Raw genomic sequence first — 42,555 nt, 5'->3', positions numbered from 1 at the left:
TTCTCAGTAGTGTGGCGACGATGGCGAGAAGGATACACCTGTTCCCATGTCGAACACAGAAGTTAAGCTTCTTAGCGCCGAGAGTAGTTGGGGGATCGCTCCCTGCGAGGGTAGGACGTTGCCATGCAAAGTTAGGATCAGCTGTGGCTGGTTCTTTTTTTTACATCAAAATGATTATAACAAAACCATAGCGCCGGTAGGGTTCCTGATGAGGAATCCCTACCGGCGCTTTTTTTGTATGCTCTGCTAGTGAGCATTTAAACCCCAGCGGCGTTACAAAGCAATGCTTATCGTTAGAAATTCAGCATTCTTCAGCGCTTCGCCGGCAGAATCAGTGGGCCGTGGGGTCGGCTACAGCCAAAGAGCGGTCTTCCGCCTCGCTTGAAAGCCTCAAGGGACGAGTCTTTCAAGTCGCCCCGCACTGTAACCTGGCAAACAACGCCAGCTAACAGTGCCGACACGGCCCGCTGGTTCTGCCGGCTACGCTAAGATTGTTTTAAAATAAACCGGTTAAATTTGTTAGCAACCTCAACATAGCTGGAGGATGTCTATGATAAATATGGCGTTAATCGTTACTCTACCGACATCTTGAGAGACGCTTTTTTTCAGCGCTCAAGTGAGCTTCTCTAGCAGAGTGCACTAGTGCCTTCTTTTTATATAATTAAAATTATTATTAGACAGGTATTAAATAATTTATACGTGGCAATGTTTGTTCATTCGGCGGCTTGAAATTACAATGATAATGAATTTGGAAAAGTGGATTTATAAATTGCACTAATTATCGTGCATTGATTTGGTATTGTTATGCCGTATAAAATCAGTATCATGAATCATGTAAGGGGTTGCAATAACCAAAGGGATGGGGTGAAATCGTGCAACTGTCCAACCGCCAGATGACCATTGTCACTAAGCTAATCACAGTGGAACAGGCCGTGACGACTCAAATGTTGGCCGACGAAGTCAACGTCAGTGTACGCACTGTTAAAAATGACTTACGTGGGATTCAGGACTGGTTTGCACACTACGGTGACTACTACCGGTCCAAGCCACGCATTGGCATTTGGCTTGAAGCGAGTCCGGCAGCGCGCGCCATGCTTAAGCAACGCTTAATGACTAACCAAGTTGAGAATTTGCCTTGTACACCGCAGGAACGCGTGGCCCAAATTGTCCTATTGCTAGCAATCAATCCAGGATTTATGACGACGCAACAGATTGAAAACAAAATTGACATCAGCAAAAACACGGTCGTTGCGGACCTCGACCGGGTGGATCAATTTCTACAACAATTTCAGTTGATTCTCGAACGTAAAAATTATTATGGCTACCGCATCGCCGGAACGGAACTCAATATTCGTTCAGCGTTGGAAGCCATCTTAAACCGGATTTTGCATACGTTTGAGGCACCGATGCTCACTTCTATGGACCCCTTAAAAGATGTTCAGAAAATTCAATTTCCAGCGGTACCAGAACTTCAAACCGTATTTAACGTCGTCGTAAATGAGCTGGAGGTTCAACACGCCCCGACGCACGCAGACTTCGACCTCGAGGACATCCTGACCATGCTTGTCCGGATGGTCATCTGCACGATTCGTCTGAGCATGAACCATCCTATCAACAGCTACACTCCCTTAGCCGTTGCGCAAACGGAGCAGCAGAAACTCCCGTACGTCCTATTTACTAAAGTGGTGCACCATTACGAGTTTCCTGTCTTGCAAGACGAGTATGACTACTTATTGCGGGGCGTGAATCCCCGGTTCGACGACCAGAACATCGCCGCCTTAACAAATCAAATCATCAAGCAAGTTAGTCAGCACCTCCAGTACCCCTTTGATACGGATGGACAGCTCAAAGTGAACCTATTTTCACACCTGCTAACCAAGTTAAGTAACAAGTACAAGTTTACCAATGAATATAACCCCTTTGTGACGGACCTCAAGAAGCGTAACTTACCCCTGTTTGAAGCCGTTCAAGTGGCCTTGCGGGATAACATTTCATCCAACCCCGCCGTTGTGAGTGACTCGTTCATCACCTTTGTCACCTTGCACTTCATGGTTTCCCTAGAAAGTCATCAAACGACTAGGTATGCGCGGGTCCTGTACGTTTGTTCCACGGGGCTTGGCGTGACTGGCTTGATCAAACGAGAAATTGAGCGGCACGTTTCCAACATTGAGATTGCCGGGTTTGCCTCCATCACGACCGTCGACCAGCAAGTTGCGGCACTTCACCCAGATCTGCTGATTAGTATTTTTCCCATTACCGCGGGCGAGCTTCCAGTCGTCCAGGTTAACCCACTTCCTAGTCACGACGATATCGAACGAATTCGGTCGGCCGTGGCGAAGGTCTTAAAAGTGACGACGAGTAGCCTAACGCCGTTTCGCCCCAAGGTGGGCAAGGAAAGTGGCATTGAAGAAGAAACCCGAACCCTCATGCTTAATGGGTCAGTGATTTATCAAGCGCTTAGTCGTTACTTTGGGCAGCGCATTCCAGTGGGGTACCAAGAAGCCTTTATGATTCACGTCATGATGGCCGTTCACCGGATTTATTATCATCACAGTTACGATTCAACCTTGAAAGTCACCACGTCATCAGAGACTAAGGATGTCCAAACGATCAAGCGGATCTTTTTAGAAAATCAGCTCAGTATTAATGCACCGGAAATTGGCGCGTTGTTGCAATATACCCGCGTACATGAACTGTCCCAAAAAGGAGGATGAGTGGCATGGATGAACCATGGCTCACGGAAGATGTTCGAAAAGTATTACGAGAGGCGCACCATCAACCTGAAACGGCGGATGCGTTGGCCTATGTCTTTAGGCTCATGCGTCAAGCTGAGATTGAACCTACCGAGTTACAGTTAGTTATTTTAATTAACCACGTTAGTGAAATGGTGGATCGCTCAATTACGGGAGAACAGCTTCCCGCCGTTGAACCCGAAATGTTTGCGGGCGTTTCCCCAGTTGCGTTGCAAATTGCGGGGCAACTCGTCAATCACCTTGGTAATTTGTCGGATTCAGAAAAATACGTCGTTTCAATTCACTTTGAAACGGCGCTACAAAACTCATAGGAGGTCGTTAATATGATTAAAGTTGTGATTGCAGATCGGATGGGTAAGGGCCAAAAAGTTGCGGCTGGTGTCGAAGAGGCTGGCGGTACGGCGGTGGTTGTTCCCGGTATGGGCGCTGACATGCGTTTAGGTGACGTTATGAACCAGGAACAAGCCGACATGGGAATCTCCTTCTGTGGTAGCGGGGGTGCGGGTGCCATTACGGCCAGCACTAAGTATGGCTACCCAGAACGTCACGGTATGCGCTCGATTCAAGAAGGCATTACGGCCATTGAAGAAGGCAAAACGGTCCTCGGGTTCGGTTTTATGGATAAGCCAGAACTAGGCAAGGCACTCACGGAAGCGTTCGAGAAAAAATATAACCAGTAATCGCTGATCATAGGAGGGAGGGCCTTAACATGGCAACCGCAATCAACACGACGCACGAACGGACAGTGCGCGTTACCGGTAAGGGTGATACGAAACAAAAGGCGTTTGCGCAGGCGTTGAGTCAAATTCAAAAGCAAGTCGTCGAGAACGAAGATGCCGTCACACTGCAAATTACACCGCTGCAAGTGACCCCGGTTAGTCTACAATCGGAGACTTATCATGAACGTTTCTTACTGTTCTTCTTTCCACGGACGCGCACGACTTATCACGCCACGATTGACGTGTTGGTCACGATCAATGCCATTGATCTAACGCAGGTGCCCTTCGAAGAAAAAGCGAAGAACGCAGCTTGGAAACCCGTGGATGTTTTGAAAGGGGGCAAATAATGTGCACTTTGTTGTTATTTTAATCGAGTCAATTATTATTGGTGGTCTGGTCGGCTTTTCAGCCGGGATTGGTGCTGCCAGAATGTTTAACGCACCAACGGTCCAGGCGCTGGGCGCATTTCGGACCTTAGGTGAAATGAATGCGGCTCAGGGCGACCCCGCGTCACACTTTTCATTTGGACTGGGGTTCTTCTTCAATGCTTGGGCCTCAACGGTTGGCGCCGGCGCGTTTACGCAGGATGTTACGCACCGGGTCATTCCCAACTGGTCGGCAGCGATTTTACTAATTAAGAATAAGAATTTAGCCGAAACGATGCATAACCCTAAGAAAATGGGGATTATGAGTGCCTTAATTGGGGTCGTTGTGGTGACCTTCTTAAACGTCACCTCGTCCTCGATTCCAGCATCGCTACAAGTGACAGCGGTCAAAGTGTTAGTTCCAGCAGCCACCGTCTTAATCAACATGGTGATGCCGATTATCTTCTGGCTCGCGGCGATTGATGCGGGCCGACGTTCTGGATTGTTCGGTACGGTCTTTGGTGGGATGGCGGCCCTCATTATGGGTAACGCCGTTCCCGGGGTCGTCCTTGGGATTTTAATCGGTAAGGGTGTTGAAGAGATTGGGTGGACCCGGATCACGCGCATCATGCTCGCGGCGGTAATCTTACTGTTCGTCTTGAGCGCCTTCTTCCGGAGTTTCGATATTCAACTATTAAAAGAATTCGGCATGCGCGCGCCGCAATGGCTTCAAGGCTGGCATAACGCGATTGGCGGTTAAGAGAGGAGCGGACCTAGATGGATCAAGATATTAAAGATTTAGAACACGCACATAGCTTTTGGTACGCAGACTGGTCGTTTCCGCTAATCGTGGGGATCATGTCCGCCGGGGTCTTTGCCGGGACTTCAATGTATTACAACTACGGCGTCGGGGCCTTCAACGAAGTGGCCATCGTCGCCATGCTAAAAGCCGGGATGACCGGTGGTTCTTACGGTGCGGCCGCAGCGTTTGGGGCGAGTTTCTTATTTGCCCGGATTTTGGAAGGGTCCTTAGTCGGAATCTTAGACTTGGGTGGCTCAATTCTGACCGGGGTCGGGATTGGGATTCCCGCAATTTTGCTCAGTATGGGCATTGAAGCGCCGGTTAAAAACTTTCCGTTAGCTTTGCTGACCGGCTTGGTGATTGGACTCATTATTGGGGCCATTATCTACGGTGTGCGGCACTTCACGTTAGGCCAATCCAAAGCAACTTTTGGGGCCGACGTCATGATGGGTGCTGGGAATGATACGGGGCGCTTCTTAGGACCGCTGATCATCTTGAGTGCGGTAACGGCGTCCATTCCAATTGGAATCGGTGCGACGGCTGGTGCGGCAATCTTCTATGCTTGGAAAAAACCGATCGCCGGTGGTGCGATTATCGGTGCCATGATTTTAGGATTTTTCTTCCCGGTTAAACTGTAAAGGAGCAAGATTTATGGTTGATTTATACGTTAAAAATGGGCGGAGTGTTAATGACGACCCCTTAGAATTGACGATTACCGCGGGTAAAATTACCGCCATTGGTGAAAGACTAACCGATGTCGAGGCAACGCGGGTGATGGACGTGAAGGGCGCCTACGTTTCGGCGGGGTGGATCGATGATCACGTGCACTGCTACGATCAATTGACGCTGTACTATGACGATGCGGACGCGGACGGCGTTAAAAGTGGGGTCACGACCGTTATTGACGCGGGTTCTACGGGTGCCGATAACATTGGCGATTTTTATGAACGGACGCGTGCCAAGCGGACGAACGTGTACGCCATGATCAATATTTCTAAGACCGGAATCCTGGCTCAAGATGAATTAGGCGATATGAGTCGGGTTCAGTGGGAACCTTTCAAACGGGCCGTAGACGAGTACCCAGACTTTATCGTGGGAATCAAAGCCCGCGAAAGTCATTCGGTGGTCGTGGATAACGGGGTTCAGCCGTTAATTAAAGCTAAGGACTACCAACGCCAAGTTGAACGCACTTTACCAGTGATGGTTCACGTCGGCGCCAATCCGCCTGAATTGGAAGCTATCTTAGCATTAATGACGAAAGACGACGTATTGACCCACGCGTATAACGGCAAACCGAATGGCATCTTGGACGCGGACGGCACGGTTAAACCGTTTGTGCGTGAAGCCTATGATCGCGGTGTAATCTTTGACGTTGGTCACGGAACCGACAGTTTCAATTTTGAAACGGCCGCAACGGCGTTTGCTAACGGACTCGTCCCCCAATCAATTAGTACGGATATTTATCACCGTAACCGGGAAAACGGGCCCGTCTATGACATGGCGACTACCCTTGATAAGCTGATGCTGCTAGGCTTCGATTTGCCAACGGTGATTCGGATGGTGACGGTGGCCCCGGCTGATAATTTCAACTTAGCACATAAGGGTGAATTGGCAGTGGGTGCGGATGGCGATTTGACAATCTTCAGTGTTGTTCAGACGGACAAAACGTTGACCGATTCGAATGGCAATCAGCGCACGACCACGACCACAATCAAACCGTGTTGTGCAGTCGTGGCGGGTCAAGTCTATGAAGTGGAGGCTAAGGAATGACGGTATACGATAAGTACCATTTAAAGCAAGTGATCAATGCGAGCGGTAAGATGACCATTTTAGGCGTTTCTAAGTTAGCGCAACCCGTAATCGACGCGCAAAAATTTGGGGATGAACATTTCTTTGAAATGGCGGACCTGGTTAAGAAGACGGGTGACCATTTAGCGCAACTATTAGGGGCGGAAGACGCCATCGTGATCAACTCCGCTTCGGCGGGGATTGCGGAAGCCGTGGCGGCGTTGATTGGTGCGGGGAGTAAGTACCACGCCTATCACCCTTATGATGCGCGCTATACCAAACGGGAAATCGTGATTCCTAAGGGCCAAAATGTGGATTACGGGACCCCAGAAGAAGTCATGATCAACGTCGGTGGGGGCCAAGTCGTGGAAGCCGGTTATGCCAACATGTGTAGCCCAGAACACCTCGATATGGTGATTACCGATAAGACGGTCGGAATTTTATACGTTAAGAGTCACCACGCCGTGCAAAAGAGTATGTTAACCGTCGAAGAAGCGTTGAAAGTTGCGCATCACCACGCGTTACCACTGATTTTAGACGCCGCTGCGGAAGAAGATATGCAGAAATACATCGAAATGGGTGTTGATATTATCATCTTCTCCGGCGCCAAAGCGTTAGCGGGGCCAGCGTCAGCGTTGATTTTTGGGAAACGGCACTACATTGAATGGATCCGGCTACAGTCCGTTGGTTTAGGCCGGGCCATGAAGATCGGTAAGGAAAACATTCTCGGACTCACTAAGGCGATCGAAGATTACTTAGCAGAAGGTCCTGAAAGCGGGAATCAGATGAAAGCCCGCTTAGCGCCATTTCTAACGGGGTTGAACGAGGTGCCTTACGTTGACGCGGAACAGGTGCAAGACGGTGCTGGCCGGGATATTTACCGGGCGAGCGTGGTCATTAAACCGGACTCCCCTAAGAATGCCAAACAGGTCACGGCGGAATTAAAGGCGGGTAATCCCGCAATTTATACCCGTGAATACCGGGCAAACGTGGGTATTATTGAATTTGATATTCGGGCCGTTGATGCGGCTGAAATGACAGCCATTACGCAGCGATTACACGAAATTTTAGATTAACTAAAAGGAGAGCTATACCATGCAAAAAACACCAAACTATTACAAAGACCGGGTTGCTTTAAACGTTTTAGCGGGTTCCGTTCAAAATGCAGTTGATTGTTATGAGGCAGCGAGCGAACACATTATTCTGGGCGTTTTGACGAAAAACTATGCGAATGATCAACTGGCTATCGAAGATATGCTGAAGTATCAGTCCCAGATCGATAATGCCGTTTCGGTAGGTCTTGGCGCGGGTGACCCTAAGCAAAGCCAGATGGTGAGTCGGGTTTCAAAAGTGATTCAACCACAACACGTTAACCAAGTCTTTACGGGCGTTGGGACGAGTCGGGCGTTGTTAGGGCAAGATGATACGGTCGTTAACGGCTTGGTATCACCTACCGGAACCGTTGGAAAGGTCAACATTGCGACGGGGGCCCTCAGCTCCCAGACCCCAGCTGGTGAAGTTTCCATTGAAACAGCAATCGCGTTGTTGAAAGATATGGGTGGAACTTCAATTAAGTTCTTCCCAATGAAGGGTTTGGCCCACGAAGACGAATTCAGAGCGGTTGCTAAGGCCTGCGCCGAAAACGACTTTAGTTTGGAACCAACTGGTGGGATCGACTTAGATAACTTTGAAGAAATCCTTCAAATTGCACTGGATGCTGGCGTTAAACACGTTATTCCACATATCTACTCGTCAATTATCGATAAGGACACCGGGATGACCCGTCCTGAAGATGTGCGCCAACTCTTTGAGAGCGTGAAGAAATTAGTTGGGTAAAAGAATTCAAGTGAATTGATTATGAAAAAGCCCTTAAGATTGACTATTAAATTCAATCTTAAGGGCTTTTTCGTGAGACGATTGAGTGATTGGGATGGTATTAATGACATCATTAGTGTCTGATGAAGCTAACTCAATCTTGCAGAAACTAGCCAAAAAAATCATGATTATGTAACGTTGGTATGTCTGGGGTGCTAAACGCCAAAGATGTTAGTATTTAAATCTGAATCGTATTCTTAAATTAAGCCACGGTCGGAATAAGTGATGCGGCTATCGGTTAGCAACTAGTTGTCGTTAAAACGTTGTATGATAAGTATAGTGAACATTGAAAATCAGAGTAAAACGAGGGATTACTATGAAAGTGAAGTTGGATAATGTCATAGAAGCAGTCGAAATGGCAAGTGACGAAGTACATTATTATTACAATAAGATGACTGGTGAAGTAACGATGGTAATGGCGTATGAAGACGATGAGGATAGTGACAGCGATGAGAGTGAGACGAACCTTGATCAGTATCTCAACCTACCATCTAAATATGATGTCAATGATTATCACATTATGAAGGCCTTTATCTGGCAATTGCCAGATGGTGAGCAGAAAGTGCAACTTGAACGCAGTATTAGTGGGCGCGGGGCTTTTCGTTATTTTCGTGATCAACTTGCTGACTTTGGCATGACGGATCAATGGTATCAGTTTCGTGATACAACCTATCGTGATATTGCTATTGAATGGTGTCAAAATAATCAGATCATGTTTGTTGAGAATTAACGGTAGCTGGAAAATGACTCCTAATAAAATTTTTAAAGTGAAGCAGAATCAGTTCCTTACAGTAGATAGTATCAGTTATGCTATTGTATTGAGCCATACGCTAAAGTTATGTTAATCAGTCAAGAACCCAGTCGCTGAACTCGGAAAATAAGTTATAGGATAATATAGTTGAACGAGGAAAGTATCAATATTGGTATATGCCAATGTATGGTTATCAATGCAATAATTGTGAAAGAAATAATAAAATTGGTATCGTGAAAATTGGCTGTTATTAGCGCTGTATCAATGTTCTTGATATAAAATAATTAATGAAAACCCCTTGAAACTGAAGCAAACAAGTCCATACTGAGGTTGTAGAATTGAAACCGCTTTTTCGTGGCGGTTATAACGTTGGAGGGATATATATAATGGCAACTGTCGAATTAAAAAACAAAAAAATTAGTGCTGTTATCAGTTTATTAGGGGCCGAAATTCAAAGTGTGACCCGGATTGATGATGGATTTGACTATATTTGGAACGATACTACTGGGAAGTACTGGGGCCGCCACGCGCCCGTTTTGTTCCCCATCATTGGCCAAATTAATCAAAACACTTATTATTTTGATGGTCACAAGTATGGGTTAACCCAACACGGCTTCTTACGCGATCAAACTTTTGAGATTGTTAGCCAGAGTCTGGATGCGGTTGTCCTGAAGAGTGCGGCCAATGCTGATACCAAGGCAAAGTTCCCATTTGATTATCAAGTCACGATTAGTTACCGGTTAGACGATAGTGCACTTAAGGTTGAATATAACGTTGAAAACCTGGACCAGAAGACAATGTACTATTCATTAGGCCTGCACCCTGGTTTTAATACCACCGGTGACTTTGCTAACTACCGGTTGAAGTTTGATCCAGCCGTGACTGAATTGGAAAATCAGGAAGTTGATCCTGCGCCACTATTAAGTGGTAAAACGCACATGGTCAAGTTGACTGATGGCGAATACGGGTTAAGTCATGATAAATTGGATGCCGGTTTGATCGTCTTTTCCGCCAAGGGTCTGAAACATGTCCAATTGGTCAGTGATGAAGCTAAGCATGCGGTTGAGTTGAACCTCAACGATTTCCCATATTTTGCCATCTGGTCACCCGAAAAGAAGAATGCCGATTTCGTTTGTGTTGAACCATTCAATGGTCTTCCAGACGTTTATGGCGACCCCGAACAGCTCAAAGATAAGAAGGCGGTTAACACCTTAGCTGCTGGTAAGACGGATGTGTTTGGGACTGAAATCAAATTTTCATAGCTAAGTCGCTTGCTTAATATTGTAAAGTTCCTGGATAATAATTATCTAGGAACTTTTTTTGTTGCGAAAAATTAAATTGATTTTCTGGAATCAAAATAATTCTTATTAATCGTGTGAACGTACCGTTATATAGCAGGAACAGGGGCCTTGGCCGTATTAATAAAGCGTATCGATTAATCATTAGTATACCAATTTAAAAAGTTGTTGAAAAATATGTGAATTAACCATGAACACGCTTTCATGTATATTTGTTTATGAAGAAAAGGAAATGAACAAATAAGGAGCGATTTTCAATGAGTGAGTCATGGATTAATATTTCAAAACGAGTATACGTTGTAACTGGTGGATCTTCAGGTATTGGGAATGCCATTGTCACTGAATTATTAAACAATGGTGCGGTTGTTTACAATGCTGATTTAAAGGAAGGCGAATTAAAGAACGCTAATTTGCACTTTGTTGAAACCAATGTTACCGATCAAAAAGCCGTTGATGCTTTGGTTGATCAAGTTGTTGAAGAACAAGGCCACATTGATGGTTTAGTCAACAACGCCGGTATCAACTTACCACGGTTATTAGCCGATGCTGATGATCCTCATGGGCAGTATGAATTTACTGAAGGTAACTTTGAAAAGATGTTTGCTGTCAACGTTAAGAGTGTCTTCCTAATGTCTCAAGCAGTCACTCATCAATTTGAAAAGCAAAAGCGTGGGGTCATTGTTAACATGTCTTCCGAAGCTGGTTTGGAAGGGTCACAAGGCCAAAGCGTTTACTCAGCAACTAAGGGTGCCATCAACGGATTCACTCGTTCATGGGCTAAAGAACTCGGGGAACATAACATCCGTGTTGTTGGGGTTGCACCTGGCATCATGGAAGCAACTGGTTTACGGACTTTGTCATATGAACAATCATTGGCTTACACACGTCATAAGACAGTTGAAGATATTCGGGCTGGCTACAAGAGCACGACGACAACACCATTGGGTCGCAGCGGTAAGCTTTCTGAAGTAGCTGATGCAGTTAACTACTTACTATCAGACCGCGCAAGTTACATTACTGGTGTCACGATCAACATTGCAGGTGGTAAGAGTCGCGGCTAGCCCCGTAGTTTTTAAAAGGGGATAGGTGGAATAATGGACAGACAGAATTTTGAAATGTTGAACTTTTTTATTAATAATGATGCGCTAACTTTACGAGAACTTCAGACCCATTTTTCAATTTCAAGAGTGACAATCACCAAAAACATTCGGGAAATTAATGATTATTTAGATGGCGTTGCCAAAATTAATATTAATCAATCAAAATTCTATTTAGTAATTAAAGATTATTCCGCCATTGCTAAATTACAAACGAATTTTTTAAAGCAGGATCTAGACTTTAACGATCCCGCAAAACGTCAGGCAACCATCTTAAAGGAACTGTTGAAAAACATTAATGGGTACGTGATCGTGGACGACTTGGCTGATGCCTTAGTCGTCAGTCGCGGAACCATTAACAAAGATTTACGGGCTTTGAAAACGGCCCTGGCATTCTACGATGTCAAGATTGAAACTAAAACCAACCGCGGGATGCATTTGAAAGCCGATTCAGACTACAAATACGCCGTTATTACGCGGAATTTGGTTGGTAAGTATTATGAATTGGAAGCAACTTGGGACAGTCCAACGGATGTGAAATTAACAAATTTGATCCAACAATTGGACTTCAATGCTGATACGGTCATGACGATTAAGCGCAACATCGCAGTCATTAAGTGGTTACGCAAATATGACATTCAAATTGATAAGCGGGTGCCACATTATCATCAGTTACTTTCAGATGATGCGACTAAGCCCTTACGCGAATTGATTACGGAAATGATCAGTAGCTCGCTCAGTCCGGGCGAATGGGATTTCATTTCATACCCGTTTAACATCAAAAAGCTCAACGCTGATAACGATGAATTGGTTAAGTTAGCTTTAACGGATGTTGACCATTTGATGCAAGTTGTCTTTCCAATTATTAAGCAAAAGTTTGATGTTAACTTAGACTTCAAACGGTTGCTGATGGAATTACGTTATCACCTGTTATTCTTGATTAATCGTGCCATCTTCGGTGTTAAAACTGAAGGTTTCATTTCAGTGGACATGCTTAACAAGTACCCCGTTTCAACTGAGCTGGCGCAGTTATGCCTGACGTCGATTGCGCAAAAGCTGAACGTAAAAATTGGAACGCAAGAAGTGGGCTACCTAACCGTCTATTTCCAAATGGAATTAGAAGAATACATGTCAGCACCAGTGATCCATCGGGTGGCATTAGTTAAACCAATTAGTAATAGTATGAAGAAGTTTATCACCGAACAACTGAAAGAGCTGCTAAACGATGATTTACAGATTGACATTTTTAATTCTGAAAGTGATCTAGAAAAAAGTCCTGAAAAGTATTTACTAATTTTTTCCAATAGTTTTTTAACCGGCAATGCCCTAATTCAACATGCGCCAATCATTCGCTTGAATTCCGTGTTCAATCAAGGTACTTTGCGCGAGCGATTGCAGATCTCGTTAGTTGATGAGGCGGTCAAGCGGGGACTATGTAAGTTCGATGTAACGCATTTTACCGGTAAGCCGACGTATACCGCGGGGGTAAAACAACTGATCAATCAAGAAATTGACTGTGGTCAGTTAACTCACGAGTTCCTTACCGATTGGGTGAAACGAGAAGAGCTTTCCAGCAGTATCTTCGGTGATGGGGTCGCACTCCCCCATGTGATTGATAAATCCGGTTTGAACCGAATCTTGGTCACCGTGGGGCTATTCGAAAATCCCGTTGTCTTTGATAATCAAAAGGTCAATGTGGTCTTTCTAGTGGCGATTCCCAATAAGTTAGATGCTGAACTCAGTCGAATCTTATCGCAAGTGTATGACTTAATTAGAAGCATTGCTGCTAATAGCAATATATTCAATAATTTAAAGAATTATGATGACAATCGTGGCTTGATTCAGTTAATGGAGGCGATTTAATGTTAATTTACTTCGGAATTATTTTAGTAGGCGCCTTCCTATTTCAAGGGGTCTTGGGTTTAAAACAAATCAAGAATTTCTCAAAAACGTTTCATCAGTTGCGGCTCTTAGCACCCGTTGCTATTGGGAAAAATCCTAAAAAGTTACGTGCAGGGACGTTGATCCTAATTGCCGTCAAAGATGACGGAACAATTGCGGAAGCACAGATGATGAAGGGCGTGACAATCTTTGCAAAGTTCAAAGAAGTGAAAGCGCTTCGTAATCAAAACCTTGCCGAAATTGCGGCGTCGTACGATCAATTAAAGCAGTTTGATAAGTTGACGCGGGTTTGCTTATTGGATGCTTACAGGAACTACATCAACTATAAAGTTAATAAGTTGAAGCCGGAAGATTTCGATGGATCAGTTAAGATTTGGAGTTTACCGATGGTTGACAAGATTAAGTCGATCTACTACAAAGCCATTGGTAACCGGCGGAAAAAACAAATGAATTAAAAGGAGCATCGATATTATGAAAGTAGTTACAGATTTAGCTTCAGGGTTTATGGGCCTCTTCCAAAGTGGGGGTAAAACACTGGTTGGGTGGATGACTTCCATTATTCCAGTTGTCCTCTTACTGTTAGTCTTAATGAACGCAATTATTGCCTTTGTTGGGGAAAAGAAGATGGCGTCACTCGCCAAAGCTTCAGCAAAGAATCCAGTAACACGTTATTTGATTTTGCCATTTGTCTCAGCGTTTATGCTAGGGAACCCAATGGCCCACTCCATGGGTCGGTTCTTACCCGAATACTACAAGCCAAGTTGGTACGCAGCGATTGCGCAATTCTGTCACACTAGTAACGGGGTCTTTCCACATATTAACCCGTCAGAATACTTTATCTGGTTAGGAATTGCACAAGGGGTCCAAAAATTAGGATTAAATACAATGGATTTAGCCATTCGTTACATGCTAGTCGGGCTCGTAATGAACTTTATCGGTGGCTGGGTCACCGACTTTACGACGGCATATGTCTGCAAGCAACAAGGAATTTCACTTTCTAAGAAAGTTGAATTCGCCGGCTAGTTAAAAGAGAGCGAGGGTCATGACAATGACAAAAGAATATCGGAGTATTAAAGTTGTTAAAGGTTCTGGTGGTTGGGGCGGCCCACTGACCATTACCCCAACGGCTGAAAAACATAAGTTTATATACATTACAGGTGGGAACAAACCTGCAATCGTTGATAAAATTGCGAAGTTAACTGGAATGCAAGCAGTTGATGGTTTTAAGACCTCCATTCCAGATGAAGAAACGGCATTAGCTATTGTTGACTGTGGTGGGACGCTACGTTGTGGGATTTACCCGAAAAAGGGCATCAAGACAATTAACGTTTTACCTACTGGGAAGAGTGGCCCGTTAGCCCAATTCATGAACGAAGGGAACTATGTTTCTAACGTTGATTTGGACCAAATTACGCTAGCAGAAGATAGCGACGTTGAAGCTGAAAAGGCAAACGAAAATGAAAGCGCTACCGAATCTGACGCTGAATCCGTTGAAGAAACGACGGATGACGGTTCTAAGTTTGATAACTCTAAGACCTTAACGGCACAAACTAAAAATCCTGGTATTTTAACTAAGATCGGGATTGGCGCTGGGCGAGTCGTTGCAACCTTTAACCAAGCCGCAAAAGATGCGGTCCAGACCGTTATCAACACGATTATTCCTTTCATGGCCTTCGTTGCACTGATTATTGGTATTATTAATGGTTCTGGGATTGGTAAGGCTTTTGCAAGTGTCATGGAACCATTGGCTGGGAACGTTTGGGGCCTGATGATCTTAGGTTTCATCTGTTCACTACCATTCTTATCACCATTATTAGGACCCGGAGCCGTTATTGGCCAAGTTATTGGGACTTTGATTGGTGTTGAAATTGGTAAGGGTAATATCCCACCACAGTACGCTTTACCAGCACTGTTTGCCATTAACACTCAAAATGGTTGTGACTTTATCCCCGTTGGTTTAGGGTTAGCTGAAGCTGATTCTAAGACCGTTGAAGTAGGGGTGCCATCAGTCTTATACAGTCGGTTCATTAATGGTGTGCCACGGGTATTTGTTGCTTGGATTGCAAGTTTTGGTTTGTATACGAAATAAAATAATAGCGGAAAGAATTTGAAGGTGGTCTGAATGATGACAAAAGAAAGAACGATTTATTCAACGAAGGTTGTTGAAGTTGGAGCAGAATCAGAAGATTTTAAGTCAATCAAAATGGCAATTTTATTTGGGGATGAAGCACCGGACGCTTTACGGCCATCTTGCTTCATCGTTAAAGTGGAACCAATTAAGGAACAGATTGTCAGTGGGATGATTTTAAAAATCGATGACAGTGAATATACAATTACGGCGGTTGGTAATGAAGTTCAAACCAACTTAGGACGCTTAGGCCACACCGCAATTAGCTTCACGGGTGCCACTGATGCTAAACTAGCAGGATCGTTATACACTTCTGAAGGTGATTATCCGGACTTTAAAGTGGGTAGCACGATTCAAATTATTGCTAAGTAGTATTAGGACAAATATACGACAAAAAAGCTTTATGAGTTTGCTATGTACCGATTTTTGCTAATCTTTCATACGAAACAATATAATTAAATATCGTCAAGAAACGACCTCATTCCAGTATACTCCGGAGTGAGGTCGTTTCTTGTTGGTAAACAAATAGTATATGTCGTCCCTTAATAATGTTTTGAAAGATGTATAGGTAATGATCGAGGAATAGGAGAATTCAATTCAGCTAACCCATTTTAGGTTTGTTCTAACAACGCTTGATAAAGATATTATCATATTAACTATGGGAACTAATGAAAGTACCCGTGATGACGTGTGAACTTTGTAAAATATAGATTATATTATAAATGTAGCCAAGAGGTGATTATGTGACAACTAATAATGATACGGACGAAAAGCTCAGTAGCGACGTTCAGAGAGTTATTGCATATATCTATTCTAAGGATGTAGTGCACTATTCAGAATTGATGAAATTATTAAATGTTTCTAGAAAGAAGGTTCCGGATTACCTAGATTTAGTTGAGCAAGCTTTGCAAGGAACTGATGTAAAGCTTGTTCGTAAACGCAACGTAGGTATTTATTTTGAAGGTGATTTTGAGAAGTTTAAGCAACGGTTTCAAGATGAAAGCCAACTGTTGAATTTGGATGCAATTGGTCGTGAAAATCTGATTTTGTTGAGATTGTTAATCGCAACCCGTGAATTTACAATGGCTGAGTTGTGCCAGCGCTTCTTTATTAGTGGTAGTACGTTGGATCGCGATATCAGGTTAATTAAACCGCGTCTAGCTAAAGCACACCTAGAGCTCACGAGTAATAATCATGGCTTGTATGTCAGAGGATCTGAGCGAGATAAACGCAACATAGCAAGTACAATTATTGCAAAGTATTGGCGGGAATCAGTCAAAGAAAATTTGCGAGTTGTTAATTTTCCAGATTCATTAAATGATTTGATCGACAAAGAGTCATTAGTTAAAGTTCAACGAGTCTTACACAGGCTACAAAGGCAGACTGGAATAAGCTTTACGGAATATCAATATCAATCGTTACTGATTCATATTTGTATTTCAACGTTAAGAATTAAAGATAATCGGTTTTTACAAGATAGTAATTACGGTGCAAATAAGTTTTGTTCTGAAACAACGGTACTAGTTAAATTACTTGAGGAAGAATTAAATATCCATATTCCAAATACTGAACGTGAATATCTTAATATTCATATTTTAGCCGCAAAGAAGAACCGGATTGAAGTTACTGATTTTGATCAGCATACGCAATTGAATTCTAAGCTAAAAACAATTTCAGATTTCTTGAATTATGAATTGACAGATGCAGATGATCAATTGATTAATGATCTTTCAATTCACCTTGAGCCGGCTTTACACAGGTTTCAAGTAGGACTACAAGCATTTAATCCGTATACACGTGAGATTATTAAGCTCTATCCTCAAGCTTTTGAAATGGCGTTTGAGCTTAGTCAAGCTATTGATAAACGATTTGTGGTTCGGATGGACAAAAATGAAATCGCTTACTTAGCGTTGCACTTTGAGGCGTTTATAGAGCGTAAACAACCAAGTACAGCGACTCAAAATACGGTATCAATTGTTGTTATATGCAGTACTGGAATGGGAACAGCTAGGCTGTTAACACAACGTATTAGACGTTATTTTAGTCAGTTAGTGACGATAAAAAGAGTTATTTCAGTTTCGGAATTGTTAAGGACAAAAATTTCAGAAGATTTGGTTGTCAGTACCTTACCGCTTGAAATTCCTGATAAACAAGTAATTGTGATTGAACCGTTCTTCAGTCAGGATGAGCGGGAGTTATTGAAGAAGCAAATTGTTGAAATTGGGAAGCAGAAGCAAGCAGGTTCGAATGCGTTCATTAAGCTGTTGAATAAAAAAATGATTTTTGCTAATGGAATCTTTGATAATCGAACGGCGGTTATTAATTATGTTGGTAAACAGTTAATTCGAAATAATTTTGCTAACCAAGGCGTGATTGAAGCCGCCCTAGAACGTGAGCAAGTTGCGTCAACTGTGATTGAAAAGGGATTAGCCGCAATTCCCCATACAGCAAGTCAATATATTTTGAATTCTAGTATTTCAATCTATGTTAATCCTGCTGGTATTACTTGGGGAGATGATCGCATTAAGGTTGTTTTCTTTATCGGATTTAGTGACCAAGATTTGAAGACATTATCTCTCGATGAAGTTTATAAGTATTTTGACCGTTTATTAGCTTCCAAAAAGGCAATGTCGGAAATTGTAGCAGCTAAAAGTTCGGAACAGATAATAGAAGTAATTCACCAGTTTTATCAGTGAAGATAACAAATTTGTATAAAGGATGGTCAGTCATGAAAGTATATTTAGTTGGACTTGGAAAAATGGGTTATAATTTGGCACTTAACATGAAGGCTCATAAACATGAAGTTGTCGGATTTGATGTTAGTGCAGATGTATTAAAAAAAGCACAAGCAGACGGATTTGAAACCATTGATACACTTGAACAACTGAAGAATGATTCAGAACGAAAAATCATTTGGGTAATGTTACCAGCCGGTAAGATTACTAATTCAACGTTATTTAAATTAGAAAAATTAGTAAATCCCAAGGACGTCGTCGTGGACGGTGGGAACTCAGACTATCATGAGTCAATGAAGCGAGCTGAAGAGTTCTCAAAGGTAGACGCTTACTTTATGGATATTGGGACTTCGGGTGGTACTTACGGTGCACTAAACGGTGCAAGTTTCATGGTTGGCGGAAATGAAAGCGCTTATAAATACATCGAACCCGTTTTAAATGATATGGCGGCTGAAGATGGGTTGTTGTATACCGGTAAATCCGGTAGTGGTCATTACCTTAAGGTGATCCATAATGCTATTTTACATTCTATGATGGAAGTCATGGGTGAGGGATTCGACCTATTGCATGCTAGTCCATTTGACTACAACTTAAAAGATGTTGCTTATACTTGGAATAAATCCGCAGTGATTCGGGGTTGGTTAATGGAATTGATGTACCAAGCTTTGTCACAAAACAAGAAATTGGATGACGTAAGCACGGTAATTCATTCTAGCAGTGCTTGTGCGGATGCTTTGAAGTCCGCAATGGAACTGAATATTCCAATTCCAACGATTGGATTGACATTGGTTATGCGTCAGCGAACCCAGCAACAAGAAACGTTCAATGCACGGGTAATCAATTCCTTAAGAAAGGAGGTAGGCGGTTATCGGCCAGAAGCGTAAGCTCTTTTACTGGTATCGCATTCAGCATCAAAAAGGTAAGACCGTCTACTGTTGGAATACGATGATTAGCTATATACGAATATTCTTAATTTTAGCGGGCATTATACTTTGTGTACAAAATCATTATGTTATTGCGTTGATGGTGGTGCTAACGTACGGTGTAATCTATTTCTCGTACTTGCACAAAAACCATGATCTACTAGTTAAAATTCATCGAAAGGAATCAATTAGCAAGATTACGGGGTATCGATATTCATTTCGAAAGCCTCTGGAAATCTGGGTTAAATGATTTGGTACGTTGCGGTGTAGGAAACCAGATGAGTAAGAGCATAAATTAAGGGTAGTGAGACTATGAGTGAAACGATGAACGATTTGATAAAAGCCAATATTAATTTGCGGGCTAATGTAAAGACACGTAAAGAGGCATTGTACCAGATGAGTACTATGTTGGAAGATAATGGGGTTGTTAGCGATAAAGATGCGTTTTATCAAGCTATCTTAGATCGTGAAGCCATTGGCCCAACTGGAATGGAAAACGGCATTGCAATTCCACATGGTGAATCTGATGTTGTTAAAGATGCTGCAATTGCCGTTTATAAGACGACGAGTGATTTGGAATGGGATAGCTTAGATGGAAAGCCAATAAAACTAATTTTCTTGTTAGTCGTTCCTACTAAGGATCGGAATGTAAACCATTTAAAAATACTATCGCATCTATCGGCAGCGTTGACACATAAGGATGTGCAACAAGCCTTGTTAGCGGAAAACAATGTAAGCGAATTCAAAAAGATCTTAGAAAAATCAGGAGGAATGTAATTATGTTAAAAATTGTTGGAGTTACTGCATGTACTGTTGGTATTGCACATACCTATATGGCTCGGGAAAAGCTCGTTAATACTGCTGAAAAGTTAGGGATGGAAGCCCACATCGAAACTCAAGGTAGTGCCGGGATGGAAAATCAATTAACTGAAGAAGAAATTAAGGATGCAGATATTGTCATTATTGCAGCCGATGTAGCAATTACTGGTGAGGATCGCTTTAAAGGGAAGTCCGTTGTTAAGGTGCCAACTAATACTGCAATTCAAACTCCAGAAAGCTTATTACGTACTATTCAGAAGAAACTTCAAGTTGCCAAATAGCATTTGATAGTCCGTCATAAACTTAAGGGGTGATACGGAATGTATCGGGATATATTTAAAATTGAGAACTTAAAGCGCCATTTTTTAAGCGGATTGTCTTACATGATTCCTCTTATCATCATGTCCGGATTCTGTACAGCCATTGCCCGCATTATAGGGGGTACAGATGTAAAAGGATCAGTCGCATATTATTTGCTACAAGCAGGTAATGCTGGATTTTCAATTATGATTGCGGTGCTAGCTGCCGGGATTGGATACTCAATTGCTGGTAAGTCAGCAATTGCACCAGGTCTATTAGGTGGATATTTGTCAACGGTTGTTAATGCCAGTTTCTTAGGCGGTATTATCGTTGGGATTACTTCAGGGATACTAGTTTTATGGTGTAACAGTTGGAAGGTACCTAAGACAGTAAAATCAATGATTCCATTAGTTATTATTCCATTACTTGGTGGTATTATTGAGAGCTTATTAGTTATGTATGTCATTGGTCCTCCGTTGGCAGCATTGACGACATCTGCTGTTAAATTCTTCATGGGCATGAATCATGCATCTAGATTTGTACTTGGTTTCTTACTTGGTAGTATGACCGGGTTTGATATGGGTGGTCCAGTTAATAAAATTTCATTTGCTATTGTTACTGCATTTGCATCATCAGGTGTTTGGGGCCCAGCAGCCGGTAAGAACGTTGCTGCCATGGCACCGCCACTGGGAATTGCATTATCTGTATTAGTTTTTGCACGTAAGAAGTATACGCAAGCCGATCGGGAAAATGCTAAGGCCGCGATTATTATGTCCATGTGCCAAGTTACTGAAGGTGCGTTACCGTTTGCCTTTGCAGACCCTGTACGAGTCATACCGTCAGTGGTGTTGGGATCAGGGATTGCCGATGGATTAATTTTATCATGGGGCGTAACGGTTCCATTGCTCTCAGGTGGGATATTTACAATTCCAGTCGCAAGTAATCCATTCCTTTACTTGGCTGCCTTATTAATTGGTGCTTGCATTACAGGAATCACGCTTTCGTTGCTCAAACCAAAGATTAAAGAGTCAACAAAAGCAGAAGATGTCAATGACGATTTAAATATTGATATTAATATTGAATAGAAGTTAGGAGATTGTGAGTTATGACACGTCCAAATTTACAGATTGCTTTAGATCAAGATTCACTTGAAGATGCATTAGGAATTGTTAAGCAGGCAGGCCCTGAAGTCGATGTAGTTGAAGCTGGGACTATTTTACAACTGCAAGAGGGTGTTAAGGCAGTTCGCTGTTTGCGGCACATGTTTCCAGAAAAAATCGTTGTTTCTGATACGAAATGTGCAGACGCAGGTGGGACTGTTGCAAAACACAGTGCTGATGCAGGTGCCAATTGGATGACAATGATTTGCTGTGCTACCATCCCAACTATGAAGGCGGCAAAAAAAGAATTAAAGGACTTACAAGTTGAATTGTATGGTGACTGGACTTGGGAACAAGCAAAACAATGGCGTGAAATTGGTATTGATCAGGCTGTTTACCATCAAAGCCGGGATGCCTTGTTAGCAGGTGAAGTCTGGGGTGAAAAGGATTTATCAGTTGTTAAAAAGTTAATTGATATGGGATTTAAAGTATCTGTTACTGGTGGATTAACTGTTGATACGTTGAAGCTTTTCAAGGATGTACCAGTCTTTACGTTTATCGCTGGTCGTGCCATTACTGGTGCGGATGATCCACATGCTGCTGCTAAAGCTTTACGTGATGAAATTACGAAGTATTGGGGCTGAGTTAAATGTTAGGAATCTATGAAAAAGCTTTACCGCATCAAATGGATTGGAATCAGAAGTTAGCGTTAGCCAAGTCTTTAGGTTTTGATTTCGTTGAAATCTCAATTGATGAAAGTGACGAACGGTTAGCACGATTAGAATGGACAGATGAACAAATTGAAGAAGTTCATCGGGATATGATAAAAAATGATATTCCTCTGTTATCGATGTGTTTAAGCGGTCATCGGCGATTCCCACTCGGGTCCCATTCAGCTGCAACACGGGAACATGCTTTAGAAATAATGCAGAGCGCTATCCGTTTAGCTTCTAAACTGGGCATTCGTAATATACAATTAGCCGGCTATGATGTTTATTATGAAGATAAATCGACACTTACTCGGCAACTGTTTATTGAAAACTTGGAAAAATGTGTTCAAATGGCCGAAAAGTATGAAGTGATGTTATCAATTGAGATTATGGATGATCCATTTATCAATTCAATTTCAAAAGTACAACATTTGAAATCACTAATTCATAGTCCTTGGTTACAGGCATATCCTGATATCGGTAATTTGACGGCATGGCCGGAAAATAACGTTGGATATGAATTAGAACACGGTATTGATAATATCGCTGCGGTGCATCTGAAGGATACACTACCGGTACGAGACGATTTTCCTGGAAAATTTAAAAATGTTCCGTTTGGTGAAGGTACTGTAGATTTTGTAGGTGATTTACGAATGTTGAAAGGTCTTGGATATCGGGGCCCTTACATGATTGAAATGTGGAGCGAAAATAGTGACAATCCTGTAGATGAAATTAAGCGTGCAAAAGCATTTATTGATGATGCTTTTAAAAAAGCAGAAAAGAGTGTGGATTTCAGTGCTTGAACAGTTGAAACAGGAAGTTTATGAAGCCAATATGCAGTTGCCTAAACTCAATTTAGTAACTTTTACGTGGGGAAATGTAAGCGGTATCGACCGCAATAAAGGGCTGTTTGTCATTAAGCCTAGTGGTGTAGCTTACGATAAACTCCGCCCAGAGGATATGGTCGTTGTTGATTTGGATGGCAAAATTATAGAAGGAAAATTGAATCCCTCTAGTGATACGCCAACTCATGCCATTTTGTATCGCCAATTTCCGGATATTGGTGGGATTGTTCATACGCACTCGCCGTGGGCTGTTTCCTTTGCACAAGCGGGTATGGATATTCCCGCTTGTGGGACGACCCATGCAGATACCTTTTATGGCCCCGTACCTGTTACGCCAGGCCTGAGTAAGGAGCAAATCGAAGAAGATTACGAAGGAAATACTGGTCGTGTTATAGTGGATACTTTCGAAAAACGCCAGTTAGATACTGAAGCTGTGCCGGGAGTATTGGTTCAAGATCATGGCCCGTTTACTTGGGGAGCTACCCCGGATAAGGCGGTTTATAATGCTAAGGTATTAGAAGTAGTTGCAGAAATGAGCTATCATACAATGCAACTTTCAGGGCATGAAGATGTGTCCGTACCACAGTATCTTCTAGATAAGCATTATTATCGGAAACATGGCAATAACGCTTATTATGGGCAAACCAATCCCAAGTCGATGACCCATGAACATAGTTTGTAGATAGATTATGTAACAAATTGTCGATAAATACGAAGCGCCCCATAATTGTTAGACTCTCTCTAACAATTATGGGGCGCTTTGAATTGTATGGAATTTTACCTACTTCAAGTTATGGTCAGAATTGAATAGGTCTATTCAGTTAACATTGAGAGTAAATCGTTGGGCGTCTTTGGCTGAAGTGTTGCAGTGGAGAAGTCTGTAGTAGGAAGAGCACCCCAGGTTGCACTGGCAAAGTCCATCTGAGCATCTTGAGCAGCCTGCATATCGTAGATGGTATCACCGACATAAATTGTTTCAGCTTTTACTAAATGATACTGATTAATTGCGTATTCTAAGGGTGCCCCGTGAGGCTTATGCTCTGTAGTTTTATCAGCAGTAACAATTATGTTAGAAGATGTGATTTCTGGAAATGCACCGAGATCACTATCAACTTCTGCAGCAGTGCGAGAAGTAACAATTCCCGTGTTTAAGCCGGCAGCTTCCAATTTTGATAGTAAGGGTTGAATACCAGTAAAGAAGGTCAATTCATCCTTGTGTGCGCCAATTGCGGTGGTAAACTTTCTAGTGATTTCTTCAACGTGATCCAAGTTTAAGCGCTTTAAAATTTTATCTGTGGGAATACCTACTAGTTCCCGTAGTGTTGAGGTAGGGACATCATAACCGTATTCAGTGGTGATACTGTGTAGGACGGTAGATGCAATGGATGCAGAATCGATCAGTGTGTTGTCGACATCGAAGAGAATATTTTTGTATGTCATAAGGGGTCCTTTCTAGAACTAAGTTAGTTATATATAAGTATTATTTTAACACGAAGCATTAAAAAACTGATTCAATGAAAATCAAAATAATTGAGTACATGGGGCCTAGTAAGTAAGTTTTACTGAACTTAGTATAATCTTATTCATAATGAACTATTGATTGGCATAAATATATTTTTGAAGAAAAGCCATTGTAAATATTACCCATAGAATATTTCTATGGGTTTTGGCAAGCAAAGCAAGTTGATATTGATAACCTAAATTGACTATACTGTAATGTAAGGGCTGTCATTATCGGTGATAGGCCAGAAAGGGTGCTGATTAGATGTCAAAATTTCCAGAAGGCTTTTTATGGGGCGGCGCTACTGCCGCTAATCAACTAGAAGGTGGCTACGAGGAAGGCGGCCGCGGTTTATCAATCGCCGACGCACTTCCTGGCGGTAAAGATCGCTTTAAAATCGTCAGTCAACCCGACTTTGATTGGACCATTGACGAAAATAAATACACTTATCCGAACCATGAAGGAATCGATTTTTATCATCATTATAAGGAAGACATCGCGCTCTTTGCTGAAATGGGCTTTAAATGCTACCGTTTCTCAATTGCGTGGTCTCGGATCTTCCCTAACGGTGACGAACCACGTCCTAACGAAGCTGGTTTGAAGTTTTACGATGATGTAATCAACGAATGTTTGGACCATCACATCGAACCAGTAATTACAATTTCACACTACGAATTACCATTAAACTTGGCTAAACGCTACGGTGGTTGGAAGAACCACTACTTGATTGAATTTTACGGAAACTTTGCCCGGACCGTTTTGACCCGGTACGCTGACAGAGTCAAGTATTGGATGACTTTCAACGAAATTAATAGTGCCGCTCATTTTCCTGTTATGGGTCAAGGATTGATTCCATCAACTGGCGCCAATGATAAGAAGAATGTTTTCCAAGCTTGGCATAACCAGTTCGTTGCTAGCGCTGAAGCCGTTAAAATTGCGCACGAATTACGTTCTGACATTCAAGTTGGTTGTATGATTCTTTACGCAACGAGCTATAGTTACGATGCGAACCCAGTGAACCAATTGGCGAACTTGCACCATAACCAGGACCTAAACTTCTTCTGTGCCGACGTCCAAGTTCGGGGCGCCTACCCAGCGTACACGAAGCGACTATTAGCTGAATACGGCTTGAAGTTTGAAGACTTGGAGACGACTGATGGCGATTTGGCCTTATTGAAGCAATACCCAGTCGATTACATCGGCTTCAGTTATTACATGTCTACAGCCGTTGAAACGACCGGCAAAAACACCGAGACCGTTGCTGGTAACTTAATGGGCGGCGTGAAGAACCCGTTCCTAAAGGCCAGCGATTGGGGTTGGCAAATTGACCCAACCGGTTTGCGGATTGCGTTGGATCAACTCTACGATCGTTATCAGAAGCCACTATTTGTTGTCGAAAATGGTCTGGGCGCGATCGATAAGCCAGATAAGAATCATTATGTCGAAGATGATTACCGGATTGACTACTTGAAGCAACACGTTCAGGCATTAGCTGGCGCGATTGATGACGGGGTCGACGTGATGGGTTACACACCATGGGGTTGTATTGACCTTGTGAGTGCTTCGACCGGTGAAATGAGCAAACGTTACGGCTTTATTTACGTTGATCTTGATGATCAGGGTAAGGGGACGATGAAACGTTACCCGAAGAAGTCGTTCTACTGGTACCAAGACGTAATTAAGAATAATGGCTTGGAAAAGCCTAAGAAGACTGTCAAAAAAGAGCTTGATTTGAGTAAACTTGATTTAAGCTAAATTGTAATCAAAACGCTGCCTAGGACATTCGTCTTAGACAGCGTTTTTTTAGGTTAGTGTGGGCTGAAATTAAAGTTTCCCAGTGGTTTTACCAGCAATGCGGCCAAATGTAATGATATCCGCAATGGCATTGCCACCCAGACGGTTTGAACCTTGGATAACACCGGTTAATTCACCAGCGGCGTATAACCCAGGAATTGCCTTACCATCTTTGTTCAAGACTTCAGTTTTATCGTTGATCACAACGCCACCCATGGTGTGATGGACAGATGGAACGGCCTTTTCAATGTAGTAAGGGCCTTTAGCTAGGGAGACCATCCGTGAGCGGTGATGGAAATCGGTATCCTTACCAGTTTTAGCGAAGTGGTTAACTTTCTTGATTGTTGCCTTGAGTGCGGTTGGATCCATGTTAACGTCTTTGGCAAGTTCATCGATCGTATCTGCTTTATAAAGCAAGTGTTCTTTAATTAATTCATTGTACTCTGCCTTGTGAGCAGCCTTGGTCTTAGAAATACCATCAATTTTATCGTTCCAAATCTGGTAAGTGTAGCTACCAGGTTGTTTGAGGATAGCCTTGGAGATCACATCACGACGTTCCAATTCTTCAACAAAACGGTTCCCTTTTTGATTGACTAAGATTGCGCCATCAAAACGAGTATCTGCAAGGAGTGAGATCATACCAGTCTTAGGATTGGAGATTGGATACGTTTGGATATACTTCATATGGGTCAACTTGGCGCCGGCCTTTTGTGCCATCACGATACCGTCACCAGTTGTGCCGGCAGTATCAGTTGATTTGTATTTAGGACCGTATTGGGAATTGTATTTCTCACGCATCTTAACGTTTGATCCGAAGCCACCGGTTGTTAAAATAACGGCCTTCTTAGCGTTAAAAGTGACGTTTTCTTTACCTTGATAGCGTGCTTTAACGCCGACAACGCGACCATTCTTCTTAATTAATGATTTGGCCTTGGTATTCACGTAAATCGGAATGTCCAAGGACCGGGCTTTAGTATCTAATTTAGTCACTAATTCTTGCCCAGATTGCCCTTTAGGGATGAGTGCGCGCTTATAACTAGTCCCACCAAACTGGAATAGTTGATCATCTAAGAACTTAACGTGAATGTCATCACGTAACCATTCAGCTGATCCTAAGGCATTATTTGCTAAGGTATGGACCATCTTTGGTGTTCCAAGATAGTCGCCACCCTTCATGGTATCCTTGTAGAACTTTTCAGGAGAATCGCCTTTAATGCCTAATTTCTTTTGAACCCAGTTACCAGGCGCGTTCATTTCACCACCGGAAATTAAGGTGTTCCCACCAACAGCCGGCATCTTTTCAATGATAGCAACCTTTTTGCCAGCTTCTTTAGCTTCAATGGCAGCACTGAATCCAGCACCACCAGAGCCGACAACCACGATGTCATAGTTGTTTGTCTTTTTAAGCTTGGATTCGGTAGCGGTGTTTTTAACCTTGACCGCCTTCAAAGTGATGCCGGCCTTTTTGACGGCGTCTTTAACGGCAGCGATATAACCGTTACTAGTTGCGGTTGAGCCACTGACAACGTCAACCTTGGTTGAGTTTTTAGCGACAATCGTATCTTTTAATTGGCTGTAAACAGGTTTGGCAAGCACCTTATTTTCGTTTTGGTGTAATACCTTGATATTCTCAATCGTATTACCCTTAAATTTGACGGAAACTTTGATGTCACCATGCTTCCCACCACCAGTCCCTTCGACCGTTTGGGTCTTGTTGGCACTTGAGCAAGCAGTGAGTAGAAAAATTGCTGAAAACAATAATAAAATGCCCCAGAGTCGTTTCTTCATTTCCCCGTTCCTCCTTAGATGATAAGTATTGACTAGAGTATATCGGGAATAAGCCGGTTTGACGTTGGATTTTTTTGACATTAGGTGGACATTTCAATTCTATTCGTGAAATAATGTACAAAAAGGAGGAGGTCGCAAAATGCATTCAATAAAAAACCAAGTGGTCGGGTTATTTTTGGTGATTTCAGTGACCTTGATTGGCATGATTTACGCGGGGATGCGGTTAGAAATGACGCGTAATGTGATGCCACTAAATACGTCTATAACGCAAAAAATGGTCGATGACCGTGCAAATCAGATTGACGGATGGTTTAGTGAACGATTAGCAGAATTGAGATTGTTGGCCAATCTTCCCAAGCAACGCCACTATACGCAGCAGCAGTTGTTTAAAGAAGTCCACGCCGTTACTAACTTTGACCATAACAATTACGTTTCAATCCGCTTAGTGACGAAGGATGGTATTTCCCATTCTGATCAGTTTCCAGATTTTTCGGTCGTTCATCGGAACTACTATCAGGAAATGCAACAGCATCCTGAGCGCCGGTATACGGTCAGCAACTTACTTACCTCCAAGGAAGACCACCAATCCATCGTAATTATCTTTTACCGACTGGCGAAGCCACTAGCTGATCACACGGCTTACATTGCCGCAGCGGTGCCCCTAGCTAAAGTAGAGGCGTTAGCACATAATCTGTCGATTTATGACGGAACGGGCATGTTGCTCGGTGGCGATACGGATTCACCGCAGATTAATCCGCAAAAAGAACTGCTTTTAACAACTAGGTTGACGATGCTCCCACGCTGGAAAATCAATTATATTGTCCAAAAACGGGGTCTACGGGAGAGTACGCAGCAGCTGTTGCGACTCTTATTATTTATTGCATTCGTGGTGATTAGTCTGCTCGGCCTGTTGCTCTTTATGTTACTTCATCAAATCGTCCATCCAATCATTGATTTAACCCAGATTATGGAAGAAATTCAGGACGGCAAGCGCGACGCTCGGGCAACAATCAATGGACCTAAAGAGATTAAAACGTTGGCGGAGACCTTTAATGGGATGCTGGTCAAAGTTTACGAAAACGAAAATAAGTACCGTGAAGCTTCTATCCAAGTTCTACAAGCGCAAATTCAACCCCACTTTTTATACAATACGCTGGATACGATTCAGTGGCAGATTCTAGGGGGCGATACGGACGCGGCCGTTGACATGGTTGAAAATCTGAGTCAGTTTTTCCGGAAAGGGTTGAACCATGGTCAGGAAGTAACGACTTTACGTAATGAACTTGCACATGTTCAAAGCTACGTTAAAATTCAATCCGTGCGGTTCCCCCAGCTTGAAGAAGTTCAGTACGACGTTCCAGAAGAGCTGATGGCGCTACCGGTGTTGCACTTTATTTTGCAACCAATTGTTGAAAATGCAATTAACCATGGGATTCGGAGAAGTTCTTCAGCGCACGGTAAAGTTCGGATTGCAGCCCGGTTATTGACGGAACAGCGGCTACGGATAAGTGTGGCCAACAATGGCATTCCAATTGCACCGGAAGTCTTATCAGAACTTAATTCTGGAACTTATCAAGCGGGAAAAAATAGTTATGGTATTTATAACGTTCGTCACCGAATGAAATTGTTTTACAGCGGGCAAGCCCAGCTACAATTCAGTAGTACGGCAACCCAAACGGTGGTTCAAATTGAAATACCATTATTAGAAGGGGATGCATCTCATGCGACGACTATTGATTGTTGACGATGAAAATGCTTTACGACGGGGACTAGCACACTATCTTAAGACGATTGATTCACCTTTTGACGAAATTGCGACGGCTGCTGACGGTCATGCGGCTTTGGACTACTTTGAGCAGGCTGAAGTCACGGCCGCATTAGTCGATATTAATTTGGGGGATATTAACGGGTTAGATTTAATCGAGCTTATTAATCAACGGTATCCTAAAACGATGATCGTGATTATCAGTGGTTTTGACGATTTTGACTTTGCACGCCGAGCGATTAAGTTGAAAGTTTTGGATTATTTATTAAAACCGATTCCCCGTTCTGACTTACAAAAGTTAATGGGTACGTTTGGAGCAAAACTATCGACTGAACACACTTGTCCGCCCCAAGTAGACGATCTTGCGGCCAATGTCAAAGCCTATATTGAAGCTCACTATTTTGAAAAGGGGTTGTCGCTTAATCAAGTCGCTAGTCGATTGTTTGTCAGCGAAACTTATTTAAGCAAGCAATTAAAACAGACTTATGGCCAAACTTTTTCTGAATATTTGATTGATTATCGCATTAAACGGGCGCAGGAGCTCTTGGCAATCCCGACGTTGCAGTATACGGTTATGGCCATTGCGAACAAGGTTGGCTATGAAGACGCGCATTATTTTAGCCGGATCTTCAAGAAAAAAACGGGTGTCTCACCGGTTCAATATCGGCGCGGTGGTTAGAATATAAATGACGTTTTATTGGCAATTAACAGTATGAAGCGTTTTAAAAAGCACTCTAGGTTTGCTTGAAAATTAATTCTATAAAAGAAATATAATTACATTAATTCAATAAAATTAAACAGTATATTGTAATTTAATTACAACGATGCTATATTTAAAATATAAATGTAAGCGTTAACAAAACGGAGGCGAATAAGGAATGTTAGGTTTTTCTGTGTACTTGAATCAGCCGTTAACCGCGGCGCGGCTCGCACAGATGCAAAAGATGAAAGAAGCGGGTTTTACCGGCGTCTTCACGTCGATGCATATTCCTGAAGATGACCCGCAACAGTATTTGACGCGGGTGCGTGCGTTGGGGCAGGCCTGCCACGAGTTGAATTTACAACTGACAGCGGACGTATCGGCTGCCGGCATGCAGCGGATGGGTATTGATATTAATGACACCGCTGCCCTAACTAAACTTGGTTTGACAGCTCTACGGATTGACGATGGCTTAGAAATGGCCGCAATTGCCCGCCTATCTCGGCAGATGCCAATCGCGTTAAACGCTAGCACGATCAGTCCCGCAGACGTTCAAGCCTTAACGGCCGCAAACGCGGACTTTGACCACTTGGAAGCTTGGCATAACTACTATCCGCGACCGGAAACGGGGTTAGATGCTGAGTGGGTCTTGGCCAAAAATCAGTGGTTAAAGTCGCAAGGGTTTACCACGATGGCGTTTGTCGCGGGGGACACCGATTTACGGGGACCGCTCCATGCCGGTTTACCAACGCTAGAAGCCGACCGTCAAGCCCAACCACTAGCCGCAACGTTGAATATGCAACGGCACCTAGCCGTCGACAAAGTGTACGTTGGGGATTCGGTCTTGAGTCCCGCGCGGTGTGGCCAATTTAAACGGTATTTTAACGATCATATTTTGCAATTATCCGTTCACACGACAACCGCTGCGTTAGTAGGTCCCGTTTGGCACAATCGTCCGGACGTCGCACGCGACGTGGTCCGGTTGGTTGAAGGTCGTCAGCAGATTCACCAGTTAGCTCCCGCAAACACGGTTGCGCGTCCGGTTGGTGCCGTTACGATCGACAACGATCGTTATGGTCGTTACGTGGGTGAGCTGCAAATCGTAAAGACGGCGCTTTCTGCTAACGAAGCCGTTAACGTCGTGGGCCAGGTCGCCGAGGCTGATCTAGCGCTGTTACCGGGAATTGGTAGTGGACAGGCGGTTCAGTTTATTAAGGAGGACGATGGCAATTGAATTTAGAGAATTTAACGACGGAAACGCGGAATCAAAAGACGATGGCGCTCGACACGTTATCCGTTAAAGAAGTTTTGAGCCTGATGAATCAGGAGGATCAAAAGGTCCCCGTGGCGATTGAAAAGGTGCTACCACAAATTGAAAGCGCTGTAAAAGTGATCGTCAAAAACTTTCAAGCGGGTGGCCGGTTGATTTATATGGGCGCCGGAACTAGTGGGCGCTTGGGTGTTTTGGATGCCGCCGAATGTGTGCCGACCTTCGGAACCGATCCTGAAATGGTCCAAGGCCTAATTGCCGGCGGTATGTCCGCCATGACGGTCGCGGTTGAAGGTGCCGAAGATTCCGTTGAACTGGGCCAAAAAGACTTAGAGGCGTTGAAATTAACGGCGCATGATACGGTTGTTGGCATCGCGGCGAGTGGCCGGACTCCTTACGTTGTGGGTGGTCTCGACTATGCCAAGCAGATTGGGGCGGCCACGGTGAGCCTGTCTTGCAACACGTCCGCGGTAATCAGTGCGCACGCTGAGACGGCCATTGAAGTGGACGTTGGTCCCGAAGTTTTGACCGGGTCGACTCGACTGAAGTCTGGTACGGCACAAAAATTGATTTTAAACATGCTCTCGACGGTCTCGATGGTCGGAATCGGTAAGGTCTATAAGAATCTCATGGTGGACGTTAAACCGACCAATGAAAAGCTCATTGAACGGGCCAAACGAATCATCGTGCAAGCAACGGATTGTTCTCAAGCGACGGCGGAAAAAGCTTTTTCTGAAGCTGACCAAGACGTCAAACTCGCCATCGTAATGGTATTAACGGATATGCGTAAAGATGAAGCCGCAAAACGCTTGAAACGGGCAAAGGGATTTGTTCGCCAAGCAGTGAAATAGGAGGGGATTTACCATGGCTGAAGATAAATATGTACGGATTGCCCACGCGATTTATGATCACGTTGGCGGCCCACAAAACATCGAAAAGTTGATTCATTGTATGACCCGGGTGCGGATGACGATTCGGGACGAATCACTGGTTGATATGGACGGTTTAAAGGCAATTGACGGCGTCATGGGCGTTGTCCAAGAAGACACGCTCCAAGTCATCGTCGGGCCCGGGACCGTTGATAAAGTCGCCGATGAAATGGTCAAAGAAGTCGGTGTTGGTTTAGGCGAACCGTTCCCAGACCCAAGTACCTTTACGGCGCAGAGTAGTGGTGACGAAAAGTCGGAACACCAACGCGACAAGGAAATGGTCGAAGCCAAGGCCAAGCAAGTTCACGCTGAACAGAAGGCAAAAATTAAACAGACCCCAATGCGCAAAATTTTAAGTGCAATTTCTAGTATTTTCATTCCATTAATTCCAGTGTTCGTTGGGGCTGGTTTAATTTCCGGGATCGCTGCGATCCTGTCAAACATGCTGGTTGCCGGCGATATTGGTAAAAGCTGGGTCGACTTTATTAGTGTTTTGAAAGTCATTAACAGTGGGTTATTTACCTACTTAGTCATCTACGTTGGAATCAACAGTGCGACCGTCTTTGGCGCTACCGCTGGTTTAGGTGGGGTCATCGGTGCGGTCACTATGCTGACTGGGGTTACCCCACAAGCACCAATCCACAACATCTTTAACGGCCAAGCTTTATCAGCTGGTCAAGGTGGGATCATTGGTGTGATCTTCGCCGTTTGGGTGCTCTCAATTGTTGAAAAATGGTTACACAAGGTAATTCCAGATTCAATTGATATTATTGTGACGCCAACGATTGCGTTACTAGTTGTTGGGGTCTTCACAATCTTTATCGTTATGCCAATTGCTGGGGTCATTTCAACCGGATTAGTTGGCGGCGTTGAATGGGTCTTGAACGTTGGTGGGGCCTTCTCCGGTTTCATTTTAGGCCTATTCTTCTTACCGATGGTTATGTTTGGGTTGCACCAAATTTTGACGCCAATTCATATCGAAATGATCAACAAATTAGGTATGACCCCATTACTGCCAATCTTAGCAATGGCGGGTGCTGGTCAAGTCGGTGCTGCCGTAGCACTTTGGATTCGTTGTCGGAATAATCATCAATTAACAAACATGATTAAAGGGGCGTTACCCGTTGGAATTCTAGGTATTGGTGAACCGTTAATTTACGGGGTGACTTTACCACTCGGCCGGCCATTCATTACCGCATGTATCGGTGGTGGGATTGGTGGTGCCGTTATCGGTGGTTTAGGCAACATTGGTGCCATTGCCATTGGACCTTCCGGGGTCGCTTTGATTCCATTAATTAATAATGGTCACTGGATGGGCTACGTTTTAGGCTTACTCGCTGCGTACGCAGGTGGCTTTGTCGCGACGTACTTCTTTGGGGTACCAGCCAGTGCTAGAATGCCAAAGGATAAAGAAGGTCACGCAATCGCTGCTTAAGCTTAAACGTTGCGTGTGAGATTTAGGAGGAATTTAGATGACTAGTGTTTTATTTACCATTCACGAGAAACTAGCCAGTTTTTCGAATGCTGAACAGAAAATTGGCCGCTATATTCTGAATCACACGCACGCCGTGATCCAGATGAGCACCGCCGAGCTCGCCGCAGCTGCGGATGTCAGCACTGCGACGGTCGCCCGGTTTGGGAAAACGTTGATTCCAGATGGCGGCTACCCCGCGTTGAAATTACGCTTGTCGGCGGAGTGTAACGTTGATCAGAGTTTATACGATGAAATCAATCCACGCGATGACCTAACCGCCGTTAAATCAAAACTGGCACTGCGAATTACGCATACCATTGAAGAAACGAATGCCAGTTTAGACGACACTAGTCTGGTGCAAGCCAGTCAGCTGATTGCTGAAAAGGATAACGTGTATGTTTATGGTCTGGGTGCTTCTAACGTGGCGGCGACGGACTTTGAACAGAAGTTTATTCGCGTTGGTAAGGCGGTTATTCATTCACAAGATACGCACTTGTTAGCGGTTGGGTTAACCACGCAACGTAAAACGGCCGTCCTGTTCTTGGTTTCCAATTCGGGAGAAAAGGCCGAAAGTTTGGAATTAGCGCGGTTAGCTCATTCGATGGGCGTTCCAATCATTGTTTTGACCCGGAACGCTGGTAGTACGCTGGGGAAACTAGCGACGATTGTCCTCGTTAACGATGACAGTGAGGAAGGCCAGACTGCGCGCGCCGCGGCGACGACTTCATTGATGGCCCAGTTGTACGTGATCGACTTGCTGTACTACACGTTTATAGCGAATGATTATGACCATCATATCGAGCAATTAGTCTTGTCGCGTGACGCGATTCGAAAACATTTTAATTAGGAGTTGATCATTTGTTTGGATTTAAGAAAAAGAAGACGGCGGTGGCGTTAAACGCCGTTGCGAGTGGCCAGTTGATGCCCATTACGGCGGTTGCCGACCCGGTCTTTTCACAAAAGATGATGGGCGACGGCTTTGCCATTGATCCCACGGACGGTACGATTACGGCCCCCGCTGATGGTGAAATCAAGACCATTGCGGATACTAAGCACGCCGTGATGTTGACGACTAAGGACGGCTTGGAACTGATGCTGCACCTAGGGTTAGATACAGTGGAGCTGAAGGGCGCGCCCTTCGACGTTCAGGTCAAAGTCGGTGATCAGGTGACTGCGGGTCAGCCATTGGTTCAAATGGACTTAGCTGCGGTTAAAGCGGCCGGTAAGAGCACGACCGTCATTGTCGTCGTGACCAACATGGACCTTGTGGACCAGTTAGAAGTTGCGGCGGCGGGGCCTGTGACGGCGTCAAGCGATGTTGCAACGGTGACATTGAAATAGTATGGATTAGTTAAAACTAGCTACTGAAAGCCATTCGACTTTCGGCGGCTAGTTTTTTAGTTAACGCTTTCACAAGTGTGGATAATGGGGTAAACTGTTGATATGATTATATAAAGTTAACTAATAAATTATACTGCTGGAGGAGAGATGACGTTGAAAATAAAAGGGAATTACCGATCTGAAGTTGTTTCGGGGAAAACGACGGGACGTTTTTGGCTGATGACGGGGGCCGCGCTGCTGACGTGGCAAATCAACAATCAGGTTGTCCAAGCGGATACAACGCCTGCACCAGAGGACAATGCGGCAATTAGTGTGCAAAAAAATGTGGATTCGACTAATACTTCGGATAAAGTCGCAGGGCCGACCTCGCAAGCGCCTAACCAAGTGGTGCTACAGTCAAATACTGGCAAGGATGAGACAACTAAGCAGCCAGCTGGGTCAACACCGGAAGAAGACCTGCCAAAGCCGGTACAGAAGCAATCAGATGAACCGGCACCAACGCCAGAACCGAAACCAGCTCCGGCTCCGACGGCTGCCCCAGAAGATTCAAAACTCACCTCTCCGGCTGAACAACCAGACAAGCCAAAAGATGTTGTTGAATCAGCACCCACGACCGACGAGGTAAAAACTGTTGAAAGCAAAATCCAAGCTAGGGCTTATCGTCTAGCCGCTACGACACGCAAGTAGAAAGTGCTGTGGTTAATGACCATACTTCGGGAACTTGGGGAACGAGTAAATGGACGCTTGATACGACAAACAACGTTCTACACATTGGGGCCGGAACGGTTACGGATACGGGCGTAAAAGTGGATGCTACTACGAATGAGGTCACTGATTGGGGTGCCCTAGATTGGCATAATTATAAAGCGCCTGAGGGGACAGAACGGCCACTTTTACGATTGGATGGGCCAGTCATCATGGATGCTGATGCTAGCTACGCCTTTTCGTATTTAACTCTCGATAATGACAGTAAGGTCGGAATTGATATTGATAAAGCGGGTGATACTAGCAATCTTGTCACGGATAAGACGACCAATATGACGGGGATGTTCGCACATTCGATTAAGCACCATGATAGAAGGTTGTATTTACCGCTGAATACTTCAAAAGTAACGACGATGGCTCATATGTTTGATAATTTTTGGGGAGCCTATGATTGGTTTGAATTAATGGGCTTTGACACAAGTCACGTGACGGACATGTCTTACATGTTTTATGATGCGGAAGATATAACTGAGCTAATGTTGCCAGGGTTTGACACTTCAAAAGTAACAACAATGGCCCATATGTTTGATCGATGCCATAGGGTAGAGACTTTGGATTTATCAGGATTCGACACGAGTAACGTGACTTCGATGGCTTCGATGTTTTATTACAATACTCTTGGTCACCAGTCTATTGATTTATCTAATTTTAATACAGCGAAAGTCACGGATATGTCAAATATGTTTGGTGGTGATTTGTGCTTAAATGCGTTAGACATTTCTTCATTTGACACGAGTAACGTGACGAATATGGCGGGGATGTTTTATGGCGTTAATGGAGAGGCACACGGAGATGTGACAATTAAGTGGCCAAAGAAAATGGATACGAATAAGGTCACTAATATGTCTGCCATGTTTGCAAAGAGTGATGGGGTTGTTGACGACCATATTAATGAATTAGATAAAACAAATGTGACCGATATGTCTTCCATGTTCGAAGGCATTGATTCTTATGCTGATCAGCCAAAAGACGTCACGTTGGATTTTTCTAACTTCAAGACGAGTCATGTGACCAACATGTCACGAATGTTTGCGGATATTAAACAACTCAAAAGCTTAAAATTTTCGAGCTTGTTTGATACAGCGACAGTGACAAACATGGCTGGAATGTTCGCTGGCGATGCCCAACTACCGAACTTGGACTTAACGAACTTTGATACGAGCCGTGTGGTTGATATGTCCCAAATGTTTATGGATATGGCGGCGTTGACCAATCTGAATCTCGCCACGTTTAAGACGGGTCAAGTCGCGGATATGAGCAGTATGTTCAAGGGTGTCAGTCAATTATCTGCCCCCAATCTCCAGAACTTTGACACGAGCCGCGTCGTTAATATGTCCCAGATGTTTATGGATATGGCAGCGTTGACCAATCTGAATTGGAGTGATGGATTCAAGACGGGTCAAGCGACGGATATGAGCAGTATGTTCAAGGGCGTCAGTCAATTGTCTGCCCTCGATCTCCAGAACTTTGACACGAGCCACGTCGTTAATATGTCCCAGATGTTTATGGATATGGCGGCGCTGACCAATCTGAATCTCACCACGTTTAAGACGGGTCAGGTCACGGATATGGGCAGCATGTTCAAGGGCGCCAGTCAAATAACTGAGCTCGACCTCCATAGCTTTGACACGAGTCGTGTCAGCAATATGAGTCAGATGTTTGTCAATGATGGGGCCTTACAAAAGCTAGATTTATCATCGTTTAATCTGCAGAATATCCAATTGCCTTACTCGTTTTTAGAAAATAGTGATGACACTGGAATGTGGCGGATATTTGGACTTTTTAATGCCCCTAAATACCTTTCAGATCGATATAATCTTGTGGAAACTAAGCCGCGAGTCTTAATCTTAGGAAAAGATATGCGTTTAAGTGTTGACCATCCAGCAAATCTCGCTAGTGATATTATCGATCTTGGGGACCAGCAAGATTTAGATGGACCTTTAGAACCAATGATTGGCCAACTTGGATTCAATAGTATTCAAGAATTAAAGGATGCCTTTTTCTCCGCTAATTTGCCAGCTGCCGGCGGTTTAACGGGACGGTGGGTCAATATGGAGACTGGTGAACGGTTAACAGCTCAGGAGCTAACAGCACGCTACAGTAGCGACCAGGCAACCACCGGGACGTGGATTTGGCAAAATATTGTTGGGCAAGATGTTGACCTGATTGCTAGTCCCGTTACAACCTGGTCACCTGAGGATAGTTTTGTAAAAGCGGTTGATGACAATGGGAATACGTTGGAACTTGGTCAATTAACGATAACGTTGCGTAATACGGACACCAATACAATTGTTGATAAGATTGATCCTAGAGTGGCTGGAAATTACGAGATCACGTACAGTTACACTGGTAATGGGCTTTCTTCGCAAACTTCTGGTCCCGTAAAATTAAGAATTGCTGCCAACCAAGCGGCGGTTGATGCGCATGATTCGGTTGTTCAATTAGGTGAAAATTGGCAGGCAACGGATAACTTGCAGGGCGTCGTTGATGCGGACGGGAGTGTTGTTGATTTCAACAAGGTTACCGTCAGTGGTATGGCGGATAATCAAATTCCCGGGACTTATGCCATTACTTACCAGTTCACGGATCAATTCGGGACGCTGGTGACGAAGACAGTTCACGTCGTTGTAAACGGGTTAACGCTTAAGCAGAACGCGGGTCGCTTTTCAACGGATGATCATTGGGATCCACGGACATTGGTGGATCGGGCCGTGGACGATCTCGGAAATCCAGTATCACGGGTGGCAGTATTAATGACGGATGCTAAGGGTCAAACCGTCACGAACCTTGATCGACCAGGCGATTATCAGATTAAGTATCGTTTTAACGACGGTCATGGCACCCATGAACAGGCGGCGTTAATTACGATAACGGCCGGTGAAAATCATGCTAACCTCCAATTAAAAACTAACCAGGTTACGTTATACGAAGGCGATTCGTGGGAACCGTTAAGCAACGTGCAGTCCGTCGTTGATTCGGATAATCAACAAATTAACGTGACGGATTGGGCACAGGCCATTCAAGTTGACGGTATGGTCAATACTGAAAAACCGGGCGATTATTCCATCACTTACCAGTTCGTGGACCTATTTGGTACGACTCACGAGGACACTGTAGTCGTTACGGTTAAAGCTAGCCAAGCTAGTTTGGCGGCTAAGAAGGACGCCGTGACGATTTATGCGGGGGACACTTGGCAAGCAAGTGATAACCTTGAGTCCGTCAAAGACGTTGACGGCAGTTCGGTTGATTCCAGTCAAGTAACTATTAGTAGCAACGTTGATTTGACACGGCCGGGGCACTACCTAGTCACGTATCGGTTTACGGATCAACAAAATAAACTGCATACGGCGACCACGGCGGTGACCGTTTTAGCCAACCAAGCTAATTTAACAGTCAAAGATGCAGTGGTGCATTTAACCGTTGGTGATCAGTGGAACGCACTGGCTAACCTGCAACCAGTGACGGATAGCGACGGCACCACGGTCCAACCTAGTGCCATTCAAGTTGATAGTTCCGCTAATTTGAACATGCCGGGAAGCTACGTGGTCACGTATCAATTTACGGACCAGTTAGGGAAAGTGCATACGGCGCAAACGCAGGTCATCGTCGAAGCTAAGACTGATCCAGACGATGGTGGTAATGGTACGGTGGAAGTTCCAGACGAAAATGGGGACAACGGCGATAAGGAACCCGGTAACCTTCCGGATGGCAACCAGAATCAGGGCGATAAGGACCCCGGTAATCTTCCAGACGGCGACTTGAATCAGGGTGATAATAAACCTGGTAACCTTCCAGATGACAATTCTGGTCAAACGACAACTAAACAGCCGGATGAAGAGACGACTGAGAAGCAGGACCCTGAAGTGCCAGAAAATATGGCAACCGAGACAACTCAGCAGACGACTGTTAAAAAGGACGTTGAAGCTTTGCCTAAAAACGTGGCAGCTAAGCCGACTGAGAAGTTGTCAGTAGCGACTGATCATTTAAAATCGTTACAACCAATTAAGCCGACGCTAAAAACTAAAGCGACTGGTGCCCTACCACAAACTGGTGAGCAGATGAATAAGCGTGTATCGATTATTGGCCTAATCGTTCTAGCGTTGTCTAGCTTGGGATTACCGTGGTTGTTTAAAGAAAAAAAGAATCATCAAGATAATTAAAACGATAAATAAAGTAGTTCCTTGGAATACTAATTCTGAGGAGCTACTTTTTTGGATTAATAGGGTGATTCTTTGAGGAATATATTTTATATAAATGTTGTCGTGAAACAATTATTTTACCGCTTTCATCCAGATAGAGAATGGCGTACACTATTGATGTAGTTATGTAAAGTTAATTAACAAATTATATTACTGGAGGAGTGGGTTGGGTTGAAGATGGTAAAAAATGGTCAATTGACCGAGGTTCGCGCGGGGAAAGTAACTGGTCGTTTCTGGTTAATGGCGGGGGCCGCATTACTGACTTGGCAGATCAATAATCAAATCGTTCAAGCGGATACAGTGTCCCCTACTGACCATGTGACTGCTAGTGTAAATACGAAGGTCACGACTGGCCCCACTAGTGGGGGGAGTAGCGCGGCACAATCAGTGGTAAGTGCAACAGGCTCTTCAGCAGCGCCAACCCACGAATCACAAGCCAGTGCGGTGAAAGCAGTTAGTCAGCCAGCTTCTGAAACGGGAACTTCTGCTAGTAGCGTGGTCAATGCAAGTCAGGCCGGTAGTGAAGCTAAATCTGAGCAGTCTCAGACAGGCGCTCTAAGCCAGGTTGGCAGTTCTCAAGCAGTATCAGAAGCCAGCTCAGCTGTTAAAGGTGCAGCACAACCAGTAGTTGTTAAATCCATGGCAAGGATTAAAGCAGCTAGCCAAGCGCAACCAGCGACCTATCGTCTTAGGATGGCGGCACCGGCAGTTCCAGTCGCCGCAGTTAACGACCATACTTCAGGGACGCTTGGGACTAGTAAATGGTCGATAGATACGACGACTGATACCTTGACGATTGGTCCCGGAACCTTGGCTGATACCGGAGTTACAGCGGATGCTAAGGGGAAAATTACGGATTGGAAGGGACTGGACTGGAATAACTATCAGCTTTCTGATCCAAATTCGCGGCTGAAATTGCAGCTTAACGGTCCTGTTGTCGTGGGGAAAGATGCGAGTTATTTATTCTCGGGATTAGATCTTGATGATATGGATGCAACTAAGCCAAATACTCAGAAAACGACTAATATGACGGGAATGTTTTACAACGCACATTCTTCTGGTATTGATACTCAATCAATTTTTAACTTTGACACAAGTAATGTCGAAACGATGGCCTACATGTTCAATAAGTATGTCCAACCATATTCGACACTTGATATTTCTAACCTTAATACGAGTCATGTGGCAGATATGACTGCTATGTTCGCAGAGATGAAAGGTATCCAAAGTATCAATTTATCCAACTTTGACACGTCTAGTGTGACTAGTATGGCACAGATGTTCCAGCAATCAAGTGATTTACAGAGTCTTGACCTATCGAAGTTTAAGACTTCTGAGGTTAAGGATATGGATGTAAGCTGATTCCTGAGACAACTTTTAAGAGAGGGTATAATGAATAAATCGTCTCTCAAAAGGAAGGAATTTTTACATGCCAACTCGTTACGACAAAGAATTCAAACAAAACATCATCAACCTATATAAACAAGGCGAATCAGCCGCCCAACTGGCCAGAGAATATGGCATTGGCTATTCAACCGTTCATAAGTGGATCCAGGGCCAAGCCAAAACTCAATCCGGTAAATCGCCAGACGAAATTAAAGCGATGGAAAAGCGGCTGGCTTCCCTGTCTGAGGAGAACGAAATCCTAAAAAAAGCCCTGGGCTTCCTTGCGCAGAAGTAACCAATATTTTTGATTACATTCACCAAGAAAGCCATCACCACCAGGTAACTAAGATGTGCCGAATCCTCGGTGTTTCCAGAGCTCAGTATTATCGTTATCGATCCCCAAAGCCTTCAAAACGCCGGGCCGAAGATGAGGACTTAAAACAACGGATTCTGCGGATCTTTGCGGAATTCAAGCAGCGATACGGCGTTATGAAGATCCACCATGAATTGAATCTGGAACTTCAACCACTGCAGCGTCGGTGCAGCCCAAGACGGATTTCCCGGCTCATGAAGGAACTGGATATCCACTCCGTTACCGTCAATAAATGGAAAGCGGCTTCGGCTTCCAAAACCAAGGTTGAACAGCGTCCCAACTTGCTTAAGCAGGATTTCTCGACCACTGGTTTAAATCAAAAATGGACCGCTGATATGACCTATATTCAAACGAAGCGTA

The 42,555-nt window shown here is 44.0% G+C and carries 40 protein-coding genes and 1 rRNA gene; 39 read left to right on the top strand and 2 right to left on the bottom strand.

Annotated features, from left to right (window positions below; translation table 11 throughout):
* Positions 1-10: 10 nt before the first annotated feature.
* The 26 genes from rrf to AAA939_RS12380 all read left to right on the top strand — a co-directional run bounded on the left by rrf (position 11) and on the right by AAA939_RS12380 (position 23,592).
* Positions 11-127 (top strand): 5S ribosomal RNA (gene rrf, locus AAA939_RS12505).
* Between the two features lie 745 nt (positions 128-872).
* On the top strand, positions 873-2,714 hold the full coding sequence (locus AAA939_RS12500; protein WP_338207709.1) for a BglG family transcription antiterminator: 1,842 nt from the start codon (positions 873-875) through the stop codon (positions 2,712-2,714).
* Positions 2,715-2,719: 5 nt separating this feature from the next.
* Entirely contained in the window at positions 2,720-3,064 is a 345-nt protein-coding gene (locus AAA939_RS12495; protein WP_338207710.1) for a transcriptional regulator, read from the top strand.
* A gap of 12 nt (positions 3,065-3,076) precedes the next feature.
* Complete coding sequence (locus AAA939_RS12490) at positions 3,077-3,433, top strand: SFCGS family glycine-rich protein (protein WP_057705674.1); 357 nt, start codon at positions 3,077-3,079, stop codon at positions 3,431-3,433.
* Between the two features lie 29 nt (positions 3,434-3,462).
* Positions 3,463-3,819: a DUF4312 family protein gene (locus AAA939_RS12485; protein WP_338207711.1), complete on the top strand. Its 357-nt coding sequence runs from the start codon at positions 3,463-3,465 to the stop codon at positions 3,817-3,819.
* A 1-nt stretch (position 3,820) separates the two neighbouring features.
* On the top strand, positions 3,821-4,597 hold the full coding sequence (locus AAA939_RS12480; protein ID WP_338207712.1) for a DUF4311 domain-containing protein: 777 nt from the start codon (positions 3,821-3,823) through the stop codon (positions 4,595-4,597).
* Between the two features lie 17 nt (positions 4,598-4,614).
* Entirely contained in the window at positions 4,615-5,277 is a 663-nt protein-coding gene (locus AAA939_RS12475) for a DUF4310 family protein (RefSeq protein WP_338207713.1), read from the top strand.
* 13 nt (positions 5,278-5,290) lie between these two features.
* Positions 5,291-6,409, top strand: a complete 1,119-nt coding sequence (locus AAA939_RS12470) for an amidohydrolase/deacetylase family metallohydrolase (RefSeq protein ID WP_338207714.1) — start codon at positions 5,291-5,293, stop codon at positions 6,407-6,409.
* Positions 6,406-7,503: a DgaE family pyridoxal phosphate-dependent ammonia lyase gene (locus AAA939_RS12465; protein ID WP_338207715.1), complete on the top strand. Its 1,098-nt coding sequence runs from the start codon at positions 6,406-6,408 to the stop codon at positions 7,501-7,503. Before AAA939_RS12470 ends, AAA939_RS12465 begins: the two co-directional genes overlap by 4 nt.
* Positions 7,504-7,522: 19 nt before the next feature.
* Positions 7,523-8,263: a 2-dehydro-3-deoxy-phosphogluconate aldolase gene (dagF, locus tag AAA939_RS12460; RefSeq protein ID WP_338207716.1), complete on the top strand. Its 741-nt coding sequence runs from the start codon at positions 7,523-7,525 to the stop codon at positions 8,261-8,263.
* Between the two features lie 355 nt (positions 8,264-8,618).
* Positions 8,619-9,032 carry a UPF0158 family protein gene (locus tag AAA939_RS12455; RefSeq protein WP_338207717.1) on the top strand — a complete coding sequence of 138 codons (414 nt, stop codon included), beginning with the start codon at positions 8,619-8,621 and terminating at the stop codon, positions 9,030-9,032.
* A 407-nt stretch (positions 9,033-9,439) separates the two neighbouring features.
* Complete coding sequence (locus AAA939_RS12450; RefSeq protein ID WP_338207718.1) at positions 9,440-10,315, top strand: aldose 1-epimerase family protein; 876 nt, start codon at positions 9,440-9,442, stop codon at positions 10,313-10,315.
* A 293-nt stretch (positions 10,316-10,608) separates the two neighbouring features.
* The gene (locus AAA939_RS12445) at positions 10,609-11,412 is read left to right on the top strand and encodes an SDR family oxidoreductase (RefSeq protein ID WP_338207719.1); all 804 of its coding nucleotides are present in this window, start codon (positions 10,609-10,611) and stop codon (positions 11,410-11,412) included.
* A 33-nt stretch (positions 11,413-11,445) separates the two neighbouring features.
* The gene (locus AAA939_RS12440) at positions 11,446-13,311 is read left to right on the top strand and encodes a BglG family transcription antiterminator (protein ID WP_338207720.1); all 1,866 of its coding nucleotides are present in this window, start codon (positions 11,446-11,448) and stop codon (positions 13,309-13,311) included.
* Complete coding sequence (locus tag AAA939_RS12435) at positions 13,311-13,805, top strand: transcriptional regulator GutM (RefSeq protein ID WP_338207721.1); 495 nt, start codon at positions 13,311-13,313, stop codon at positions 13,803-13,805. The genes AAA939_RS12440 and AAA939_RS12435 overlap by 1 nt, the downstream gene beginning before the upstream one ends.
* A gap of 16 nt (positions 13,806-13,821) precedes the next feature.
* Positions 13,822-14,373: a PTS glucitol/sorbitol transporter subunit IIC gene (srlA, locus tag AAA939_RS12430; protein ID WP_338207722.1), complete on the top strand. Its 552-nt coding sequence runs from the start codon at positions 13,822-13,824 to the stop codon at positions 14,371-14,373.
* A 25-nt stretch (positions 14,374-14,398) separates the two neighbouring features.
* Positions 14,399-15,439 carry a PTS glucitol/sorbitol transporter subunit IIB gene (gene srlE, locus AAA939_RS12425; protein WP_338207723.1) on the top strand — a complete coding sequence of 347 codons (1,041 nt, stop codon included), beginning with the start codon at positions 14,399-14,401 and terminating at the stop codon, positions 15,437-15,439.
* A gap of 33 nt (positions 15,440-15,472) precedes the next feature.
* A complete protein-coding gene (locus tag AAA939_RS12420) occupies positions 15,473-15,850 on the top strand; it encodes a PTS glucitol/sorbitol transporter subunit IIA (RefSeq protein ID WP_338207724.1) in 378 nt (125 codons plus the stop codon).
* A 371-nt stretch (positions 15,851-16,221) separates the two neighbouring features.
* A complete protein-coding gene (locus AAA939_RS12415) occupies positions 16,222-18,174 on the top strand; it encodes a BglG family transcription antiterminator (RefSeq protein WP_338207725.1) in 1,953 nt (650 codons plus the stop codon).
* Positions 18,175-18,206: 32 nt separating this feature from the next.
* On the top strand, positions 18,207-19,097 hold the full coding sequence (locus tag AAA939_RS12410) for an NADP-dependent phosphogluconate dehydrogenase (RefSeq protein ID WP_338207726.1): 891 nt from the start codon (positions 18,207-18,209) through the stop codon (positions 19,095-19,097).
* A gap of 351 nt (positions 19,098-19,448) precedes the next feature.
* The gene (locus tag AAA939_RS12405) at positions 19,449-19,913 is read left to right on the top strand and encodes a PTS sugar transporter subunit IIA (RefSeq protein WP_338207727.1); all 465 of its coding nucleotides are present in this window, start codon (positions 19,449-19,451) and stop codon (positions 19,911-19,913) included.
* Between the two features lie 2 nt (positions 19,914-19,915).
* Positions 19,916-20,236: a PTS fructose transporter subunit IIB gene (locus AAA939_RS12400; protein ID WP_338207728.1), complete on the top strand. Its 321-nt coding sequence runs from the start codon at positions 19,916-19,918 to the stop codon at positions 20,234-20,236.
* Between the two features lie 39 nt (positions 20,237-20,275).
* Positions 20,276-21,340, top strand: coding sequence for a PTS fructose transporter subunit IIC (locus AAA939_RS12395; protein ID WP_338207729.1), 1,065 nt, complete (start codon positions 20,276-20,278; stop codon positions 21,338-21,340).
* Between the two features lie 20 nt (positions 21,341-21,360).
* Positions 21,361-21,999, top strand: a complete 639-nt coding sequence (locus AAA939_RS12390) for a 3-keto-L-gulonate-6-phosphate decarboxylase UlaD (protein WP_338207730.1) — start codon at positions 21,361-21,363, stop codon at positions 21,997-21,999.
* 5 nt (positions 22,000-22,004) lie between these two features.
* Positions 22,005-22,868: an L-ribulose-5-phosphate 3-epimerase gene (locus tag AAA939_RS12385; protein WP_338207731.1), complete on the top strand. Its 864-nt coding sequence runs from the start codon at positions 22,005-22,007 to the stop codon at positions 22,866-22,868.
* Positions 22,861-23,592, top strand: a complete 732-nt coding sequence (locus tag AAA939_RS12380; RefSeq protein ID WP_338225871.1) for an L-ribulose-5-phosphate 4-epimerase — start codon at positions 22,861-22,863, stop codon at positions 23,590-23,592. The genes AAA939_RS12385 and AAA939_RS12380 overlap by 8 nt, the downstream gene beginning before the upstream one ends.
* 131 nt (positions 23,593-23,723) lie before the next feature.
* Here AAA939_RS12380 and AAA939_RS12375 read toward each other — a convergent pair whose 3' ends face one another.
* Complete coding sequence (locus tag AAA939_RS12375) at positions 23,724-24,350, bottom strand: HAD family hydrolase (protein ID WP_338207732.1); 627 nt, start codon at positions 24,348-24,350, stop codon at positions 23,724-23,726.
* Positions 24,351-24,675: 325 nt separating this feature from the next.
* On the opposite strand from AAA939_RS12375, the gene AAA939_RS12370 reads away from it, so the two are divergent.
* Positions 24,676-26,166: a glycoside hydrolase family 1 protein gene (locus AAA939_RS12370; protein WP_338207733.1), complete on the top strand. Its 1,491-nt coding sequence runs from the start codon at positions 24,676-24,678 to the stop codon at positions 26,164-26,166.
* A 69-nt stretch (positions 26,167-26,235) separates the two neighbouring features.
* Here AAA939_RS12370 and AAA939_RS12365 read toward each other — a convergent pair whose 3' ends face one another.
* Complete coding sequence (locus AAA939_RS12365; protein ID WP_338207734.1) at positions 26,236-27,993, bottom strand: flavocytochrome c; 1,758 nt, start codon at positions 27,991-27,993, stop codon at positions 26,236-26,238.
* Between the two features lie 139 nt (positions 27,994-28,132).
* Here AAA939_RS12365 and AAA939_RS12360 point away from each other — a divergent pair, with 139 nt between their 5' ends.
* The 12 genes from AAA939_RS12360 to AAA939_RS12305 all read left to right on the top strand — a co-directional run.
* Positions 28,133-29,737 carry a sensor histidine kinase gene (locus AAA939_RS12360; protein ID WP_338207735.1) on the top strand — a complete coding sequence of 535 codons (1,605 nt, stop codon included), beginning with the start codon at positions 28,133-28,135 and terminating at the stop codon, positions 29,735-29,737.
* On the top strand, positions 29,715-30,437 hold the full coding sequence (locus AAA939_RS12355; RefSeq protein WP_338230905.1) for a response regulator transcription factor: 723 nt from the start codon (positions 29,715-29,717) through the stop codon (positions 30,435-30,437). Before AAA939_RS12360 ends, AAA939_RS12355 begins: the two co-directional genes overlap by 23 nt.
* A gap of 199 nt (positions 30,438-30,636) precedes the next feature.
* Positions 30,637-31,692 carry a DUF871 domain-containing protein gene (locus tag AAA939_RS12350; protein WP_338207737.1) on the top strand — a complete coding sequence of 352 codons (1,056 nt, stop codon included), beginning with the start codon at positions 30,637-30,639 and terminating at the stop codon, positions 31,690-31,692.
* Positions 31,689-32,579: an N-acetylmuramic acid 6-phosphate etherase gene (gene murQ / locus AAA939_RS12345; protein ID WP_338207738.1), complete on the top strand. Its 891-nt coding sequence runs from the start codon at positions 31,689-31,691 to the stop codon at positions 32,577-32,579. Before AAA939_RS12350 ends, murQ begins: the two co-directional genes overlap by 4 nt.
* Positions 32,580-32,592: 13 nt before the next feature.
* Entirely contained in the window at positions 32,593-34,092 is a 1,500-nt protein-coding gene (locus tag AAA939_RS12340) for a PTS transporter subunit EIIC (RefSeq protein WP_338207739.1), read from the top strand.
* A gap of 37 nt (positions 34,093-34,129) precedes the next feature.
* Positions 34,130-34,978, top strand: a complete 849-nt coding sequence (locus tag AAA939_RS12335) for a MurR/RpiR family transcriptional regulator (RefSeq protein WP_338207740.1) — start codon at positions 34,130-34,132, stop codon at positions 34,976-34,978.
* An 11-nt stretch (positions 34,979-34,989) separates the two neighbouring features.
* Complete coding sequence (locus tag AAA939_RS12330) at positions 34,990-35,472, top strand: PTS sugar transporter subunit IIA (RefSeq protein WP_338207741.1); 483 nt, start codon at positions 34,990-34,992, stop codon at positions 35,470-35,472.
* 153 nt (positions 35,473-35,625) lie between these two features.
* Complete coding sequence (locus AAA939_RS12325) at positions 35,626-36,159, top strand: hypothetical protein (RefSeq protein ID WP_338207742.1); 534 nt, start codon at positions 35,626-35,628, stop codon at positions 36,157-36,159.
* An 8-nt stretch (positions 36,160-36,167) separates the two neighbouring features.
* Complete coding sequence (locus tag AAA939_RS12320) at positions 36,168-40,397, top strand: BspA family leucine-rich repeat surface protein (RefSeq protein ID WP_338207743.1); 4,230 nt, start codon at positions 36,168-36,170, stop codon at positions 40,395-40,397.
* Positions 40,398-40,613: 216 nt separating this feature from the next.
* On the top strand, positions 40,614-41,798 hold the full coding sequence (locus AAA939_RS12315; protein WP_338230906.1) for a BspA family leucine-rich repeat surface protein: 1,185 nt from the start codon (positions 40,614-40,616) through the stop codon (positions 41,796-41,798).
* Between the two features lie 67 nt (positions 41,799-41,865).
* Positions 41,866-42,117 carry an IS3 family transposase gene (locus AAA939_RS12310; RefSeq protein WP_002816285.1) on the top strand — a complete coding sequence of 84 codons (252 nt, stop codon included), beginning with the start codon at positions 41,866-41,868 and terminating at the stop codon, positions 42,115-42,117.
* A gap of 53 nt (positions 42,118-42,170) precedes the next feature.
* On the top strand, positions 42,171-42,555 hold a 385-nt coding region (locus AAA939_RS12305), incomplete at its 3' end, for an IS3 family transposase (protein ID WP_237763461.1).

Source organism: Lactiplantibacillus paraxiangfangensis (assembly GCF_036246185.1).
GTDB lineage: Bacteria > Bacillota > Bacilli > Lactobacillales > Lactobacillaceae > Lactiplantibacillus > Lactiplantibacillus paraxiangfangensis.
Note: the sequence above shows the minus strand (reverse complement) of the source record. Positions and strands in the feature narration are given on the sequence as shown.

What these genes read in the sequence shown, in the direction of transcription:
- AAA939_RS12440 (WP_338207720.1), top strand. Translation starts at nt 11,446, where the DNA reads ATGGACAGACAGAATTTTGAAATGTTGAACTTTTTTATTAATAATGAT.
- AAA939_RS12375 (WP_338207732.1), bottom strand. Translation starts at nt 24,350, where the DNA reads ATGACATACAAAAATATTCTCTTCGATGTCGACAACACACTGATCGAT.
- AAA939_RS12385 (WP_338207731.1), top strand. Translation starts at nt 22,005, where the DNA reads ATGTTAGGAATCTATGAAAAAGCTTTACCGCATCAAATGGATTGGAAT.
- AAA939_RS12490 (WP_057705674.1), top strand. Translation starts at nt 3,077, where the DNA reads ATGATTAAAGTTGTGATTGCAGATCGGATGGGTAAGGGCCAAAAAGTT.
- srlE (WP_338207723.1), top strand. Translation starts at nt 14,399, where the DNA reads ATGACAAAAGAATATCGGAGTATTAAAGTTGTTAAAGGTTCTGGTGGT.
- AAA939_RS12495 (WP_338207710.1), top strand. Translation starts at nt 2,720, where the DNA reads ATGGATGAACCATGGCTCACGGAAGATGTTCGAAAAGTATTACGAGAG.
- AAA939_RS12360 (WP_338207735.1), top strand. Translation starts at nt 28,133, where the DNA reads ATGCATTCAATAAAAAACCAAGTGGTCGGGTTATTTTTGGTGATTTCA.
- AAA939_RS12485 (WP_338207711.1), top strand. Translation starts at nt 3,463, where the DNA reads ATGGCAACCGCAATCAACACGACGCACGAACGGACAGTGCGCGTTACC.
- AAA939_RS12340 (WP_338207739.1), top strand. Translation starts at nt 32,593, where the DNA reads ATGGCTGAAGATAAATATGTACGGATTGCCCACGCGATTTATGATCAC.
- AAA939_RS12475 (WP_338207713.1), top strand. Translation starts at nt 4,615, where the DNA reads ATGGATCAAGATATTAAAGATTTAGAACACGCACATAGCTTTTGGTAC.
- AAA939_RS12470 (WP_338207714.1), top strand. Translation starts at nt 5,291, where the DNA reads ATGGTTGATTTATACGTTAAAAATGGGCGGAGTGTTAATGACGACCCC.
- AAA939_RS12335 (WP_338207740.1), top strand. Translation starts at nt 34,130, where the DNA reads ATGACTAGTGTTTTATTTACCATTCACGAGAAACTAGCCAGTTTTTCG.
- srlA (WP_338207722.1), top strand. Translation starts at nt 13,822, where the DNA reads ATGAAAGTAGTTACAGATTTAGCTTCAGGGTTTATGGGCCTCTTCCAA.
- AAA939_RS12405 (WP_338207727.1), top strand. Translation starts at nt 19,449, where the DNA reads ATGAGTGAAACGATGAACGATTTGATAAAAGCCAATATTAATTTGCGG.
- AAA939_RS12365 (WP_338207734.1), bottom strand. Translation starts at nt 27,993, where the DNA reads ATGAAGAAACGACTCTGGGGCATTTTATTATTGTTTTCAGCAATTTTT.
- AAA939_RS12400 (WP_338207728.1), top strand. Translation starts at nt 19,916, where the DNA reads ATGTTAAAAATTGTTGGAGTTACTGCATGTACTGTTGGTATTGCACAT.
- dagF (WP_338207716.1), top strand. Translation starts at nt 7,523, where the DNA reads ATGCAAAAAACACCAAACTATTACAAAGACCGGGTTGCTTTAAACGTT.
- AAA939_RS12350 (WP_338207737.1), top strand. Translation starts at nt 30,637, where the DNA reads ATGTTAGGTTTTTCTGTGTACTTGAATCAGCCGTTAACCGCGGCGCGG.
- AAA939_RS12370 (WP_338207733.1), top strand. Translation starts at nt 24,676, where the DNA reads ATGTCAAAATTTCCAGAAGGCTTTTTATGGGGCGGCGCTACTGCCGCT.
- AAA939_RS12390 (WP_338207730.1), top strand. Translation starts at nt 21,361, where the DNA reads ATGACACGTCCAAATTTACAGATTGCTTTAGATCAAGATTCACTTGAA.
- AAA939_RS12315 (WP_338230906.1), top strand. Translation starts at nt 40,614, where the DNA reads ATGGTAAAAAATGGTCAATTGACCGAGGTTCGCGCGGGGAAAGTAACT.
- AAA939_RS12435 (WP_338207721.1), top strand. Translation starts at nt 13,311, where the DNA reads ATGTTAATTTACTTCGGAATTATTTTAGTAGGCGCCTTCCTATTTCAA.
- AAA939_RS12445 (WP_338207719.1), top strand. Translation starts at nt 10,609, where the DNA reads ATGAGTGAGTCATGGATTAATATTTCAAAACGAGTATACGTTGTAACT.
- AAA939_RS12410 (WP_338207726.1), top strand. Translation starts at nt 18,207, where the DNA reads ATGAAAGTATATTTAGTTGGACTTGGAAAAATGGGTTATAATTTGGCA.
- AAA939_RS12465 (WP_338207715.1), top strand. Translation starts at nt 6,406, where the DNA reads ATGACGGTATACGATAAGTACCATTTAAAGCAAGTGATCAATGCGAGC.
- AAA939_RS12450 (WP_338207718.1), top strand. Translation starts at nt 9,440, where the DNA reads ATGGCAACTGTCGAATTAAAAAACAAAAAAATTAGTGCTGTTATCAGT.
- AAA939_RS12395 (WP_338207729.1), top strand. Translation starts at nt 20,276, where the DNA reads ATGTATCGGGATATATTTAAAATTGAGAACTTAAAGCGCCATTTTTTA.
- AAA939_RS12420 (WP_338207724.1), top strand. Translation starts at nt 15,473, where the DNA reads ATGATGACAAAAGAAAGAACGATTTATTCAACGAAGGTTGTTGAAGTT.
- AAA939_RS12355 (WP_338230905.1), top strand. Translation starts at nt 29,715, where the DNA reads ATGCGACGACTATTGATTGTTGACGATGAAAATGCTTTACGACGGGGA.
- AAA939_RS12455 (WP_338207717.1), top strand. Translation starts at nt 8,619, where the DNA reads ATGAAAGTGAAGTTGGATAATGTCATAGAAGCAGTCGAAATGGCAAGT.
- AAA939_RS12310 (WP_002816285.1), top strand. Translation starts at nt 41,866, where the DNA reads ATGCCAACTCGTTACGACAAAGAATTCAAACAAAACATCATCAACCTA.